This is a genomic window from Acinetobacter sp. ANC_7512, assembly GCF_056779935.1.
This window is the reverse complement of sequence record NZ_JBWYIX010000014.1, coordinates 1-57,671: the sequence shown is the minus strand read 5'-3', so window position 1 is coordinate 57,671 and position 57,671 is coordinate 1. Positions and strand designations below refer to the sequence as shown.

Annotated in this window: 53 protein-coding genes and 1 other RNA gene (1 of these 54 running past the window's edge); 31 read left to right on the top strand and 23 right to left on the bottom strand. The window is 39.6% G+C overall.

Going from position 1 to position 57,671, the window contains the following annotated elements:
* The 3 genes from minC to AC1M9H_RS12940 form a co-directional block, all read right to left on the bottom strand.
* Positions 1–39, bottom strand: partial view of a septum site-determining protein MinC gene (gene minC, locus AC1M9H_RS12950; RefSeq protein ID WP_180000266.1) — the 5' end (the start) only. Its footprint begins 675 nt before the window's first position; only the first 39 of its 714 coding nucleotides appear in the window; its start codon is at positions 37–39; its stop codon lies off the left edge, out of view.
* Between the two features lie 116 nt (positions 40–155).
* A complete protein-coding gene (locus AC1M9H_RS12945; protein WP_416202018.1) occupies positions 156–1,193 on the bottom strand; it encodes a preprotein translocase subunit SecA in 1,038 nt (345 codons plus the stop codon).
* Between the two features lie 35 nt (positions 1,194–1,228).
* Positions 1,229–2,158, bottom strand: coding sequence for an acyltransferase (locus AC1M9H_RS12940; RefSeq protein WP_180000261.1), 930 nt, complete (start codon positions 2,156–2,158; stop codon positions 1,229–1,231).
* A gap of 244 nt (positions 2,159–2,402) precedes the next feature.
* On the opposite strand from AC1M9H_RS12940, the gene AC1M9H_RS12935 reads away from it, so the two are divergent.
* The 8 genes from AC1M9H_RS12935 to AC1M9H_RS12900 all read left to right on the top strand — a co-directional run bounded on the left by AC1M9H_RS12935 (position 2,403) and on the right by AC1M9H_RS12900 (position 10,793).
* Positions 2,403–3,056: a YiaD family glycine zipper/OmpA-like lipoprotein gene (locus tag AC1M9H_RS12935; protein WP_092768184.1), complete on the top strand. Its 654-nt coding sequence runs from the start codon at positions 2,403–2,405 to the stop codon at positions 3,054–3,056.
* Between the two features lie 139 nt (positions 3,057–3,195).
* Positions 3,196–5,235 carry a UvrD-helicase domain-containing protein gene (locus AC1M9H_RS12930; protein WP_481613547.1) on the top strand — a complete coding sequence of 680 codons (2,040 nt, stop codon included), beginning with the start codon at positions 3,196–3,198 and terminating at the stop codon, positions 5,233–5,235.
* A 24-nt stretch (positions 5,236–5,259) separates the two neighbouring features.
* Positions 5,260–5,712, top strand: coding sequence for a dUTP diphosphatase (gene dut, locus AC1M9H_RS12925; protein WP_481613546.1), 453 nt, complete (start codon positions 5,260–5,262; stop codon positions 5,710–5,712).
* A gap of 195 nt (positions 5,713–5,907) precedes the next feature.
* Positions 5,908–7,332, top strand: coding sequence for a phosphomannomutase/phosphoglucomutase (locus AC1M9H_RS12920; RefSeq protein WP_481609229.1), 1,425 nt, complete (start codon positions 5,908–5,910; stop codon positions 7,330–7,332).
* 22 nt (positions 7,333–7,354) lie between these two features.
* Positions 7,355–8,260, top strand: coding sequence for an acetylglutamate kinase (gene argB / locus AC1M9H_RS12915; protein WP_481587878.1), 906 nt, complete (start codon positions 7,355–7,357; stop codon positions 8,258–8,260).
* 172 nt (positions 8,261–8,432) lie between these two features.
* The gene (locus AC1M9H_RS12910; protein ID WP_035267429.1) at positions 8,433–9,281 is read left to right on the top strand and encodes a class II glutamine amidotransferase; all 849 of its coding nucleotides are present in this window, start codon (positions 8,433–8,435) and stop codon (positions 9,279–9,281) included.
* A 109-nt stretch (positions 9,282–9,390) separates the two neighbouring features.
* On the top strand, positions 9,391–10,473 hold the full coding sequence (locus AC1M9H_RS12905) for a hypothetical protein (RefSeq protein ID WP_481596562.1): 1,083 nt from the start codon (positions 9,391–9,393) through the stop codon (positions 10,471–10,473).
* Positions 10,470–10,793: an RnfH family protein gene (locus tag AC1M9H_RS12900; RefSeq protein WP_092768198.1), complete on the top strand. Its 324-nt coding sequence runs from the start codon at positions 10,470–10,472 to the stop codon at positions 10,791–10,793. Before AC1M9H_RS12905 ends, AC1M9H_RS12900 begins: the two co-directional genes overlap by 4 nt.
* A gap of 45 nt (positions 10,794–10,838) precedes the next feature.
* Here AC1M9H_RS12900 and AC1M9H_RS12895 read toward each other — a convergent pair whose 3' ends face one another.
* Positions 10,839–11,237: an outer membrane protein assembly factor BamE gene (locus AC1M9H_RS12895; protein WP_092768200.1), complete on the bottom strand. Its 399-nt coding sequence runs from the start codon at positions 11,235–11,237 to the stop codon at positions 10,839–10,841.
* A gap of 112 nt (positions 11,238–11,349) precedes the next feature.
* Between AC1M9H_RS12895 and fur the strand changes: the two genes are divergently transcribed.
* Positions 11,350–11,787 carry a ferric iron uptake transcriptional regulator gene (gene fur, locus AC1M9H_RS12890; RefSeq protein WP_035267453.1) on the top strand — a complete coding sequence of 146 codons (438 nt, stop codon included), beginning with the start codon at positions 11,350–11,352 and terminating at the stop codon, positions 11,785–11,787.
* Between the two features lie 55 nt (positions 11,788–11,842).
* Here fur and AC1M9H_RS12885 read toward each other — a convergent pair whose 3' ends face one another.
* Together AC1M9H_RS12885 and AC1M9H_RS12880 are read right to left on the bottom strand one after the other, a co-directional pair.
* The gene (locus tag AC1M9H_RS12885; RefSeq protein WP_481587875.1) at positions 11,843–12,967 is read right to left on the bottom strand and encodes a PilT/PilU family type 4a pilus ATPase; all 1,125 of its coding nucleotides are present in this window, start codon (positions 12,965–12,967) and stop codon (positions 11,843–11,845) included.
* A gap of 32 nt (positions 12,968–12,999) precedes the next feature.
* Entirely contained in the window at positions 13,000–14,037 is a 1,038-nt protein-coding gene (locus AC1M9H_RS12880; protein ID WP_092768204.1) for a type IV pilus twitching motility protein PilT, read from the bottom strand.
* 122 nt (positions 14,038–14,159) lie between these two features.
* On the opposite strand from AC1M9H_RS12880, the gene AC1M9H_RS12875 reads away from it, so the two are divergent.
* Together AC1M9H_RS12875 and AC1M9H_RS12870 are read left to right on the top strand one after the other, a co-directional pair.
* Positions 14,160–14,846 (top strand): YggS family pyridoxal phosphate-dependent enzyme, encoded by a 687-nt coding sequence (locus tag AC1M9H_RS12875; RefSeq protein ID WP_035267462.1) that lies wholly within the window; start codon positions 14,160–14,162, stop codon positions 14,844–14,846.
* 116 nt (positions 14,847–14,962) lie between these two features.
* Complete coding sequence (locus AC1M9H_RS12870; RefSeq protein ID WP_180028750.1) at positions 14,963–15,760, top strand: thioesterase family protein; 798 nt, start codon at positions 14,963–14,965, stop codon at positions 15,758–15,760.
* 44 nt (positions 15,761–15,804) lie between these two features.
* On the opposite strand, the gene AC1M9H_RS12865 is transcribed toward AC1M9H_RS12870, so the two are convergent.
* From AC1M9H_RS12865 to AC1M9H_RS12855, 3 genes are all read right to left on the bottom strand, one after another.
* On the bottom strand, positions 15,805–19,404 hold the full coding sequence (locus tag AC1M9H_RS12865; protein WP_481613545.1) for an AAA family ATPase: 3,600 nt from the start codon (positions 19,402–19,404) through the stop codon (positions 15,805–15,807).
* A 9-nt stretch (positions 19,405–19,413) separates the two neighbouring features.
* On the bottom strand, positions 19,414–20,661 hold the full coding sequence (locus AC1M9H_RS12860; RefSeq protein WP_035267472.1) for an exonuclease SbcCD subunit D C-terminal domain-containing protein: 1,248 nt from the start codon (positions 20,659–20,661) through the stop codon (positions 19,414–19,416).
* Between the two features lie 95 nt (positions 20,662–20,756).
* A complete protein-coding gene (locus tag AC1M9H_RS12855; RefSeq protein ID WP_481613544.1) occupies positions 20,757–21,890 on the bottom strand; it encodes a hypothetical protein in 1,134 nt (377 codons plus the stop codon).
* Between the two features lie 365 nt (positions 21,891–22,255).
* Here AC1M9H_RS12855 and AC1M9H_RS12850 point away from each other — a divergent pair, with 365 nt between their 5' ends.
* Together AC1M9H_RS12850 and AC1M9H_RS12845 are read left to right on the top strand one after the other, a co-directional pair.
* Positions 22,256–22,708: an ABZJ_00895 family protein gene (locus AC1M9H_RS12850; protein WP_481613551.1), complete on the top strand. Its 453-nt coding sequence runs from the start codon at positions 22,256–22,258 to the stop codon at positions 22,706–22,708.
* Between the two features lie 64 nt (positions 22,709–22,772).
* Entirely contained in the window at positions 22,773–23,684 is a 912-nt protein-coding gene (locus tag AC1M9H_RS12845) for a TIGR01777 family oxidoreductase (protein ID WP_481613543.1), read from the top strand.
* On the opposite strand, the gene thiO is transcribed toward AC1M9H_RS12845, so the two are convergent.
* Complete coding sequence (gene thiO / locus AC1M9H_RS12840; RefSeq protein WP_481613542.1) at positions 23,681–24,787, bottom strand: glycine oxidase ThiO; 1,107 nt, start codon at positions 24,785–24,787, stop codon at positions 23,681–23,683. The genes AC1M9H_RS12845 and thiO overlap by 4 nt on opposite strands.
* Before the next feature lie 200 nt (positions 24,788–24,987).
* Positions 24,988–25,998 carry a porphobilinogen synthase gene (gene hemB / locus AC1M9H_RS12835; protein WP_180000234.1) on the bottom strand — a complete coding sequence of 337 codons (1,011 nt, stop codon included), beginning with the start codon at positions 25,996–25,998 and terminating at the stop codon, positions 24,988–24,990.
* A 108-nt stretch (positions 25,999–26,106) separates the two neighbouring features.
* Here hemB and AC1M9H_RS12830 point away from each other — a divergent pair, with 108 nt between their 5' ends.
* On the top strand, positions 26,107–26,604 hold the full coding sequence (locus AC1M9H_RS12830) for a thioesterase family protein (protein ID WP_035266285.1): 498 nt from the start codon (positions 26,107–26,109) through the stop codon (positions 26,602–26,604).
* 52 nt (positions 26,605–26,656) lie between these two features.
* Here the strand turns inward: AC1M9H_RS12830 and glpK are convergent, their stop codons facing one another.
* Complete coding sequence (gene glpK / locus AC1M9H_RS12825; RefSeq protein ID WP_481613541.1) at positions 26,657–28,141, bottom strand: glycerol kinase GlpK; 1,485 nt, start codon at positions 28,139–28,141, stop codon at positions 26,657–26,659.
* Positions 28,142–28,273: 132 nt separating this feature from the next.
* Between glpK and ssrA the strand changes: the two genes are divergently transcribed.
* From ssrA to AC1M9H_RS12785, 8 genes are all read left to right on the top strand, one after another.
* Positions 28,274–28,634: a transfer-messenger RNA gene (gene ssrA / locus AC1M9H_RS12820) on the top strand.
* 116 nt (positions 28,635–28,750) lie between these two features.
* Complete coding sequence (locus AC1M9H_RS12815) at positions 28,751–29,683, top strand: LysR family transcriptional regulator (RefSeq protein ID WP_481596554.1); 933 nt, start codon at positions 28,751–28,753, stop codon at positions 29,681–29,683.
* A 99-nt stretch (positions 29,684–29,782) separates the two neighbouring features.
* Positions 29,783–31,177, top strand: a complete 1,395-nt coding sequence (gene tcuA / locus AC1M9H_RS12810; RefSeq protein WP_481613540.1) for an FAD-dependent tricarballylate dehydrogenase TcuA — start codon at positions 29,783–29,785, stop codon at positions 31,175–31,177.
* 2 nt (positions 31,178–31,179) lie between these two features.
* Positions 31,180–32,325 (top strand): tricarballylate utilization 4Fe-4S protein TcuB, encoded by a 1,146-nt coding sequence (gene tcuB / locus AC1M9H_RS12805; RefSeq protein WP_481609239.1) that lies wholly within the window; start codon positions 31,180–31,182, stop codon positions 32,323–32,325.
* 93 nt (positions 32,326–32,418) lie between these two features.
* On the top strand, positions 32,419–33,411 hold the full coding sequence (locus tag AC1M9H_RS12800) for a Bug family tripartite tricarboxylate transporter substrate binding protein (protein WP_481609240.1): 993 nt from the start codon (positions 32,419–32,421) through the stop codon (positions 33,409–33,411).
* Between the two features lie 53 nt (positions 33,412–33,464).
* On the top strand, positions 33,465–33,911 hold the full coding sequence (locus AC1M9H_RS12795) for a tripartite tricarboxylate transporter TctB family protein (protein WP_481609253.1): 447 nt from the start codon (positions 33,465–33,467) through the stop codon (positions 33,909–33,911).
* A gap of 13 nt (positions 33,912–33,924) precedes the next feature.
* Positions 33,925–35,427 (top strand): tripartite tricarboxylate transporter permease, encoded by a 1,503-nt coding sequence (locus AC1M9H_RS12790; protein WP_481610340.1) that lies wholly within the window; start codon positions 33,925–33,927, stop codon positions 35,425–35,427.
* A gap of 46 nt (positions 35,428–35,473) precedes the next feature.
* Entirely contained in the window at positions 35,474–36,505 is a 1,032-nt protein-coding gene (locus tag AC1M9H_RS12785; RefSeq protein WP_481609242.1) for an AbrB family transcriptional regulator, read from the top strand.
* Positions 36,506–37,113: 608 nt separating this feature from the next.
* Here AC1M9H_RS12785 and AC1M9H_RS12780 read toward each other — a convergent pair.
* The 4 genes from AC1M9H_RS12780 to AC1M9H_RS12765 all read right to left on the bottom strand — a co-directional run bounded on the left by AC1M9H_RS12780 (position 37,114) and on the right by AC1M9H_RS12765 (position 40,965).
* Positions 37,114–37,833, bottom strand: coding sequence for a PqiC family protein (locus AC1M9H_RS12780; protein WP_481613539.1), 720 nt, complete (start codon positions 37,831–37,833; stop codon positions 37,114–37,116).
* The gene (locus AC1M9H_RS12775) at positions 37,820–39,469 is read right to left on the bottom strand and encodes a PqiB family protein (protein ID WP_481589476.1); all 1,650 of its coding nucleotides are present in this window, start codon (positions 39,467–39,469) and stop codon (positions 37,820–37,822) included. The genes AC1M9H_RS12780 and AC1M9H_RS12775 overlap by 14 nt, the downstream gene beginning before the upstream one ends.
* A gap of 93 nt (positions 39,470–39,562) precedes the next feature.
* A complete protein-coding gene (locus AC1M9H_RS12770; RefSeq protein ID WP_051586617.1) occupies positions 39,563–40,297 on the bottom strand; it encodes a paraquat-inducible protein A in 735 nt (244 codons plus the stop codon).
* 35 nt (positions 40,298–40,332) lie between these two features.
* Positions 40,333–40,965 carry a paraquat-inducible protein A gene (locus AC1M9H_RS12765; protein ID WP_481613550.1) on the bottom strand — a complete coding sequence of 211 codons (633 nt, stop codon included), beginning with the start codon at positions 40,963–40,965 and terminating at the stop codon, positions 40,333–40,335.
* A gap of 423 nt (positions 40,966–41,388) precedes the next feature.
* On the opposite strand from AC1M9H_RS12765, the gene AC1M9H_RS12760 reads away from it, so the two are divergent.
* Genes AC1M9H_RS12760 through AC1M9H_RS12730 form a run of 7 tightly spaced genes read left to right on the top strand, consistent with a single transcriptional unit; the run spans position 41,389 to position 48,887 of the window.
* Positions 41,389–42,363: an acyl-CoA desaturase gene (locus AC1M9H_RS12760; RefSeq protein ID WP_481597960.1), complete on the top strand. Its 975-nt coding sequence runs from the start codon at positions 41,389–41,391 to the stop codon at positions 42,361–42,363.
* Positions 42,360–43,646 carry an NAD(P)/FAD-dependent oxidoreductase gene (locus AC1M9H_RS12755; protein WP_481613538.1) on the top strand — a complete coding sequence of 429 codons (1,287 nt, stop codon included), beginning with the start codon at positions 42,360–42,362 and terminating at the stop codon, positions 43,644–43,646. Before AC1M9H_RS12760 ends, AC1M9H_RS12755 begins: the two co-directional genes overlap by 4 nt.
* Before the next feature lie 8 nt (positions 43,647–43,654).
* The gene (locus AC1M9H_RS12750) at positions 43,655–44,443 is read left to right on the top strand and encodes a DUF1365 domain-containing protein (protein ID WP_035269389.1); all 789 of its coding nucleotides are present in this window, start codon (positions 43,655–43,657) and stop codon (positions 44,441–44,443) included.
* Between the two features lies 1 nt (position 44,444).
* Positions 44,445–45,641 (top strand): class I SAM-dependent methyltransferase, encoded by a 1,197-nt coding sequence (locus AC1M9H_RS12745; RefSeq protein WP_481613537.1) that lies wholly within the window; start codon positions 44,445–44,447, stop codon positions 45,639–45,641.
* A 20-nt stretch (positions 45,642–45,661) separates the two neighbouring features.
* Positions 45,662–46,441 carry a DUF1295 domain-containing protein gene (locus tag AC1M9H_RS12740; protein WP_035269401.1) on the top strand — a complete coding sequence of 260 codons (780 nt, stop codon included), beginning with the start codon at positions 45,662–45,664 and terminating at the stop codon, positions 46,439–46,441.
* An 8-nt stretch (positions 46,442–46,449) separates the two neighbouring features.
* The gene (locus AC1M9H_RS12735; protein ID WP_481613536.1) at positions 46,450–47,499 is read left to right on the top strand and encodes an SAM-dependent methyltransferase; all 1,050 of its coding nucleotides are present in this window, start codon (positions 46,450–46,452) and stop codon (positions 47,497–47,499) included.
* Between the two features lie 44 nt (positions 47,500–47,543).
* Positions 47,544–48,887 carry a sensor histidine kinase gene (locus AC1M9H_RS12730; protein WP_481613535.1) on the top strand — a complete coding sequence of 448 codons (1,344 nt, stop codon included), beginning with the start codon at positions 47,544–47,546 and terminating at the stop codon, positions 48,885–48,887.
* 49 nt (positions 48,888–48,936) lie between these two features.
* Here the strand turns inward: AC1M9H_RS12730 and AC1M9H_RS12725 are convergent, their stop codons facing one another.
* From AC1M9H_RS12725 to AC1M9H_RS12700, 6 genes are all read right to left on the bottom strand, one after another.
* Complete coding sequence (locus AC1M9H_RS12725; protein WP_092768268.1) at positions 48,937–49,620, bottom strand: response regulator transcription factor; 684 nt, start codon at positions 49,618–49,620, stop codon at positions 48,937–48,939.
* Between the two features lie 9 nt (positions 49,621–49,629).
* Positions 49,630–50,130 (bottom strand): chalcone isomerase family protein, encoded by a 501-nt coding sequence (locus AC1M9H_RS12720; RefSeq protein ID WP_481613534.1) that lies wholly within the window; start codon positions 50,128–50,130, stop codon positions 49,630–49,632.
* The gene (locus tag AC1M9H_RS12715; protein WP_171260728.1) at positions 50,100–50,678 is read right to left on the bottom strand and encodes a nuclear transport factor 2 family protein; all 579 of its coding nucleotides are present in this window, start codon (positions 50,676–50,678) and stop codon (positions 50,100–50,102) included. Before AC1M9H_RS12715 ends, AC1M9H_RS12720 begins: the two co-directional genes overlap by 31 nt.
* 140 nt (positions 50,679–50,818) lie before the next feature.
* Positions 50,819–52,084, bottom strand: a complete 1,266-nt coding sequence (locus AC1M9H_RS12710; protein WP_481609252.1) for an OprD family outer membrane porin — start codon at positions 52,082–52,084, stop codon at positions 50,819–50,821.
* A gap of 64 nt (positions 52,085–52,148) precedes the next feature.
* Positions 52,149–53,495 (bottom strand): MFS transporter, encoded by a 1,347-nt coding sequence (locus AC1M9H_RS12705; protein ID WP_481594067.1) that lies wholly within the window; start codon positions 53,493–53,495, stop codon positions 52,149–52,151.
* Positions 53,496–53,860: 365 nt separating this feature from the next.
* Positions 53,861–54,670, bottom strand: coding sequence for an IclR family transcriptional regulator domain-containing protein (locus AC1M9H_RS12700; RefSeq protein WP_180000496.1), 810 nt, complete (start codon positions 54,668–54,670; stop codon positions 53,861–53,863).
* 155 nt (positions 54,671–54,825) lie between these two features.
* Between AC1M9H_RS12700 and pobA the strand changes: the two genes are divergently transcribed.
* Positions 54,826–56,016, top strand: coding sequence for a 4-hydroxybenzoate 3-monooxygenase (gene pobA, locus AC1M9H_RS12695; RefSeq protein ID WP_481590765.1), 1,191 nt, complete (start codon positions 54,826–54,828; stop codon positions 56,014–56,016).
* Between the two features lie 77 nt (positions 56,017–56,093).
* Here pobA and pcaU read toward each other — a convergent pair whose 3' ends face one another.
* A complete protein-coding gene (gene pcaU / locus AC1M9H_RS12690; protein WP_180028016.1) occupies positions 56,094–56,918 on the bottom strand; it encodes an IclR family transcriptional regulator PcaU in 825 nt (274 codons plus the stop codon).
* Between the two features lie 272 nt (positions 56,919–57,190).
* Between pcaU and AC1M9H_RS12685 the strand changes: the two genes are divergently transcribed.
* A partial coding sequence (locus AC1M9H_RS12685) for a 3-oxoacid CoA-transferase subunit A (protein ID WP_481597952.1) occupies positions 57,191–57,671 on the top strand: 481 nt, incomplete at its 3' end.

The following is a 57,671-nucleotide window of genomic DNA, read 5'->3' as shown; positions in this document are numbered from 1 at the left end:
AAAATTCACCATTCTACCGGTAATCCGAATATCTGCCATATTCATTCCTTGCTTGCTTCGCGCTTTATAATCGAAGTAAAAATTGTTAATTGTGCAAATGCTAGTTCAATTCTCAAGAATTCTCTAGCGGATATATTAAATTAATAGAGAAATGATCATTCCTTGACTTGATTGTTTTTTGATAACTCTATTTGCCATTGTTTTACTGCCACCTGTTTTCTTAAAGACTCAAGACTTTCATAAACGACAGATTCAACGAGTTGTTCTAATGCATGATTATCAATATTGAGCTGGCTAATTTTTTCAGCAATGAGTTGATAATGCGCATTCGGTTTATCAATGGTTCCAGAAATAAAAGGTTCAACTAAACCGTCGGTAATATTTTCACCTAATCGTTGACCAATGTTGTGGATTTGCTGTTCTATACGACCACCCACCAATGGAATCAGCTTTAAGAGCTGTGTTAGCTCTGGTGTGTCTTCAATTGCTTTAATGACAATGTGACCAACGCCTTGCGAGATATTATCTTTTTGAAGTTTTAATTCGGTTGCTAAAGATTCTTGTAAGACTTGCGCTAATGTCGTGGCAAACATGTCTCGATGGTGATTCACCAGATCATGAATGATTTTTTTATGGGTTGAGCTAGTGTCTAACTCTTTTTTTACACTATCAATGACAGTAATCACCACACGATCAGAGAGCTCTTCCATGATCACGTTATAGTAAAAATTAAGACGTCTGAACCATTTATTAGGTATGACTTTATAGCCTAGCTCATGCAGTCTATAGGCAATCACTCCGACGCGAATTAAACGTAAAAAGCGAAGGTAAGGGATAATAGCTAATATTTCATACCAATGAATGAAGGGAAAGAAAAACCAACGCTGATGATGTTTATTGACGATTGCAATCAGCCATCTTACAGCGAGTTCAACAATTAAAAATGTGATAAACCAACTTTCAGTAATGATGACCCATGGGTGAAGCTCGGATTTATAAAACTCCAGAATTTGAGGTAATTGAACCGTGTCAAATACCCATGAGCCAAAATTACTCATTAAAAATGCATTGGCACATAGACAAAACAAATTGACTAAAATAATGAGCATCATAAAGATGTCATAAATCAGGAACATCTTCCAAAATAACGTGTCATGACGCTGTGGACGGAAAGTTTTTCGAGAATTAGTCATGCGATCTGTCATATGCAATACATTCTGAGGACAGCTTAATTTACAGATTCAGCTTGAAGCTGTTGTTTTAACTGTGTAATTAACTGATCTTTTTCTGTCCAAAGCTCATCAACCCATTTTTGGAAACGAGCGCGATAGTCGGCATCATCCTCATAATTGCCGCCATGAACCCAAGCAGGAATTTCAATTTTTCTTAAATTGACGGCAATTTGAGAAACTTCTCCTAACCAAAAATCTCCATAACCTGGCACACCATCTGGATAGACAATGGTCATATCGACTAGTGCATCAATTTCACTTCCTAGAATATTTAGGGCAAGTGCTAGACCACCCGCTTTAGGCTTGAGTAAATTTTTATACGGAGATTTTTGTTGAGCATGTTTTTCGGGCGTATAGCGCGTACCTTCTAAATAATTTAATAAGGTAAAAGGTTGGCTGAGCAGTTGTTCACACGATTTACGCGCTTCTTCCATATCACGATATTTCAGCGCAGGATTTTTTTCGATTTGCGCTTTGGTATGACGCTTCATCATAGGAAAACCAAGGATCTTGAATGCTTGCCCAACAAAAGGAATAAAAATGAGTTCCCATTTCGTAAAAAAACGTGTGAGCGGCATACGTTTAAGACCAAAATATTGAGTAACAGTTGTATCTACCCAGCTTTGGTGATTACAGGTCATGATGTAACGACCTTGTAGATTGAGATCTAGATCTTCATCAATCGTGATGTGCCATTTAAGCTCAGGGAGAACTTTTTCAATGAGCCAGTTATTCGTACCAATCCAACCATTGGCGATATTGATATTGGTTTCATCGATTTTTGATGATTTTTTTACGAGTTTAGTCAAACCTAATGCAAGAATAGGTGGGCCACGAAAAAATGTACTTCCTGTGATCACAGAACCTACGGTTAAACCCTTAGAAATTTTTTTTAAAATAGGTTGTTTCTGCTTCTCTGCTGCCATTGCACAGTCCTAAAAAGTGATTGCATGTGATTGAAATTTTTAAAACACTATAAATCGAGTCGCTCAAATCACAAAGCCCGTTTTCTTAACTATGTATAAAATATGATGAAGCATTAACGAAAGATGCTACAAAAGATTACATATTGTTAATAAACTGTTTATTATTAACAAAATAGTAATGGTTAAATTGTTTCTAACAAATCATTATTCATCACATACAAAAACATATAAAAGGAGTCATCCCATGCGTGCATTAGCTATTTCAGCTGCAGTGGTTGGGGCAATGGTACTTTCTGGTTGTCAAACAACTGGTAACAATATTGGTGGCGTCGAGTATGACAAAACTGCATTGGGTGCTTTAATTGGTGCAGCAGCTGGTTACGGTGTTTCTAAAGGTAATGCGAACACTAGCCGTCAAAATAACCGTGCAGCAGCGATTGGTGCTGTATTAGGTGGTGCTGCAGGCGTATATCTCGACAATAAAGAGAAAAAATTACGCCAAGCAACTGCTGGTACAGGTATTGATGTAAACCGTAATCCAGATGGCTCTATTAACTTAGTAATGCCAGGTGCTATCACGTTTGATACAAATAAATCAAATATCAAGCCAAACTTCTATGACACTTTAAACCGTGTTGCACAAGTTTTAACTGAAGACAACAAGAGCGGTATCCTTGTAACTGGTTATACTGATAGTTCAGGTAATGATGCGATTAACATCCCATTGTCACAAGCACGTGCTCAATCTGTCGCTAGCTATTTAGCATCTAAGGGTGTTTCTACAGCACGTATTAATGCTCAAGGTTTAGGTTCTTCAAACCCAATTGCTGATAACACAACTGCAGCAGGTAAAGAACAAAACCGTCGTGTAGAGATTGCTGTTTACGCAGTTCAATAATACATGATCTGAAAAAAGCCACCTTCGGGTGGTTTTTTTATGTCTGAAATTTATTCAAATATACCTTCATTAAATTTAACGTTAGTCATATTCGAAGCAGATGACTATAATCGAGCGCTGAAGGAAAAGAGGAAAGAATATGTCATCAGCCAGTCATTTGAACGACAAGCAACTTGAAGCCATGAAATACACTCAAGGACCCTTGTTAGTACTTGCTGGGGCAGGCTCAGGTAAGACCTCTGTAATCACACAGAAAATTGCATATTTAGTCAAAAAATGCGGTATACCAGCACATCGTATTACTGCGATGACTTTTACCAACAAAGCTGCACGAGAGATGAAAGAGCGTGTCGGTAAATTGCTTGGTAAAGAGGATGGAAAGGGTTTATCTGTTTCTACCTTTCACACCTTTGGTTTGAATTTATTAAGACTAGAATTAAAACATACGCTACTTAAAGCAAACTTTTCCATTTTAGATGCTGATGACTGTAAGCGTATTTTAATGGATTTAATGCACCGAGATAATTTGTCTGGTGCAGAAAGTAAAGAGCTGATCGCAAAAGCGATGAAGATGATCTCAGATTGGAAAAACGATCTAATTTTGCCTGAGCAAGCACATACGACTTGTGAAACGGCTGAAGATGTTCAATTTGCGCATCTCTATCAACTTTATGAGCGTAATTTACGTGCCTATAATGCGGTCGATTTTGACGATTTAATCGTAATGCCGACACGCCTTCTTCAAGAAAATGCTGAAGTCCGTGATAAATGGCAAAACCGTGTACGTTATTTATTGGTTGATGAATATCAAGATACCAATACCGCCCAATATATCTTGGTCAAACTGCTTGTTGGTGTCATGGGACAATTTACGGCTGTAGGGGATGATGACCAATCAATTTATGCTTGGCGGGGGGCAAAGCCAGAAAATATGGCCTTATTGAAGGAAGATTTCCCCAATTTAAAAGTCATTAAGCTTGAGCAAAACTATCGTTCAACCAGTCGTATTTTAAAAGCTGCAAACCATGTGATTGAGAATAACCCACATATTTTTGATAAAAAATTGTGGAGTGATAAAGGACATGGTGAGGTGATCCGTATTATTACTTGTCGTAATGATGATGATGAAGCGGAACGTGTTGTTAAAGATTTGCTGACTCATAAATTGATGAATGGCAAAAATTGGAAAGATTACGCCGTGTTATACCGTGGAAACTTCCAAGCACGTGTTTTAGAAACACAACTTCGTCAGATGCAGATTCCTTACAAACTTTCTGGTGGTCAGTCGTTCTTTGGTCGTGCTGAAATCAAGGATATTATGAGCTATCTACGTCTCATTATTAATCCTGAAGATGACAGTGCTTTCTTACGGATTATCAACACACCTAAACGCGCCATAGGACCTGTGACTTTAGAAAAACTAGGTTTATTTGCGCAAGAGAATAATCTTTCTCTACTAGGTGCCGCGAATGATCAGCGCCTAAGTATGGTATTACCGAAGAAGGCGACATCTCAATTGGCTGAGTTTGCTGATTTTATCGAAGGTTTTACGCGTGAACTGTTAGATGATGATGAACCTGTGCCTAAAGTCCGCCAAATGATGGTTGAGGCAGGATATATCGACTACATCAAAGAAACGGCAGCGACGCCAGCACAAGAAAAAACTAAAATTGACAATATTGAAGTGCTTTATAGCAGTATTCAAAGTTTGATCAATCGTGCTGAAGATGTCGATGAAAAAAATATCGAAAGTGTCATTCGTAAGATGGTGTTGCTGGATATGTTGGAGCAACAGCAAGAAGATGAAGATATCGATAAAGTAAACTTACTGACTTTGCATGCTTCTAAAGGCCTGGAATTCCCATTCGTTTATATTATGGGGCTTGAGGAAGAGTTGCTTCCGCACAAGAATTCAATTGTTGCTGATACCATCGAAGAAGAACGTCGACTGATGTACGTTGGTATTACCCGTGCCAAACAAGGTCTGACTTTGACGCTTGCAGAACAGCGTAAAAATGGCGGTCAGATGAAACAAATGACACCAAGTCGCTTCTTGGATGAATTGCCACAAGATGAAGTCGATTGGCTAGGTCGAAAAAAGAAATTGGCTGAAAATATCGATCCAAAATTACAGGCACAGCATTATCTGCAAAATCTGAAAGCTTTACTCAAACGTTAATTACATTTTAAAACAGGATTGAATATGAAAGTTCAAGTGAAAGTACTCGACCAACGACTTGGTCAAGAATGGCCATTACCTACTTATGCAACAACAGGATCGGCAGGTTTAGATTTACGTGCATGTGTAGATGGAGCGATCACTATTGAGCCTGGTCAGACTGTTTTAGTTAAAACAGGTATGGCAATTTATATCGAAGACCCAAGTTATGCGGGTTTGATTTTGCCTCGTTCTGGCTTAGGTCATAAACACGGGATTGTATTAGGAAATCTCGTCGGTCTAATTGATTCAGATTATCAAGGTGAATTAATGGTTTCAGTTTGGAACCGCAGTCAAAATGCATTTACATTAGAGCCGGGTGAGCGATTGGCTCAATACGTATTGGTTCCTGTTTTACAAGCTGAATTTGATTTAGTTGACGAATTCAAGGCAAGTGAGCGAGGAGCTGGTGGATTCGGACACACTGGAAAACAATAGTATTTTGGATAAAAGCCTGTAAAATCAGGCTTTTATTTATATGTTGCAAAATATTAACAAAGATTATATAAATTGAAATTGGTACACGTTATATAAAGAATAACGATATTTTCTATTACTCAATATATTCAAAATTTATTTGGATCAACTCTCATCACGCTGTTCTGTCTCAGCAGTCAACGGTGTTAATTAAGAATGAATACCCAACCACTTATTTTTCCAAGACAAATTTTCCGCGCTTATGATATTCGCGGAAAAGTCAGTCAATTGGATACAAGAACAATTTATGCGATTGCGCATGGGCTCGCTGCTCAGTATCAATCACGTGGCCAGAAAAGTATTGTGCTAGGTTACGATGCTCGATTGACTGGTCCTACTTTTGCTTGGATTATTGAATCAGTCTTCAAAAACCAAGGGATGAATGTCGAAAACATTGGATGTTGTTCAACCCCACAAATGTATTTTGCTGCTCGACATAAAAATGGAAATGGCATCATGGTGACCGCGAGTCATAATCCTAAACATGATAATGGGATTAAATGGATTATTGAATACGAACCGCCTTGTCCAGACATGATTCAAAATGTTGGGGAATATGCGGAAGGTTTCTATTTTCAACATGATCACTTTCCAACGCCACCTCAACTGACACATCAGATTAAATCAGAGTATTGCTTGGCTTATCAGCATGCTTTGCTCAAGGATATTCAATTAAAGCGTCCACTCAAGGTTGTATTAGATGGTATGCATGGTGCCGCTGGGCGTTGTGCTGATTTAGTACTACAAAAAATGGGATGCGAAGTCATTTCAATACGTTGTTGTGAAAATGGAGAGTTTCCAGATCATCCTCCAGACCCTTCACAAGCGAAGCATTTGACGCAGTTAAAAGAAAAAATTTTGTTGCATCAGGCGGATTTAGGGATTGCTCTCGATGGTGATGGTGATCGTGCCGTCATTCTGGATGAGAATGCTCACATTGTGTCTGCTGATCGCTTGTTGGCATTATTCGCATCATTGTGTTTAACTCAGCATCCACATCATGAAATTGTTTATGACGTAAAATGTTCAACGATGGTGTCAAAAACCATTGAACAATTACAAGGCATCGCAAAAATGATTCGTACTGGCAGCAGTTTCATGCGCCGTTATATTTCCCAATCCAAAGGTCGAGCTGTTTTTGGGGGAGAATATGCGGGTCATTATGTCTTCAATGATGGTCGTGGTTTTGGTTACGATGATGGTATCTATGCAGCATTACGGGTCATGGAGGCATTGAGTCAACTTAATATCACGCTATCTGAATATCTCGCTCAATTCCCAGATCGCTTTGGTACTGAAGATACCTATATTGAAACTCAAGATGCAAATCCGCAAGACGTCCTAGCCTTGATAGAGCAGAATTGTAAAAGTACTGGGGCTAAAATGAGTAAAATCGATGGTATTCGCCTTGATTTTGACTACGGATTTGGCATTATGCGAGCATCAAATACTGGTGAATACTTCACGGTACGGTTTGATGCAGATAGTCCATCAAAACTTTATGAAATTCGCCAGCATTTTGTAAAAATTTTAAATGAAAAATATCCTGTGCTTGCTCAAAGTATTTTGAATGCACACTAATGTAGGAATGAAGGAGAGGCGAATGCCACACCAACAAACTGGCATCGACAAAGCTCAAATTTTGACAGAAGCTTTGCCATACATCCAAAGATTTACAGGTAAAACACTTGTAGTGAAATATGGCGGCAATGCAATGACTGATCCTGCATTAGAAAGTTCGTTTGCCCGTGATATCGTGCTTCTGAAAACAGTTGGTCTTAATCCGGTTGTGGTTCATGGTGGTGGTCCTCAAGTCGATTCATTTTTGAAACAACTTGGGCGTGAATCAGACCGTATTGATGGAATGCGTGTAACTGATCCTGCAACTATGGAAGTTGTAGAAATGGTGTTGGGCGGAAGTGTAAATAAGTCTATTGTGAATTTGATCAATCAACATGGTGGTCGTGCAATTGGATTAACGGGTAAAGACGGTAACTTAATTCGTGCTCAAAAGTTGTTGATGGAAAAAACCCAAGAGGATGGATCTGTTCAACAAATTGATCTTGGGTTAGTGGGTGAAGTGGTCGGTGTAAAAACTGACGTTCTGGAAATGTTCACTCAAAGTGATTTTATTCCAGTGATTGCGCCACTTGGTGTTGATGAGGAAGGTAATACTTACAATATCAATGCAGATTTAGTTGCTGGTAAAGTTGCTGAAGCTTTGGGTGCAGAAAAGTTAATTCTTCTTACGAATATCAGTGGTGTATTGGATGAGAATAAAAACCTACTCACTGGACTAACAACACAAGAAGTCGATCGCTTGATAGATACAGGTGTGATCTACGGCGGTATGATTCCGAAAGTGGGATGTGCGCTTGATGCGGTGAAAGGGGGTGTAGTGAGCGCGCATATTGTGGATGGTCGTGTTCCACATGCGACTTTGTTGGAAATTTTTACGGATCACGGTGTTGGAACATTGATTACCAATCGTTCTAAGTCGGCGCACTAATTCATAATCACATAATAAAAAGTCACTTCGGTGGCTTTTTTTGTTTGATAAGAATAATCGTTTTATGTCCCATATATCCAGCATAAAACATATTCAATTGCTATATTCATATTTGCAAGATCTATAAGGCTGATGCACAATAAAACTGATAATTAAAGCAAAATGAAAGATTATGTGCCAACTACTTGGAATGAATTGTGCCACCCCTACGGATATTACGTTTTCTTTTCGTGGTTTTTCTCAGCGCGCTGGAATAACGTCAGATCACTCAGATGGTTTTGGCATCGCTTTCTTTGAGGATAAGGCATGTCGCTTATTTGTTGATAACCAATCTGCAGTCGAGTCTCCAATTGCAGAATTCGTTCGTAATTACCCGATTAAATCGCGTAATGTCATTGCACATATTCGTAAAGCAACACAGGGAAAAATTACTTTAGAAAATTCTCATCCATTTATTCGTGAATTGTGGGGGAGACAATGGATTTTCGCGCATAATGGCGATCTGCATAATTTTCATCCAAGGTTGTCGGGACAGTTCACACCAGTAGGTAATACAGATAGTGAGCTTGCATTTTGCTATTTATTAGAACATCTCGTACAAAAGTTTGGTTATGTAGAGCCAAGTGTCCACGATGTATTTCATGCATTAGAAGAAATTTCACCAACAATAGCAGAGCATGGGACATTCAATTTTTGTTTATCAAATGGGCAGGCTTTGTATAGTTATGCGACCACAAAATTACACTGGATTGTTCGCGAATATCCATTTCAACCTGCACGATTAATTGATATTGATGTTGAAGTCGATTTTAGTCAGGTCACGACACCTGAAGATCGTGTGGCTGTAATTACGACAGAACCATTAACAGATAATGAAGCTTGGTTTGCATATACGCCCGGCGAAATGATTTTATTTCAGGATGGTAAGCCAACATTACGTACCATAACTCACGTTGAGCGATTGGTCAGAGAAGCCCGTGACCCAAGCTTGAAGCGTGTTACTCGCGCGGATCAATATTAAAAATTTAATTTGAAGTGGCTAAGATCTACACTTACTTTTTTAACGCCAGACTTTGATTTTAATGATTGAGCTAGGCAAAATAGCGTAAAACTTTTTAATGGAATACCTCATGCAGGACACCGCTATGTCACGATGGTTATCGCCGCTGATGGCATTTTGTTTATCATTTATCATTATTGTGGGTCTGGCACCAAGCTTAGGCTTGCAAATTGATCGACAACTCGATTTTTGGTTACTTTGGTTTGCAACGATGTTGTTTTTAGCGTTGCCAATTATTTATTTAGAAATTGGATTGGCGAAACGAGCTCAAACTTCAGCGCTGAACGCATTATCAAAATTGACCCGTGAAGCCGATGCAAACCAACGTTGGAGAGTAGTGGGCTGGCTTGCTGTTATTTTTATTCCATTCTTAGCAGGCGGTATATTACTTAATACTTCTAATGCTGTAGCACAACAAAATGATTTTGGTATTGGTTCAAATATTTTGATGGGTATCGCAGCATTCATTGCATTTGGTTTATCATTTCTTCAACGTTCTGTATTGGTTGTACTTACTGCGATTGCAACGATTGCAAGTTTAATCGCGGCTCAGGTTTTTGGTGTCCAAGTCAATGATTGGCAGCTGACTCCTGTTGAGTTTAAAGAGTGGGGTAATGCAACTATTCTCGCTTTAGTAGCTTCAGGTCTCGGGCTTGGATTATATTGGCAGACAAATCTCAATCAAGAGAAACAAGATGCTGCAACGCCAAAAACTTTACCGATTTGGCTAGCGCAACTGGTGGCTGTGGCTGGATTTGGATATTTTGCAATTAGTGCTGCAATTCCAGCATATATCGTTTTAATCGCGACAATATTTGCAGTAGCTTTACTCCTGCAACTTGGGAAGGAACAACTCGCACATCGTGGATTAGCACAAGCGGTGCAATATTTTTTATTGCTTGCACCACTTTTAATTTGGGTATTCCCTGCAGCCGATCTATTTTTAACTCCGATTTTAATGCTTTGGGGATTAAGCATTTGTTTAATCTATGCAATTTTCGTGGGTTGGATCATGAAAATTAGTCATTTACGTAAAGCGCTGAATTTTAGTAATGAAGCTTTTTATAATATCTGGCGTGTGGCTGTACGTATTGTGACACCTTTAGCAATTGTGGCTGCAATGATTTCTTACTTAGGTCAATTGTTACCATGATCCAAAATGCAAAAGTTTGGGTTGCTTATGCTGCTGTAGACCAGCAGTTTCACATTGAACTTGAATTTGTGGAAGGCATGTCTGTTGCGGATGCTATTACACAAAGTGGTATCGCGTCGTGTACGCAGTTGCCAGACGAGTATGCTGTTGGAATTTTTGGGACGAAAGTACAAGATCAATCGCATGTTCTGCAAGCAGGTGATCGGGTGGAAATCTATCGGGCATTAACGATTAATCCAAAAGATATTCGCCGTAAGCGAGCGGCAGCGAATCCAGTTGGGCGCTATTGTCGTGGCAATCGCTTTAAACAATTGAAATGATATGAAAAACCCCTCTTTGAGGGGTTTTCTTTTATGTCTAATTCTTTATAGTGGTGGCGCGTTCAAAATCGCATCTTTCGAACCTGGTAAACCAGGTTGAGTTTCTGGGATAGTTTCTAAACCTTCGATTTTATTCACGACGCCAGAACCATCGAAATATACTTTTAGATGCTGACCTTGAGTTGCAGGAATATTTGCTTTTTTAGCATATGTACCTGGGGTATAATTGTAGATGTAATCCCAACGTAAAGGATTCAAAGGATCTGAAATGGTTGGGCTACCAAGTAAAAAACGAACTTGTTGGTAAGTCATCCCGACTTGAATTTTTGAAGCTTGCGCTTGGGTTAATGGTGTTCCTTGAGGAATATCAACTTTGTATACACCAAAGACAGAACAACCACCCAGTAAAGAAGCGACGAATAACGTCAGCATGATTTTTTGCATTTTGCTACACTATCCCAAATTAATTATGATGCAATTGATCCAAGGATAGATCATACTGCATCTCAACTCTGTTGCATATTCCAACTTAAAATTTGTTGAGAGACCTTTTTATATGCCTATTTCAAATCAAGATTTACGCAAAGCTGGACTTAAAGTTACCCTTCCACGAATCAAGATTTTGGAATTATTAGAAAATTCAAGACAGCATCATTTGAGCGCGGAAGATATCTATAAGACCTTACTTGAGCAGGGCGAAGATGTCGGTCTAGCAACTGTATATCGTGTGTTAACTCAGTTTGAAGCTGCTGGTATTATCCAACGTCATCATTTCGAGAATAATCACTCTGTATTCGAAATCATGCAAGATGATCACCACGATCATATGGTCTGCCAGAACTGCAACAAAGTTGTTGAATTCCACAATGATTTGATTGAACAAGAACAACATAATGTTGCTGAACAACTTGGTTTTGTTTTAACAGGTCACTCTTTGAATTTATATGGTTATTGCGATGCGCCTGAATGCCAAGAAGCATACCGTAAAAAATAAATCTTGATTGCATTAAAAAAGGAGCAATGATTGCTCCTTTTTTATTCACTATTGATTAATCATCTTGACCATCAAAAGTGAGGCGGGGGCCAGAATTCAACAGATAGTTTGGATCTTCTTCAGAGAGTTTGATTTGTAAGCGTAAATCGTTGGCAGAGTCAGCATGACGTAATGCTTCGTCATAAGTGATTTTCTCAGCTTTATATAAGTCAAATAGCGCTTGATCAAACGTCTGCATTCCAATTTCACGGGAACGCTTCATGACTTCCTTAATTTCATGAACTTCGCCTTTACGCACTAAGTCTGAAATCAGTGGAGAATTGATTAAGATTTCAATTGCAGGATGACGTGATTTTTTATCAGGAGTCGCAATTAACTGTTGTGCAATGATCGCCTTCAAGTTCAGTGAGAGGTCCATAAACAGTTGGCTGTGACGATCTGTCTCAAAGAAATGAATAATACGATCTAAGGCTTGGTTGGCATTATTGGCATGTAAGGTCGCAAATACTAAATGTCCTGTTTCAGCAAAACTAATCGCATAGTTCATGGTTTCACGTGAGCGAATTTCACCAATAAGAATGACATCAGGTGCTTGGCGGAGTGTGTTTTTCAGTGCAATTTCAAATGAGTCTGTATCAATTCCAACTTCACGTTGAGTTATGATACAGCCTTGATGTTGATGAATAAATTCGATTGGGTCTTCAATGGTAATGATATGACCTTTAGAATTTTGATTACGATGACCGATCATTGCTGCAAGCGAAGTCGATTTACCTGTACCAGTAGCACCTACAAATAAGATGATCCCGCGCTTAGTCATTGCTAGATCTTTAAGGACGGGCGGTAGTTTCAGCTCATCAATACTTGGAATGACAGTTTCAATCCGACGTAAAACCATGCCAGGTTGATCACGTTGCTGAAAAGCACTTACACGAAAACGTGCAGTTTTATCACGATTGGCAATAGCAAAATTACATTCGTGTGTTGCAGCAAATTCAATTCGTTGTCTTTCACTCATAATCGAGTGAATCAATTGACCTATGATTTCACCAGTGAGTTTTGTTTTAACTACAGGCACAATTTCACCATTAATTTTCATTGATGGTTCAATATCTGCACTGATAAATAAATCTGAAGCCTTGCGCGCAATCATCATGTCGAGCAGGTCATTAAAATCCATTTTGATTCCCCTAAATCAAATGACGTCCATTTTTATAAAAATGATTCTGGTTGTTTAGCCGCAGTACGTGCAACTTGCGGGGTAATAATGCCTTTCGCGACAAGATTTTTGAGACTTTGATCGAGAGTGGTCATGCCATAATTTGCACCGGTTTGTATTGCAGAATACATTTGTGCAACTTTGTTCTCACGGATGAGATTTCGAATCGCTGGAATTCCAATCATAATTTCGTGAGCAGCTACCCGACCGCCACCTGTTTTCTTCAAAAGTGTTTGAGAGATGACGGCTTGAAGCGATTCAGAAAGCATGGCACGAACCATGTCTTTCTCATCGGCAGGAAACACGTCGATAATACGGTCAATTGTTTTTGCGGCAGATGTGGTATGCAGTGTTCCAAACACCAAGTGACCAGTTTCCGCAGCAGTGAGTGCAAGTCGAATGGTTTCGAGGTCACGCATTTCACCGACGAGAATAATATCTGGATCTTCACGCAGTGCAGAGCGTAGTGCTTCATTAAAACCATGTGTGTCACGATGCACTTCTCGCTGGTTAATCAAACACTTTTTGGATTGGTGCACAAATTCAATTGGATCTTCGACGGTTAAAATATGGTCGTAACGGTTGTCGTTAATGTAATCCATCATCGCCGCAAGCGTAGTCGATTTACCTGAACCCGTTGGTCCTGTGACCAAAACAATTCCTCGTGGATAGGCGCAAATGTCTTTGAAAATTTGCCCCATGCCCAAGTCTTCCATAGAAATCACTTGAGAAGGAATGGTACGGAATACCGCGCCAGCGCCACGATTTTGGTTGAATGCGTTGACACGGAAGCGTGCTACACCAGGTACTTCAAATGAGAAATCGGTTTCTAATTTTTCTTCATAATCGCGACGTTGTTTATCATTCATGATGTCGTAGATTAAGCGGTGTACTTCTTTGTGTTCTAAGGCTGGTAAGTTAATACGACGAACTTCACCATCAACACGAATCATCGGTGGCATTCCCGCAGAAAGGTGCAAGTCAGACGCCCCGTTTTTCACTGAAAATGCCAGTAATTCTGTAATATCCATAAATTCCCCGAACGCATTAAAATCGTAATTATTTTGATAGAATAATAAGGCTTTCCTACAGCTTAACCAACAGTTAGCGTGCAAGAAAGTAAAAAAAGATAAATTAACTGAGATAGCTATACATGATGAGTCTAGAGCAAGCGAGAAATAGTGTCATTCAACAAATTGAACAAGCCTGTGAAGTTGCTCAACGACAATCTAACGAGGTTAAACTCCTTGCTGTTTCCAAAACGCATCCAGCGGATATTTTGAGAGAAATGTATCAGACTGGTCAACGAGCATTTGGTGAGAATTACCTGCAAGAAGCATTAGATAAAATCAAAGCGCTGAATGATTTAGACATCGAATGGCATTTTATAGGTCATGTACAACGCAATAAAACCAAACAGTTGGCTGAACAATTTGCATGGGTGCATGGGGTTGATCGCTTTATTATCGCAGAGCGACTCTCTAATCAACGCACAATCGAACAGGAGCCTATCAATATTTGTCTTCAAGTGAATATTGATGCTCAAGAAAGCAAAGATGGTTGTGCAGTTTCAGAGGTCGAAGATCTGGTTGCTCAAATGAGCATATTACCTCGACTTCGATTACGAGGGTTAATGGTCATTCCAGCACCTGGCAATGTAGATGCACTCTATGATGCCAAGACACTTTTTGATCAGATGAAAGAGCATCATGCACATCCTTCTGATTGGGATACCTTGAGTATGGGAATGTCGGGTGATTTACAAGATGCGATTAGCGCTGGATCGACTATGGTTCGCATAGGGACGGCCTTATTTGGGGCGCGAGATTACTCAAAATGATTGGATTCAGTCTGCACTGAACTTTCGGGTTCAGTCGCTGTCATTGTAAATACAACTTTTTATGTATAAAAATAAACCAATATATTTCACATAATCATAAAACAGGGAAGAATTGGATGAGTTCGTATTATCAGCTTTTAGAACGAAAAGTGTGTGATGATGGATCAGTACTGGCTAAGTATAAGTCGACTATACATGCTCAAGGTGCATGGAATGCGCACGAACAGCATATGGCGCCCGCAACAGGGATTATTTGTGCAGAGTTGGATCACTTTTCTGCTCGGTCTGACCTACGGATTGGACGTATAAGTTTAGATATTTTGGGCCTGATACCCGCTGGGGAGTTTCAAATTGAAACTCGAATTATTCGACCTGGAAAAACCATTGAATTGATCGAGTCGACCATGTCTGCACATGGTAAAAGCTGTATTCAGGCACGTACTTGGCGAATGATGATGAGTGATACTCAGGCAGTCGCAGGATTAGAAGATCAAAAAGTTGCTGATCCTGACGAGGGGATCTTATGGGAAGAAATTAGAAACTGGCCTGGAGGCTATATTCAATCACTTGAGGCACGCCGTTTAGATCGACGGGCAGGCAAGGGCATTGTATGGCTAACCAATCCTTATGACATGGTTGAAGGACAAATACATTCAGACTTTGTGAAGTTGATGGGAATGGTCGATACAGCGAATGGAATTGTCACACGACAAGGTTGGCCGTTTAACTATACTTTTCCAAATTTAGATTTACAGATACATCTCTATCGTATGCCAATAGGTAAGTGGCTAGGTCTGGAAACAGTGCAACAATATGGTGATGACGGTATCGGGTTAACTTCATCTATTCTTCATGATCTGAACGGACCTTTTGGACGAGCTGAGCAAATTTTAACTTTAAGAAAACTGGCTTAGATTAAAGCCGTCATTTGACGGCTTCAACTTTTTATCATTAATCATTAACCGACAATATTAATGGTACTGGCACCTGCACCTACAGGTTTGACCTGAATCTGTACTGGAATGCGTTCATGCATTTCCTGTACATGCGAGATCAACACCACTTTACGTCCCTGACTTTGTAAATGATCTAAGGCATTCATCACCATATGTAGTGATGCAGGATCGAGCGTGCCAAAGCCTTCATCAATAAACAGTGATTCAAGTTTCATTGAACCTGATGCCATGTTAGCAATCGCTAAAGCAAGGGCTAAAGACACTAAGAAAGTTTCACCACCTGATAAGGACAACACAGGTCGAACTTCGCTGTTCATATCTAGGTCAATAATGGCCAAACTTAAACTGTCAGGAATACGATGCAACTGATAACGTGGCGCAAGCGGCTGTAATTGCTGATTGGCATATTCCACCAAAATATCTAAATGATGCTCTTGAGCAATCTTTTTAAACTTGGTGCCTTCCTTATGCCCAATCAAATCGTAGATACGTCCCCAACGATATTCTTCCGCCTTGATTTGTTCTATTTGGCTTTGATACTTAGCATAGTTGGCTTGATTGGCAGCATTCATACGTAATTGAGTTTCTGTATCAGTGAGTGCTTCTTGTTGAGCGAGCTTTTCCATTTGCAAGTTCGCAAGTTGCTGCTCGAGCATGCTGAGATCATGTTCAGGCTGATGTTTTAAATGGGCTTGATAACGTTCTTCTAAAACTTGCCAAGCGGTTTTGGCATTCTCTAAAAGTTGTCGCTGCGTATTTAACTCATGGCGTATTTGTTGATGTTGGGCTAAATCAATGCTTAACCATGTCGTGATTTGATCTGTGGTCACGGTCGGATGGCTCAGTTGCCATTGCTGAATAGCCTGTTGTACTTGCTGTAATGCCTGTTCAATATGATGTAAATCACTGAGCAACTGCTGCTGTTGTAAATTGGCTGCATTCAGCTGTTGTTCAGCATGTGCAGTTTTACTGCGTTGTGCATGAACCTCATTGGCATGGGCGATAGCAGTTTCCTCTAAATGTTTTTGCCAATCCGCAGCATAACGGTAGCTTTGACCGGCATAGTCTTGGGTCAGTTCCGCAAGTTTCGAGCGTAACATTTTGCCTTGCTCAATCAGTTGTTCAATCTGGTGAGTCAGGTGTTGTTCGTGCTTTTGCGCTGCTTCAAAGCGCAGCGTCATTTTTTCAAGTTCCTGCTGTGCTTGCAGCAGTGATGTCTCTACCTGTTTTTGCATGGTGAGCAATGCAACACGTTGCTGTAGCTGCTGTTGTAATTCAGCAACCCAATGTATTGGCATGTCTTGCTGATAGCGAGCAGGCAGTAACTGCACAATGGGTTGAATACCTTGATCAAGTTGCACACGACGTTGAATATTCAATTGTAATTGCTGTTGTTGCTGTTGCTCCTTACGCCATTGCTCAAGCAATTGACCAAGTTGTTGTTCTTGTGCCTGTTGTTGTTCGATATGCGATTGCAGTGTTTCGATCTGCTGCATTATGCGCTGCTGTAACTGAATCGGGTCTGCCGTGTCGAGATCTAAACCCAGTTGTTGTAATGCTGCTTGAATATGCTCGAGCTGTTGCTGAGTGAATTGCGTGAGCTGTTCCATACGCTGTTGTTGCTGTTCAAGTAAGGTCTGTACTTTGGATTGCTCAATCTGTGCTTGCTGTACCTCACGATTGACCTGTTCCAATTGTTGACGAGCCTCTTGCAATTGGTGCTCGTGTAGTTGCAATAAACCTTGTTCTAAGCGTTGATGATGGTCTAAAAACGGATGTTCATGGCTACCACAGACCATACATGGTTGATTGGCTTTTAGCTGTTCACGTAAATGCTGCACGTTTTCGCTATGTAATAGACGCTGTGCCTCCAAGATGCTTTGTAGTTGAGTATAAGCAGCTTCTTGTGTGGCTTTTTCGCTCAGGCGTTTTTCAAGGGTCTGTTGAATAATCTGCAGTTGCTTTTGTTGTTCAGCGATTGAGCTTGTCAGGTCGTGTGTTTCGCTGATATGGTTAATGACTTGATCTAGCTGCTGCTGCTGATGTTGCAGTCGTAATACAGTACTTTGCTGCTGTTCACGCTGTTGTTGGATGTTTTTTAGCGATTGTGTCAAAGCGTCAAGACTTTCATGTTGAGCCACATAGCTTTGCAGACGTTGTACATAGGTTTGCTGTTGCTGTTCTAAAGTTGCAAAGGATTGTTGTAATAGTTCTGGCTCTTGTTGATGAAGCAAATGATATTGCTCTACATAGTGTTGTAGCGCCTGCAAAGTACTTTGTGGTTCTTGGTCATAGCATTGTAAAAATTGGCTTTGGGTTAACTCAAAGTTGATTTGCTGCTGTTTGTTTTGCCAAGCCAATACGCTGGTCTGTTGTTGTTCCACAGCATGTTTTGACGGTACTAATTCATTGAGAACAAGCTGATCTTTATCTGCACTGAGTTTTTTATACTGTTCAGAAATACTGTGAATGTCATGATCCAACTTTAAGCCTTGTTCAAGATGAGGCTTAATATCCAAACGTTGCTGCTCAAATTGCGCTTGGGCATGTTCATAGGCTTTTAAGCGCTGTTGTTCAGTAGTAGCTTGTTGTTGTAAAGAGACAAACTCAGCTTGAAAGGCCAGTTGTTTTTGTTGCACCTCAAGTTTTTGTGGTTCTAAACGTGCACGCTGTACATATTGTTCACGAATGGCTTGAAATGCATCAAGCTGTTGTAGCAATTGTTGTTGTGCTGCAGATTTATTTACGGCATCAAGCTGAACTTCATAAATCTCTTTTTTGCCATGGACTTCAGCATACAATTGATCACGCTCAAGATACCATTTACGTTCATTTTCAAGCAGCTTTTCTGATTGTGCCAAATGTACGAGTTGTTGTTTTAACTGCTGATGTCGTTGATTTAAGGCTGCAAGTTGTTCTTCACTCAGAATATCAATATGACCGAGTTGCTTTTCTAAATCAGTACGTTGCTGTTTAATTTCACTAAATTTATCAGCGGCTTTTTTACTGACTTCACTAAAAATTTGCGAATTGGTTAAATATTCGAGTAAATCTGCACGTTCATAGTCTTTGGCTTTTAAAAATGCCCCCACTTCAGACTGTGCTAACAGGACTGCACGGGTAAATTGCTCAAAACTGAGACCAATCAGCTTTTCAATCAGTGGCGTCACTTCCGAGATTTTTTGCGTTAAGGTCGCGCCATCATCTAAACATTGAACAAAGCGCTCGACTTTTAAATTGCCATCAACTTTTTTACGCGCACGGCTAATGTCCCACCGCGCCAAATAGCGTTTACCATCAAGGGCAAGAAATTCAAGTTCAGCAAAACCAGCGGTGGTACCACGACGCAGAATATTCTTCGAATCTTTAATTGAAATGTCTTTACCGCCTACATCTTTCATGCTGCCAGCTGCGCCACGTAAACGTGGGATTTCATCGTACAAAGCTAAACACATGGCATCGAGCAGCGTCGATTTTCCTGCACCTGTTTTACCAGTAATGGCAATCAGACCTGCTTGAGCCAATGGCGCTTGTTCAAAATGGATATGTTGTTCACCGGCTAAAGAGGCCAAGTTGTTTAAACTGAGTCGAATAATTTTCATGACCTGTCCTTAGTGCGCTTTTTGATCCAAATCGTGTTGTGCCGCTTCAAGCAAAGTTAAGAAATCACGCTTCACCGATTCATCCTGCTCATAGCCCATTTTTTCCCACAAGCTTAAAAATAATTTTTCAGGGGTGGGGGGCGCTAAATCGACTTTGTGACTTTCATCGTTTTGCTCCGTTGCTTTTTGATAAATTCGAGCTATACGCAGTAAACGATAACGATTTGGTGGCAGTGCCAGTTCAATCTGCTGACGTAAGTCTACAGGCGGTGGGGCATCTGTCGTATATTCAATCTCTAGAAAATGTCGTGCATTGAGATTGTCAATTTCGCCTTTTGGCAGGGCATGTACCGTAGTGATTAATTCAGACAAGGGTCCACGAATTCGAATCAAATCCACGGTACGTGGAATAATGTGCGCTTGATATTGACAATGATTTTGTTCATCAGCTTCGGGGTCAATGGTGACTTCAACCACTTGATGTTTATAGTTGCGTTCACTAAAAGACAGTGGAATAGGTGAGCCACTGTAGCGAATATGTTCCTGTCCAACTTTTTGCGGTTTATGCAAATGACCGAGTGCCACATAATCAATCACATCATCAAATAATGCAGTGGATAAAGCCTCTTCGTTACCAATCACAATTGGACGTTCGGAATCTGAGGTTTCACCGCCTTGCATATGGGCATGTGACATCAAAATTAAGGCTTGATTGGGTTGTTTACGCGCTTTAGCTTCCGCAATAAGTTGTTGGTGTAAATAGGCAATCGCATTTTGGCTGTTGGTGGTGTTTTCATTTAAGCCTGTAATTTCGGCACTGCGTAAATAAGGCAGGGTTAAGCACCAAGCAACGATATTTTTATCAGCATCATAAATAGGTACCAACAAACGATCGAGGTCAAATTCACCATCCTGTTTGCCAATAATACCGACCGCTTTGGCATTGAATTTCGCTAAAAAAGGTTCAACCTGTTCAATGCGGTAACCGGAATCATGATTACCTGCGATCATTAAGGTTTGCATATGCGGGGCAATGGCATGGGCATCGGTGAGAAACTGGTATAACTGTTTTTGTGCAGATGATGCAGGATTGACCACATCAAAAATATCACCGGCAATCAGCAGGGCATTCGGTTGTTTTTGTTGAATTTGTGCAAGTAGCCAGTTTAAAAACTGCGTGTGTTCATAGTCACGATCATGATTGTGAAAAAATTGCCCCAAATGCCAATCTGAAGTATGAAAAAAACGCACTGCCATTACCGAACCCCAAAACATCTCAATTGTCATCTTATCCAATATCGGACTTTAAAACATCGAAATTTTTAACATCTCTATAAGACAGCTTTTAATCGCTATTTTTTATTCGATTTACTCTTTTTTCGTCTTTTTCTCTTGTTTCTATTTTTGATTCTCGAGTTGATCGAGATTTGCTTATGAGGCGAGGATACATGCTGTTTAGCTGCTGTTGACGAATGATCTATTTTATAATTAAAAAAAGATTGGATGACTAAGGGTACCAATAGAATGCTTAGCCAAATACTCATATTGATGGGAATTATTTGATAGATATAATTTAAAGAATAGACTGAAACCGTAAAAATGAGTGCAAACCAAGCTTCTGTTTTAGAAATTTGATCTTCTGAAAAACGTTTGATATGGATCAGCGTATTTTGTTTGACATCTGAAAAATAAGAACGCGTGTATTTATTGGGAAAATAGCTGAGAAGCAGCATTAAGTTTTGAAAAAGATATAAAGACGATAAACCGAGTAAAAAATATCGAAATAATAAAATTAAACGCTCAACCCAACGATGCTCAGATGTAATATCGCCCTGTGAATAAAGTTCTATAATTTGATCAATAGACAAAATTAAAATTGAACAACAAGTAAAGAAACTCAGTAGAAAACGGCTTAAATGATGATGCTTAATTTCAAAAAAGGCATGTAAAATCGAATAGAGTAAAAATATTAACAAGATTATTGTGATGAATGTCGATAATACTGTATCAACACCAAGCATCTGTTTTTCGAAAAACCAATAGCAAATTCCAAGTGCGAATAAAAAACTAAGCCCTTCACCAAAAGGTGTGGTTAAACTCTGATGATGCTCTAGAGAAAAAACTATTAAGTAAGCACCAAGATAGAAATAGACCCAAATTATTAATGGATTCGAGCTATTACTCTGTATAGAAATAAATGAAAGTGCACTCAAAAATAGGCTTAAAATTGAATAAATTAAGATTTTTTCTTTGTTTCTAATGATTTGATAACTTTGATAAAAAACACCACAGAGTAAACTGATGATTGTAAGCGGTATGTGAAATTGATGATTAATAAACGCTTTAATAAAAACAAAGCAATAGCAAACTAATACGATATTGATAAGAAAGCGAGTGAATGGATAATTCAATACATCCCAAAAGTCTGATTTAAAATTTAGACGTTTTTTTAGACTAATTTTATGTTTAATTTTTTCTTTATACATTGGTGCTAGGATTTATTCTGATTGTTATCTCATCTTTATAGATAAAAGTATATTTAGAAAATTTATAAATTTCAAAAATAAAGCCGACGATTCGAGTGATGTGAAATCGTCGGCCAAAATACTTCAGTCATACAAATTTAGGCTGCTAAACTAAATTTTTCTGCAAGAAGCATGATTTATAGGTCTCATTGGGGTATAAGGTCACCGTGTATCATTGCGGATGCCGGTGCAATGACTACGCGGTTGCTACTGACCTTGTACCTTATATAACGCATAAGGTTGTGATTCGGTTGACAAGAAAATTAAAAATATTTGATTTATTTTCGGTTATGCTTTGTGACAGGAATTTATTGCGTCTGAGAGTTATGGTTTCTTTAATAAAATATTTTTTATGGTTCTTTTTACTTTGCTTAGGATTAACGCTGGTTGCAGGTATTTTGGCAGCGTTATTGCCTTCGGCAATTGCAGGAATAGTCACTGCACTTCCATATTTAATAGCGATGATAGTTGTTTTATATAAATTTATTGATCAACAACAACGTGCACCTTCGGATCAAGAACGTAAAAAATTCACATTAGGTTTTACGTTGATCTTTTGGGGCTATAACTTTCTTGGTGTTTTTTTAAGTATTTTATTTTTTTCGAGAAAAGACCCTGAAATTTGGCAGAACTTTTTACTCTATGTCCAAAATTCCAGTTTCTTAAGTCTCAGTGTAATTATGATTTTGATGCTAGCGATACCATTATATTTAATTACCTTTTGGTTTTATGGTCCACAAGCGAAGCGCATGGCGAATAAATTGGTGGTAAATAAGTAATCATGAATTGAGCTCAAAGGCATCTTTCACCATGATAGAGAGATCAGATCATAAGAGTATTTCTATGTATCATCCTTGCGTTTTGGTTACTGGTGCAACAGGTTTTATTGGATCTTATTTGGTTGCATATTTGCTAGATCAAGATTATCAAGTGATTGGTTTAAGCCGACAGTCCAATCCAAAAATGAAGCATCCACGTTTGACATGGGTTCAATCTTTCGATGATATCCAACACGCTCAAATTGACTATGTTATTAACTTAGCGGGTGAAAGTATTGGTGATGGTCGCTGGACGCAAAGGCGAAAACAAAAACTCATCGACAGCCGAGTGAATACGACCGATGCATTATTACATTATCTGCTGACCCATCAGCAACATCCCAAGCGAATTATTTCTGGTTCTGCTGTAGGATATTATGGTATTGATCCTGATCAAGAATGGTCAGAAAAAAACAATGAGCAGGGATTATCTCAACCGATCTTTATGTCCGAACTTTGCCAAGAGTGGGAGAGGTCGGCTCTCCAACACAAAAATCAGTTTGATATTAAGGTCATTCGTTTAGGCGTGGTGTTTGGGCATGGCGGAGGAATTTTACAACAATTACTCTTACCGATTCGATTTAATCTGGTAGGTAAAATTGGTTCAGGTCAGCAGCCCTTAGCATGGATTCATATTCAGGACGTGATTCAGGCGATTGAATTTCTGATGTTGAATGACACACCAAAAGAAGTTTTTAATTTCGTTGCTCCTGAACAAACGAATCAGGTGTATTTTGTTCGCACCGCAGCAAAAATTTTAAACAAGAAACCGCTTTTAAGTCTGCCTGATTCATTGTTTAAAATCATGTTAGGTGAGCAGTCTCAATTGGTTTTAAATGGACAATACGTTATACCAGAAGCACTTATTCAAGCAGGTTATACATTTCAGTATCCAGAACTCAAAATGGCGTTGGAGCAACTACTTCCATCACATTAAACTTGAAACTTCAAAGATGGGTCATAGGGTCTAGGATCAACGAGGGTGGTCTGATTCAGCATGAGTTGTCGTAGTAACTGCGCTGCAGCTGGCCCCATGCATAAACCATTTCTAAAATGACCAAAATTCGCCCATAAGTTTTTCATTTCAGGCATTAAACCGATATATGGAATTCCATCAGGTGAGCTAGGTCTCAAGCCTGCCCATTGTTGCACAATCGGGAAATTTTTAAGTTCAGGTATGAGTTGAATGCATGCTTGGTAAATGGATTGTTGTGTTTTCAAATTTGGGCGATGTTCAAAACCTAATTCCGCCATACTGGAACCACAGACGATATGGCCATCTCGACGTGGAATCATATACATGACATTGTACATACACATCGTGGGTAGCCAGTTTTCAGGGGTTTTGAATAGGCTCATCTGCCCCTGAACAGGTTGAACAGGGATATTGAAATCGAGTTGTGATGCCCAATGTGCCGACCAAGCTCCAGTAGCGATAACATACTGATCAGCTTTAATTTGATGTTGATCATGCAGAACAATGGATTGCACTTGCTGATTTTGAATCAGTAATTTTTCTACCCACTTATGCTCGATAATCTTTACTTTTGAATGTGATTTAAGATAAGTCAGAATAGACTTTAAAAGACGAGGATTACGAACATTAGACAATTGTGGAAAATGCAAAGCCTGCTTGAAAGTATTAGAAACTCGTGGATTCAGATTTCTTAATTGAGTCTCGTCGAGTAAATCGCAATGCTGCATCGGCTCGTTATATTGCGCCTTATAACTGAGTCCAATCTCAAAATCATCTTCATCAAAAATTAACATGCCTGAATCGTGAATTTCGAAATCAATGCCACTCAATGGTTGAATTTTTTGATTCCAAGATTGATATAACGATTTACCATGTTGTGCCAATTGATTGACTGCTTTGGGATAACGCCAAGGATACATAGGTGACAAAATACCACCACCTGCCCAAGATGCAGCTTTAGCTGCTTGTTTTTGATCAATGAGGGTAATTTCACAACCTTGTTCGAGTAATTCAAGCGCTGTTAGTAAGCCGCTAATTCCACATCCAATGATGGCAACGTGCATTTTTATCCACCTTCATAATGATGGGGTGTATTAGACCATATTCAAGCTCTAATCGTGCAAATAATCTCAATGATGTAAAGAGATCGATGAGATGTAAGATGTTAAATGAGTGAGTTAAAAGTTGGGTCTCGAATACAATGATGATGATTTTAGTAGAAAAAAAGCGCTTTATGGAAAAGCGCTTTTGATTCAATAGTGTATTACAGATCTTTAAGCATTTTTGCAGCATCTTCAGCAAAATAGGTCCAAATTCCATCTGCACCAGCACGACGACAGCTCATCAATGATTCTAAAATCACACTTTCAGAAAGCCAGCCGTTTTGGATTGCTGCTGCCAACATGGCATATTCACCACTCACTTGATAAACAAATGTTGGAATGCCAAATGTGTCTTTAACTTCACGTACAATATCTAGATATGGCATCCCTGGTTTTACGATCACCATGTCTGCACCTTCTTGAATATCTAGTGCAATTTCGTGAAGAGCTTCAGCTCGGTTTCCTACATCCATTTGGTAGTTATACTTATTACCACCTTTTAAATTAGATGCTGAACCCACTGCATCACGGAAAGGACCATAGAAGCTTGATGCATATTTGGCAGAATAAGCCATGATATTGGTATAAATATGACCATTTGCTTCAAATGCTTGACGAATCGCAGCAATACGACCATCCATCATATCACTCGGTGCGAAAACATCGGCTCCTGCTTCTGCATGGCTTAAACCTTGTTTAATCAGACACTCAACAGTTTCATCATTCAGGACATAACCTGTTTCATCGATGATGCCATCCTGACCATGTGTTGTATAAGGGTCTAAAGCGCCATCAGTGATGAGTACCATTTCTGGTAATTCTTTTTTTAGAAGACGGACAGTGCTTTGAACTAAACCATCATCTCTCCATGCTGCTTCAGCAGTTAAACTTTTGTCTTCTTGTGGGGTAACTGGGAATAAAGCTAATTTAGATACACCTAATTCTAAAAGTTTTTCAGCTTTGTTTAACAACAAATCAGCTGAAAGACGGTGAATATTTGGCATACTAGGTATTTCTTGGGTTTGATTTTGACCTGGTAGAACAAATACCGGATAAATGAGATGTTCAGCAGAAAGATGTGTTTCTCTCACCATCGCTCTGAGTTTGTCATTTTTTCGAATACGGCGCATGCGTGTTGCAGGAAAAGCAGGGCGATTAAACGTATAAGTCATCACAATCTCGATGTTTGGTATTTTACTTGGGTCTAATTGTAGCCCCCTTAAGGCGGTTTTTGGGAAAATGCTGATGGTTTTTTCTCATGATGTTAATTTGAGTTTTGTATGAACGATTCCCAAAAAAAATGGATGGGTAACCTCCATTTAGGTGCTAAACCTGATCTTGAAGTGGTATTAAATCAACTCACTCAAGTATTTAATACCTCTCCTTATTTCGCTTATAACGAAATGCAAATGCGTGTCGTAGAAGGTGAAATCCAAGGCTATATTGAGATGAAACCTAATCTCATTGGTAATATTTCTTTCCAAATTTTGCATGGCGGTGTAGCGGCAACATTACTTGATAGTATTGGCGGGATTGTTGCAATGGGCGAGCTTTACAAGCGTGCAGAGCCTGATATGTTGCCTGAAACTTTAAAGAAAGTTTCACGTTTAGCAACAGTGGATATGCGAGTGGATTATTTATCACCAGGGCGTGGAAAGTATTTTATTGCCACTGCTGAAGTCCTACGCATGGGTCGCAAAGGTTGTACGATGCGCATGAATATGGTGAATGATGAAGGTAAAGCAATTGCAACAGGTATTGCTTCATACGCATATTGAAAAATCTATGTATCTCTTATAAAAAAACCGCCCTTGTAGGCGGTTTTTTATACTAAACATCTGATCTTGAACGTTTTAACGCACTATTCCATTGATGTAAATGAAATTGACGTTGATCTTCAGACATTGTTGGCTCAAAGGCTTTTTCCAATTTCCATGATGCCGCAATATCAGACGGATTTTTAAATACACCTGCAGTTAAACCTGCCATTGCCGCAGCTCCCCAAGCCGTTGACTCCAAAAGTTGCGGTCTTAACACAGGAACATTCAGTAAGTCGGCTTGAAATTGCATTAGCATATCATTTTGACTCGCACCACCATCTACACGTAATTCTTTTAAAGGGTTTTGAATATCAGATTGCATGGCATTCAAAACGTCAGCGACTTGAAATGCGATTGATTCGAGAGCTGCTCGCGCAATATGTGCTTTATTTGTCCCTCTAGACATACCGCATAATAATGCGCGGGCATCCGTATCCCAATGAGGTGCTCCTAAGCCTGTAAAGGCAGGAACAAGTACGACACCATCGGTACTGTTAACTTGACACGCCAATTGTTCAACTTCTTGGCTACTTTGAATAATTCCAAGTCCATCACGTAACCATTGTACAATTGCACCAGCCATAAAAACACTACCTTCAAGCGCATACGAGGTGTGTTCTTTACATTGCCAAGCTAAAGTGGAGAGAAGCTGATTCTGACTCAGTTGAATTTGATCACCTGTATTGAATAACATAAAGCAGCCAGTACCATAGGTGTTTTTTGCTGAGCCTACGTCAAAACATGATTGACCAAATAAGGCTGATTGTTGATCACCTAGAATCCCTGTAATTGGAATTTCTGCACCTAAGAGACCTTTGGCTGTATTGGCAATATGGCAATCAGAAGCCACGATTTCGGGTAGTATTGCTTTTGGGATGTTAAATAGTGCGAGCAACTCATCGTCCCATTGCTGGGTATGCAAATTCATTAACATGGTTCTTGAAGCATTAGAAACCTCAATTACGTGTTCAGCACCTTGAGTGAGATTCCAAACTAACCAACTATCAATGGTGCCAAAAGCCACTTCGCCTTGTTCCACACGAGCTCTTAAACCATTAATATTTTCAAGTAACCACACTAATTTTCCAGCACTGAAATAAGGATCAATGCGGAGTCCTGTGGTGAAATTTATCTTGGTTTGTAAGTCTTGTTGAATGAGGGAATTACACCAATCACTCGCTCTGCGATCTTGCCAAATAATCGCAGGGGCTAGAGGTTCACCAGTTTTTTTATCCCAAATCACTGTCGTTTCACGTTGATTAGTTAGGCCTAAAGCTTTGATATCTTTAGGCAGTAATCGCGCATCAGCAATTGCTTGCTGTACCACTGCGATTTGTGAGCTCCAAATCTCTTGTGCATTTTGCTCTACCCAGCCTGACTTTGGGGTTCGTATTTTAGTTTCTCTTTGAGCTGTTGCATGAACGTTTCCATGTTCATCAAAAATGATCGCACGACTTGACGTCGTCCCTTGATCCAGTGCAAGTAAATAACTCATAAAATATGCAATTTTGAACTTGAAAAAAGGGATTTTATCTCAATTATTGAAATAAGCGCATGTGTATGTGTAATTGTTGTGAAATTAGAGGTCGTATTTTCAAACTTTTATGCTATGATTGCGTTGTACTTTGGGGATGTTCCTGGCTTCGACGCTGGTGATGAAACTCATAGATGCATGCCGAGAGCGCATTTTCTCTCGTAAATAAAATTTGCATTTTAAATAGTCGCAAACGACGAATCTTACGCTCTAGCTGCCTAAGGGCAGCTTGTCCGCATCTCTGAATACTTGTGGTTAGAGATCCCGACTGAAGCGCACGCACACAAGTCCGTATAACATCAAGCCTTGGGGTGTTGTACTAAACTTAAAGGATCGCTCTCTTAACCCTGTTCGTCGGGTCTTTGAGGGTTAAAACAATAGACGATATCTAAGCATGTAGTAATCTCGAGTGTAGTGCTTGCGGACGCGGGTTCGACTCCCGCCATCTCCACCAAAATTCTTGTTATAAATCAGCCACTTATATTAAGTGGCTTTTTTATTGCTAATTAAAACTGATAAAACGAAAAAGTACGATGCTTATTTAATATTCGTATGGGTAGGGGGAGGCATATGGAACTGAAGCAACTTAGATACTTTATTACGATTGTTGAGTCAGGAAGTTTAGGTAAAGCTGCGCAGAAGTTAGATGTGGGCACATCAGCACTTAGCCAGCAAATTGCAAAGTTAGAAGATGAGCTGTGTACAAGGTTATTGCAACGTAACTCTACAGGTGTAACTCCAACGCCTGCAGGTTTAGCTTTTTTCAAACAGGCACAACTTTCACTTCGTCATGCGCAATATGCAATAGAAGCGGCGCATTCATCACGCTTGACAGGTCATGTGAGTGTGGGATTTTCACCCAGTATTGCATCAGTACTCGGCATTCCCTTCATGCAACTAATGTCGGAGCGTTATCCCGATATAAAAATTCATTTAGTCGAGAGCCTATCTGGTAATCTCACCAATTTAGTCAATGCAAGGCAACTAGATATTGCGATCATTTTTACTAAAGATGTCGATAGTAACTGGGCTGTTCAACCTTTATTGAAAGAGCAAATGTTCATGATGGCCAATTGTGCTTTGTTAAAAGAGCAGGGTTATGAACAATGTATTTTAGAAGGAAAAATTGATTTAGAAAAAGTGAATCGCTTACCACTTGTATTGCCAAGTCAGAGACATGGTTTGCGTAAATTTCTTGATCAAAAAGTTGAATTATTAGATGTTGACTATGAAGTAGATGGTCTACATCTTCTGATGAATTGTGTTAGCAATTTAAACATGGCAACCATTCAACCTGTCAGTGCACATTTTGATTATCTAAAGTCGGATATTTGTTTATTAAAAGTGGTTGAACCAGAACTTGATCGAATTAATTATTTAATTAGTTTGGCTGAAGAAGAGCTTTCACCCGCGAGCTTAGCAACTAAAGTGGCGATTAAAAGCACAGTTAAAAGCTTGATTCAGAAAGGACTATGGCCAAGTGCTGAGTTATTAGACTTTTAACCTATTTAATTTTATTAAACACCTATTTAAATTCTGCCTATCACGTTAATTCGCACTTTTAGTCTTAAATTACATCAAATTCGAGAGGGAAGACATCGAATGCATGATGTAATTGTGATTGGCGGTGGGAATGCCGCATTGTGTGCTGCACTGACAGCAAGAGAACAAGGCGCATCTGTCTTATTATTGGAAGCTGCACCCAAAGAGTGGCGTGGGGGGAACTCTCAGCACACTCGTAATTTACGTTGTATGCATGACGCACCACAAGATGTTTTGGTGGACGCTTATCCTGAGGAAGAGTACTGGCAGGATTTGTTAAAAGTTACCGCGGGCAAGACCAATGAACATTTGGCACGCTTGGTGATTCGAAGTACAGCAACTTGTCGAGATTGGATGCGTAAGCATGGGGTGAATTTCCAACCACCGCTGTCAGGGGCACTGCATGTCGCACGTACTAATGCATTTTTTATGGGCGGTGGAAAAGCTTTAGTTAATGCCTATTTTAGAAGCGCACAAGATTTAGGTGTTGAGGTTCGCTATAGCACCAAAATTGTTGACTTGGACTTAGACGACAATACTTTCAAAGCTGCTATTGCTGAAGATGGTACACGTTTTGAAGGAGCGGCTTGTGTTCTTGCTGCAGGTGGTTTTGAATCGAACATCGCATGGCTTAAAGAAGCTTGGGGACAAAACGAAAATGGTGAGTGGCCAGCGGATAATTTTATTATACGTGGTACACGTTTCAACCAAGGCAACTTACTCAAATTTATGATGGATCAAGGAGCCGATATCATTGGCGATCCATCTCAATCGCATTGTGTCGCTGTCGATGCACGTGCTCCTTTATATGATGGTGGAATTTGTACCCGTATTGACTGTGTATCTTTAGGGATTGTCGTCAACAAAAATGCAGAACGTTTTTATGATGAAGGTGAAGACTTCTGGCCAAAACGTTATGCGATTTGGGGGCGTTTAGTTGCCAAGCAGCCGAATCAAATTGCCTATTCAATAATTGATTCAAAATCTGTTGGACGTTTCATGCCACCCGTATTTGAAGGCACGAAAGCAGATAGCATTGAAGAGTTAGCAGCAAAGCTCAATTTAGATGTGGCGACCCTCTCGAAAACGGTGAATGAGTTTAACCAAGCCTGTGTCGTTGGTGAGTTTAATCATACTGTGCTTGATAATTGTCATACTGAAAATTTAAGCCCTGCGAAAACCCATTGGGCTGTTCCGCTGAATCACCCCCCTTTTTATGCATACGCACTGCGTCCGGGGATCACTTTTACTTATCTCGGTTTAAAAGTGGAGGATGATGCGGCCGTTCGTTTCAATAATCGGCCAAGCCCAAATTTATTCGTTGCAGGTGAAATGATGGCTGGCAATGTGTTAGGTCAGGGTTATACCGCAGGTGTGGGGATGTCAATTGGAACGACATTTGGTCGTATTGCAGGAAAAAATGCGGCGAATGCTGCACTGATGTTGGGAGTTTAATTATGAATGCCAATGCAAAAAATTTAATTCCTATCGTGCAGTTGAGTCAGAACGAAGATCAAGTCAAACAAGCCTTACAGATTTGTAATGCTTGTCGATACTGTGAAACATTTTGTGCGGTTTTCCCTGCCATGACCAAACGTCTTGAGTTTACGCAGGCGGATATCCACTATATGGCTAATCTTTGTCATAACTGTGGTGCGTGTTTACATGCTTGCCAATATGCGCCACCGCATGAATTTGGCGTCAATATTCCGCAAGCCATGGCACAAGTTCGATTAGAGACTTATCAAGAATTTGCAGTCCCTGCTGTATTTGGATCAATCTATCAAAAAACAGGCATTCCACTGGTTTCTGCAATGTCAGTACTATTTTTCTTACTGATGTTGGCAGGTGTTTGGATGAATGGCACTGATCTATTTGGTCGCTACCAAGGTGATTTCTACACCATTTTTCCTCACAATTTCTTAGCAGTGCTGTTTGGTTCAGTGTTTATTTTAGCGTTTGTGCTATTGGGTTTAGGCATTGCAAAATTCTGGAAGCAAACCTCTAAAATTATTCCTGAAGGCGTGGCGCAGCCAGATATTCTACAAGCTTCTAAAAATGTTCTCACGCTCAAATATTTAGATGGTGGGCATGGTAAAGGTTGTAATGAAGAAGATGATCGATATACACAAATCCGTCGTGTTTATCATCACTTCACAATGTATGGCTTTTTACTCTGTTTTGCAGCAACAAGCGTTGCAACGTTCTATCACTATTTTCTTGGTCTTCAAGCACCATATGCCTACAGCAGTTTACCCGTAATTTTAGGTACGTTGGGTGGGATTGGCTTAATCATTGGCCCAGTAGGATTGTTATATCTCAATATTAAACGTCATCCTTTACATGGTGATGTGAAGCAAAAGCCAATGGACCGTGGATTTATTTTCTTGCTTCTGCTGATCAGTGTCACCGGTTTATTGCTCTTGGCATTTCGTGATACCTCGGCAATGGCATTACTCCTGATAATTCATCTCGCAACAGTTATGACTTTCTTCTTAACAATTCCCTTTGGTAAGTTCGCTCACGGTTTCTATCGCAGTGCAGCTTTATTAAAGTTCGCTGTGGAAGAGCGAATTGCAAAACAACGAGCTAAAACGAAGTAAACACCCAAACCAATCTAGGCCAGAGGTTAGATTGGAAATAGGTAAAACATGGACATACATCAATTAATAATTCAGCAATAAGGATAGTTTGCTATGAAAAAAATGAAATGGTTAGCATTGGCATGTACTGGTGCTGTATTGGTAGGTTGTGGTACAGGAAATGCAGCAAAAGAACCAGGGCAGCCTAAACGTGCAGAATGTATTGCACCCGCTAAGCCAGGGGGGGGATTTGATATGACCTGTAAGCTGATGCAATCCGGCTTTAAAGAGACAGAGGTGTTAGCAGAACCTATTCGTGTAACGTATATGCCGGGTGGTGTAGGGGCAGTGGCATATAACAAAATCGTTAACAATGACCCAGCGAACGATAATGCTGTGATTGCATTTTCCACAGGCTCACTATTGAACTTGGCCCAGGGCAAATTTGGTAATTTCACAGAAAAAGATGTGAAGTGGCTTTCAGGTGTTGCCGTTGATTATGGGCTTGTAGCAGTTCACAAAGATTCACCACTGAAAAACCTTGATGATTTGATGAAGGCATTACGTGAAAATCCGAAGAAACTCAGCTTTGGTGGTGCAGGTAGTGTTGGTGGTCAGGATTGGATGCAAACAGCAATTTTAGCGAAAAAAGCAGGCGTGAATCCTGCCGATATGAGCTTCGTTGCATTAGAAGGAGGTGGCGAAGTTTTAACCTCACTCTTGGGGCAGCATATACAAGTGGGTGTAGGTAATGTCAGTGAAGTTGGTTCACATTTAGACAGCGGCTCAATTCGTATTTTAGCGGTGTTTTCCAAAGATAGATTGGAAGGTAAATTTTCAAATCTACCTACCGCAATTGAGCAAGGCTATGACCTTGAGTGGCCTGTCATTCGTGGTTTCTATGTGGGACCAAAAGTCAGTGATGATGCTTATCAGTGGTGGAAAAAAGCCTTTGAAAAAATGATGGCAGATCAGAGATTTGATGCAGTACGTGACAATCAAGATTTACTACCATTTGAAATGACTGGCGACGAACTAGCAGCGTATGTCTATAAGCAAACCAATGAAATGCGTCAGTTATCGGAAGAATACAAATTATCAAAATAATCAACAGACTGAGTTAGGACGGTTGTTCTAACTCAGTTTTGTTTAGAGGGAAGCTGATGAAATCTGAACGCATGCTTACAGCCATCATTACTGTTATTGGATTGGGCTTATTGATCTACGCATTGAACTTTCAAGCCCCCATTTCTTACGACCCAGTCGGACCAAAAGCCTTTCCGGTGCTCCTCATGAGCTTGATCACTTTCAGTGCTTTTTACTTAACGGTTCGGCCAGCCATTATGTTTGAGGTAGTTGAGCTAGGGTGGACAAAGCACTTGGTTGGTAAATTGGTCCTGTGTGTAGTGGCTTTGACAATCTATGCTGCTGTCTTTGAGTTTCTTGGATTTATGGGGGCTACTTTGTTACTCACAATCGCACTTGGACGTTTGTTTAACGGCAAAATGATCCCGATTGTAATCACCAGTATTGTCTTAAGTCTGAGTACTTATTATCTGTTTGACCGTGTGTTAGACGTGCCTTTACCGCTTGGGCTCTTTGGTTAAGGATAACAACCATATGGAAATATTAAATTTTTTAATGATGGGTTTTGAGGTTGCCTTACAACCGAAAAACTTATTAATTGCCTTTATTGGGGCTTTTATTGGAACTGTCGTCGGTTTATTGCCCGGTTTAGGTCCAATCAACGGTGTTGCGATTCTTTTACCATTTGCTTATGCCTTAGGTTTACCCGTCGATAGCGCACTGATTTTATTGGCTGCTGTATATTTGGGCTGCGAATATGGTGGCCGTATCTCTGCAATTCTTCTAAATGTGCCTGGCGATGCGGGCGCTGTGATGACCACCTTGGATGGTTATCCTCTTGCACAACAAGGTAAAGCAGGGATTGCGCTGTCATTATCTTCAGTCAGTTCCTTTATTGGCAGTACGATTGCATTTATTGGGATTGTGTTATTTGCACCGCTTTTAGCAAAGTGGGCAATTGCATTTGGTCCTGCTGAATACTTTGTATTGATGGTTTTTGCGATCGTTTGTTTAACGGGATTGGTGAGTACCCAACCTGTTAAAACCTTTCTTATGGCATTAATGGGGCTGGCTCTTTCGACTGTTGGAATGGATGCAATTACCGGTGTTTACCGTTTTACTTTTGATAGTGTCGGTTTAAGTGATGGGATCGCCTTTACTACACTCGTGATTGGTCTATTTAGTATCAGCGAGATCTTACTGTTACTTGAACGTACTACCATTGGTAAAGTCGTATTACAACAAGGTAAACGCTCTTTATTTAATGTCAAAGAATTCTTTAGTTCATTGGCAACCATCATTCGTGGCTCATTAATTGGTTTCTTCTCAGGGATTTTACCCGGTGCAGGTGCGACTGTAGCTAGTGCCATGGCCTATACCACTGAACGTAAAATGGCGAAGGACAACAGTCAGTTTGGTAAAGGTGATTTGCGTGGACTTGCTGCACCTGAAAGTGCCAACAATGCTGCGGCCTGTGGTTCATTTGTTCCCATGTTAACCCTTGGCGTGCCAGGTTCAGGGACTACAGCGGTCATGATGGGTGCATTATTAATGTATAACATTGCACCTGGGCCACAACTGTTTACTGAGCAACCAACTTTGGTATGGGCACTGATTGCTTCATTAATGGTAGGGAACATTATTTTGCTTGTACTGAACCTTCCATTGGTTGGTTTCTTCGCAAAAATGTTGAGCGTACCTAGCTATATCTTGATTCCAATTATCGCAACCGTGAGTTTTATTGGGGTTTATGCGATTCATAGCAATATCTTTGATCTGTTGCTATGCCTTGGTTTGGGTGTGTTTGGCTATATCTTACGTAAATTTGACTTCCCACTTGCACCGCTCATTTTAGGTTTCGTATTAGGTGAGTTGATGGAATCGAATTTACGCCGTGCGTTGTCCATCTCTCAAGGTGAACTTAGCATTTTATGGAGTAGTCCAATCAGTATTGGTCTTTGGGTGATGTCCGCACTGTTACTGATCCTACCGATTGTACGCAAATACCTATTTGTAAAAAAACAAAAATCAATCTAACCCAAGCTGATGGTCAACATGATGTTGACCATCATTGGTGAGGAATATGGAAAACATCAAATCGAATGCCAAAGGATTGGCAATTGCCTTCATTGGTGCATGGCTTGGTATTCTTGTTGGTCTACCACTACCTTGGTTATTAGGTCCACTTCTGATCACGCTTATCATTGGCAGTTTTGGGATATCTAATCCATGTCACGTCCGCTGGCGTCAGACAGGGCAAGTGATTATTGGTATGGTTTTGGGGCTGTATTTCACACCGGCGCTTGTGAAAGCATTATCGATTTATTGGATCTTTATCTTGATGGGTATTTTATGGTCCATCGTGCTGAATTTGATTTTAGCGACTCTTCAATATTTTTTTAATCGCCTAGATTGGTCAACGGCGTGGTTTGCATCAGCGATTGGCAGTGCTAGTGAAATGGTTAATATAGCTGAAAAATATCAGGCACAGGTCGATAAAGTTGCAGCCATACATAGCCTAAGAATTGTGATTCTAGTTGTGTTATTACCCATTTTTATGAGCCTTTATTTGGAAGTTGATTGGCATACAACAGTGATGACCGTGCAGCATTTTGATGTTAGCTCCACCATTTTGATTTTTTTATTAGCTTTAGGCATCGCAAAATTATTTGAGCATCTCAATGTGCTGAATGCTTGGATTTTAGGTCCGATTATAATTATTGGTTTGCTGTCTTACATCGGTATGCTTCAGCATAGTTTGCCTAGTTGGTTGATTGCATTTGGACAACTCTGTATCGGTTGGTCATTGGGCAGTAAATTTCCATTTGGCTTTCTAAAAGACAGTAAACGTTTTTTATTGCTCACGATTCTTTTTAATTTATTGGCATTGATGCTCTCAATTATATTTGTTTTTGGACTCATTCAATGGGCTTCAGTGGATGAAAAAGTTCTATTACTTGGACTGTCTCCGGGGGGGATTGCTGAAATGTCCTTAATGGCAAAAGTATTAGGTCTATCGGTGCCAATTATTGTGGCATTTCAGTTGTCGCGCTTAATTTTTGTGATTCTTACCACAAAATATTTTTATCAAATTACTCACAAAATGTTTTTTTAAATATTGTTTGGATTCTAAATTAGAGCACGCATGAATAGCAGTGTTTATGATCTAATTTCTTATGCAGACAGTTTGTATAGAGTCAAAAGAGATGGATGATTTTTAAAACTCATTCAAAACCAAGATGGGGAAATATGTCTTTATACTATCAAAAATAAACCTCCAGCTTTAAAATAAGCACAATATCAAAATGAAGCCATGTGTTTAATGACAGTTTCAAATTGTGGCGACCTACTCAAATATTTACATCAGCGCACTACCCTCATTTGTTTGGAAGCTTTAAAGATGAAGGCTTAGCGATTTAGTATATGGATCAGACGAGTGCTGAAATTTTGAGATCCGCAATGAAAAAGAAATCATACGTGATTCAGTACTTAACAAAACATTCTCCCATCATTTATTAGGAGGTGATACGATTCAATCCTAAGGTGGGGAGATATCTTCAAAATCATGATGCCCATTTTTGGGAACACTTAGTTGAACCAAATCTATAAGTCATTCACTATTTAAAGGATCCATCTCAATAAGTCATAGATCTTGCTTAATCTTTTAGATCTAAAAGACATGATTTTTTTAAAATAAAAAATCAGTTTGTGATCGATATATGCTTAACCACATACCGCACCAGTAAGAGGTTGATTCCTATTTTCTAAGTGCTTGACTGAACTTGCAATACTGATTGAAAGTTGATCAATGGCTTTTTGCGAAACAGTGACTAAAGTATTTAAGTCTATAGATTTTTGTGGAATTTCTTCATAAAAACTCATCCGACAACTGAGTTGATGACGTTGAGGTAATGTTTGAGTGTTTTTGGGTGTGGATAAGGGGCGATTGGGATCATCATATCGTAAAGTCCAAGTCGTATTCATAAGCATAAAGCGTTGCTGATTTGATTTTTCGATGAAATCAAAGTTAGAAAAATCTAAGGCAATTCGATAAGCTGCTTGTCCTCCAGTCATACCACTATTATAACGATCCACTGCACCTAATGTTTGCTGTAAACGCGCAGAAACGGCATCTCTCAATTCAGCCGATAAAGTAGAAGTCCAACGATCATCGAACAATACTTTAGCCTGCCCATTTTCTTGTTGAATTACCAATGGAATTCGGTTTAAACGATCGGATAATCCAACAGGAAGCACCTCAATCATCCTCACTTTTTGATTTGACGAAGATGATGTTAGCGTTTGAGTGCTCAATGAATAGAACTTAGGCGTAGGGGATGAAGAGCACCCACTGACGATGAGTGCAAACAAACCAACACTCAAGCTTGAAAGGATTTTTAGGTAGCAGCGTTGCTGAGATTTCAATAATTTATTCTCTGTCATCTTTCTTCGGCTCCGCTGTTTTTCCACGAATCAGTGACTCAGGATTTTGTTCTATTTGATCTGCCATTAACTGTAATGAAGCTGCGGCACGGGTAATTTGTTGTAAGGCACGACGCAGATCTTGTTGTAAAGGTGCATCACTTGCCAAGATGGTTTCAGAAGACTGAACTGTTTTACGAACATCATCCAAAGTGGCTTGTAAATTAGGCGCAACTTTGCCATCAAGTTGATCGACCAAACTTTTTGAAGATCGTATAGTTTTATCTAAGTTTGCCAAGGTTTGACGAACGTCCTGACCAATTTCAACCAATGGAAATTTAGATACATTATCGGCGATTTGGGACACTTGTGCTTGAAGGCCTTTTAATTCTGTAGGAGTTGTTGGAACTTCAACTACACCATCATTTCGACGGATTGCAGTGGCATATTTAGCTTTAGGGAAAAGATCAAAGCTAATGTAGTTTTGACCTGTAAGTAAATTGCCAGTCCGCATTTGAGCTCGCCAACCACGCTCAACAAATTGCTTGAATACTGTACCTTGCGGGTCCAACTCATGACCTCCAGCAATACGTGAAGGATAAACTTCAGCATCAACACGCATTCGAATTTGCGAGTGATTATTGTAGAACTCAGTGTTGATTTTTTTCACAGTACCGACTTCGACACCCATGAAATCAATTGGAGCTCCTACTGATAAACCTCGCAATGACTCATTGAAATACATTACGATCCGTCTTGGATTAAGATCAGGCTCTTTAAGCGCAAGCTTTTCAGAGTCAAATAATTCAAATTTCATTTTATTCGGAGCAGGAGCTGCATCAGAATTTTCAGGATAACCAAATGCGATCCCTCCCGAAATGATGCTTGCCAAAGATTGTGTGTTTAAACTAAAGCCCGAAGCATTCAAATTGACATCTACACCACTGGCTTGCCAGAAACGCGCATCTGTGGTGACAAATTTGTCATAAGGTGACTTAATGAAAGTTTGAAGTTCAACGCTTTTTCCATCATCAGCCAGTTGGTATGAGGTTACTTGTCCAACGTTGATTCTTCGATAATAAATAGGTGAACCGAAATCGAGCGAACCTAAATCTTGTGCCTTTAAGAAAAAGATTTTTCCAGGAACATCGGAAGTCACGACGGGTGGAGTTTCTAGCCCTTTAAATGAAGTGGTTTTGACATCTGATTTACCGCCATCTACTTCAATATATGCGCCAGAAAGTAAAGTATCGATACCTGAAACCCCACTTGCACCAATACGTGGTCTCACTACCCAAAAACGTGAATCTTCCGTAGCAAAATTACTGGCATCTTTCCGAAGTTCAATTTTAGCAATGATATGAGACCGATCTTCCGAAAGGTCAATTTCGCGTACTAGACCCACATTGACTTGACGATAACGAACTGTAGTTTTGCCAGCTTCAATGCCTTCTGCAGTCCTAAAAGAAACCTCAATAACAGGACCAGTATTCAAATACGCCTTGAGAGCTAATGAAAATGCAATGAGTAATGCAACAATTGGAATAATCCAAATGAGAGAAGGTTTCCATTTGCTACGTTTCTTATCAGGTACACCGACCTGACTCAGAACTTGTTCATCATGAGGATGACCATTACTCGATTGGTTTTCTGACATAGTTATTGATCTTATTAAATCGTAATGTGGTTGTTGTTTGTACGCTTCATCATATGAATATCAAGCAAGAAGTGAAAGGGTTTTATGTAAATCTCAATGTTCTGTAGCGTCATTTTTTTTTTCATGCTGACTCAGAATTGAAACGTAATAGTTGTCCCAAATGATTCTAGGATCAAAACTCAGTGAGGCTAACATGGTCAAAACCACAACTGCACCAAAAGCGACTGCACCTGTGCCTGCTAAAATAGTTGCCAATGATTGAATTTGGATTAGTGCTGCTAGCATGGCGACAACGAAAACATCAATCATTGACCAACGGCCAATAAACTCCACGACTCTATACATGATCGAGCAATGCTTAGGTGAGAGGTGAATTTTTTTTGAGGCTTGTAAATGTACAGCACTGAGCAGGAGAGCAAGGATGACCAATTTCAGTAGTGGAATAAATATACTGGCAATAAAAATAACGGACGAAACGAAATAGTCACCACTTTTCCAGAAATAGATGACTCCACTCATAATCGTGTCTTGTTGACGACCAAGAATAGATTCTGTAATCGTCATCGGTAAAACATTGGCTGGTATATAAAGAATACTCGCTGCAATTAAATAAGCTAGAGTTCGTTCTAAACTTCGCGTTTTACGGGTATGTAATGGGCTATCACAACGAGTACAGCGGGATTTTCGTGCTTGTTCGATGGCAGACAAAGATGTCATGCGGTTGAGTGTTCCACAGCAATGACAAAGTGTGAGTTCAAGATCAATTGCACGCGGTGCAAGCGTTTCTAAAAAGACAGATTTCTGCACAGTGTGTGGAGAATGCTTCATCTGATCAGGTTGATTCGTATGAGTTGAAGTGATGGTCATGAGATTTGATTTCCATCAATTGCGTTCCATAGATCTTTGATTTTGATTGATACCAAATAGACCAACAAGACACTTAAAATGGCAAATGCCCATAAGGCAATTCCAGGAATCACAACCACCATACCCACTAATTTCACTAAGGTGACCAAAACGCCGATCAGAAATACTTCAACCATTCCCCAAGCTCTCAATTGAAAAAGTGACCGTAATGCGAGTTTAAGTGATGCATACTGTTGGGTTGCAATAATATTTTTATTGAACATTGCCATCAAAAGAATATATCCCATCAGAAGTAAGTAGGCCAAGGGGACAATAAAAGTGGTTATCAGAATAAGAAAGCCTACAAAAGCACGATCTGCCTCGAACATTGCCCAAGCCGCACCCAATAATGTGGTTTCTGAATAAATGCCTTGGAGTTCAACTTTAACAATTGAAAAACTATTGGCAATCGCAAAGATAATTAACGCAGTACAGACTAAGGCCAACAGTGTGTTAAATGTTGGAATTTTACGATAGAGCTCGGAACCGCAAGCCGAACAATAGGCACGTTCATTCTTATATAAATCGGATTTACGAAAGAGAGTATCGCACTCTTCACAAGCAACATAATTTTGATTGATTTGCACCATTCTTAAATCAGGGGCGAGTTTAGAATCCGATACAGTTTCTACATTCGTTTCAGACATCGTTGTCTCAACTTTTTCATCAATATTCTTGGTTTTTTATTTCTCCCTATAGTTTATATCGAGATTCAATAGGTTTGCCTATGATTATTTTGTTGAATCGAGATACATACCTTTTGGGTTTGGCTAATCAGTGTGCAGTCATGTAACTCAACGAGGGTATAAAAGGGGTTGAAGTGCTCATTGATCAGCATTTGTGTAGTCAAAATGAGGGTGAGTTAAGTTTATATGATGAAATTAAATTAATATTAAATTCAATGATTCAGCGTGAAATTCAAGATACAGCGTGTGCTTCACATAAACTTCATATATCAAGAACTACACTTTATTTAAATCATAAAGATCGATTGCTTAGTTTGGGATGACTGTATGTTGAAAAGCCTCATGCAATGGCTGGATAGTTGGTCCGTAAGCGTACCACATGATGCATTGACCTCTGAGAGTAAACAGATTCAATGGCTCAGAATAATTCCTTTTATCCTACTGCATCTTGCTTGTCTGGCAGTGTTTTGGGTCGGGTTTTCTTGGTTTGCTTTTGCATTTATGTTGTTTTTTTATTTTATTCGCATGTTCGCAATCACGGCTTTTTTTCATCGTTATTTGTCACACAAAACTTTTCAAACTTCGAGATGGCTGCAATTTATCTTTATTTTAATTGGCACAATGAGTGCGCAGCGTGGACCATTATGGTGGGCAGCACATCATCGATATCATCATCGTTATACAGATACTCCTCAAGACCCACATTCATCAACGCATGGATTTTGGTATAGCCATGTTGGTTGGTTTTTAAATGAATATAATTTTTCAACGCGTAAAAGTGTCATTAAAGATTGGCTGAAGTTTCCGGAGCTGATTTGGTTAGATCGTTTTAGTTTGATGATCGTCTTAATAACGGCTATCGGAATTTATGGTCTTGGGGAATGGGCTGCTTGGATGTGGCCGCATTGGGGAACCAGTGGTTTACAGTTATTGGTATGGGGAGGCGCAATTTCAACTGTTCTGCTTATTCATGCCACATTGTGCATTAACTCACTGGCTCACCATTATGGAAGCCGAGATTTTGAGACGAATGATCATAGTCGCAACAACTTATTTTTATCTCTAATTACACTTGGTGAAGGCTGGCACAACAATCATCATTTTTATGCAGGAAGTACGCGCCAAGGATTCTATTGGTGGCAGATCGATGTGACCTATTACATCTTAAAATTTATGTCATGGTTCGGCTTGGTTTGGGGAATGAAACCCATACCAGCTCGAGTCTATGAAGCAAGTAAAATTACGCGTTCGAAAAAGGCCAAACTCCAACATTCTCAAGTTCAGTCAAAGGAATCAAGATGAAAATTGCAATTATTGGATCGGGTATTTCAGGACTTTATGCAGCTTGGAAGTTGAGTAAGTTGCATGAGGTGACCGTATTTGAAAAGAATAATTATTTTGGGGGACATACTGATACTCATCAATTAAAGATCGATGGTGAGCAAGTTGCAGTGGATAGCGGATTCATTGTTTTTAATGAGCACAACTATCCTTTATTTTGTGAGATGTTGAAGGAGCTTGGTGTACAAGCTCAAAGCAGCGATATGGGGTTTTCAGTTAATAATCAGGTCACAGGACTGCAATATAACCCTTCCAAGAAATTCTCATTATTATTCAAACCACAGAACTTTTTAAAGACCTGTTTTAGAGCGATGCTGGCAGATCTATTCAGATTTTATGCAGCGAATAAAGATCTTGATGTAGATGAGACCGACCCGAATTACACTATTGAGCAATATCTCAACGAGCATGGATACTCGGATGCGTTTAGGCAAGAGCATCTCTATCCGATGTGTGGTGCATTATGGTCATGCCCAGTGGAGCAAGCAGGTCAAATTCCATATAAATTTGTAGTCAGTTTTTTTCAACATCATCGTATGTTGCAACTCAAAGATCGACCACAATGGTTAACCGTAAAAGGCGGGTCTTCTAAATATATCCGTGCAATTCAAACTCAAGCAAAGCATATTCAGTTTAAAAAAGTAGAAGTGAAGTCAGTTAAGCGCTCAGCAAATGACGTGAGTATTGAAACGGGGGAGGGAGTTGAACGGTTTGATTGGGTAGTATTTGCAAGTCATGCAGATGACACATTGAAGTTGCTCGCTGAACCAACGTTTAAAGAATCAGAAATATTAGAAAAATTTCAGTATCAAGACAATCATATGGTGTTGCATTCAGATACCAGCATTATGCCAAAATCAAAACGTCAGTGGGCAAGTTGGCATGTGCATGTCACACCGAATAGAGCGGGTCAAGTCACTCCATTTCAGCAAAGTAGTGTCCATTATGGATTTAGTTATTGGATGAATCAGCTACAAAATTTGAAATGTGAAACTCAGATTTTTGCGACATTAAATCCGAATTTTGATTTAGATCCAAACAAAGTCTGGGTTCAGCGTCACTATCGTCATCCTGTATTTAATGCGGAATCCATTGCAGCTCAGTCAAGATGGTCTGAAATAAACGGTTTAAATCGGACCTATTTTTGTGGTGCTTATTGGGGATGGGGCTTCCATGAAGATGGTGCAAGAAGTGCGTCATGGGTGGTTGAAGCCTTATTAAATTCATCAAATCAAGCCGCTTAGGAGTACTTATGCAACTGTATCCGCTTGCAATTGCAGTTGCTGACATTCGTCATCGCCGTTACTTGCCTAAGCCTTATGCTTTTCAGAGTCAGCTGACGTATTTGTGGTTTGATCCAGAACAGCTCGAACACTTCGCGCAAACTTCGATACTTTGGTCAACGAAAAAATGGAACTTTCTGAGCCTAGATTCTGATGACTTCTTGGCAAACTATCAAGGCACGATTCGAGAGAAGGTTCTGCATGTGTTGGAAGAGCATACTTTAGAAGAGCCGACGGAGCTCGCTGAAATTCGGGTGTTGGCTTTGCCGCGCACGCTTGGCTTCAGATTTAATTCGGTGGTTTTTTATTTTCTATTTAATGCCCAGCAAAAATTACAGTTCATTCTCAGTGAAATCACCAATACACCCTGGTTAGAAAGACAGGTATATGTTCACGATTGTCGCACCGGGGGGGAGCAGCATTCCGAATATACGAGCTTCCACTTCCAGTTTGACAAAGCTTTTCACGTGTCACCCTTCATGCCAATGGATCTGAAGTATCAATGGACGTTTAGTTTGGCTGAAAAACAAAATTATGTGCTTATGCAATTGTTTAAAGAGGAAAAATTACAATTCGATGCATCAATGCGTTTTGAGTTAACTCCCATCACACTTCCTTCACAACTTCATCGCTATGCTGTTTTTAAACTATTTGAGCCGATCAAGATGGTTGCAGGTATTTATTATCATGCCTTTAAGCTTTGGATAAATAGAGTTCCATTTTATCGGCATCCCAATAAAACGAAGGATAAGCTGTGATATGAAATCATTGTTAATGGGAGAGCAATCTTCACTACCGCTGGTATTACGTCATTTACTGAAATTAAAACACGGCCAAATTCATTTTAAAGGGATTTGGGAGGGTTCAGTCGGTGAGGTGAGTGATCTAGAAGCAGTGATTGAGGTCCATGATGCAAAGTTGATGGATCTACTTTTTCGTCAGGGGGTTCTTGGTGCAGCTGAAGGTTTCATTCAAGGATATTGGACGACACCAGATTTAGTGAAGATTGTGCGAATTCTTGCGAGAAATCGCGATATTTTAGATCGTATGAACCAAAGTGCCTTAGCAAAGGCGAGTCAACTCTTGCTCAAAACTTGGTATGCATCGCGTAAAAACTCATTGGAAGGTAGTCGCAAAAATATTGCTGAGCATTATGATTTAAGTAATGACTTTTTTAAGTTATTTCTTGATCCGAGCATGATGTACTCCAGCGCGGTATTCAAAGATCAATCTATGAATTTGGAACAAGCATCCGATTATAAAAAAGAAATCATATGCCAAAAATTGAAACTTCAACCGATGGATCATTTGGTTGAAATTGGCAGTGGATGGGGTGGTTTTGCGATCTATGCTGCGCAAAACTATGGTTGTAAAGTGACTACTATTACCATTTCTCAAGCTCAATATGACGAAGCTAAAGCTAGAATAGACGCTGCGGGTCTGTCTCATCGTGTTGAAGTTAAATTAAAAGATTATCGTTTACTTGAAGGTAAATTCGATAAATTGGTTTCAATTGAAATGATTGAAGCCGTTGGTGCTCAATATCTATCGACATATTTTGAAAAGTGTAGACAGCTGTTAAAACCTAATGGTGTGGCGCTTATTCAAGCCATCACCATTGAAGATGCACGATATGAAAAGGCATTGAGTACGGTCGATTACATCAAAAGATACATTTTCCCAGGTAGTTTTATTCCTTGTATCAGCGTGATGACCAATGTTGCATCAGAACAAAAATTACGTCTAAAGCATCTTGAAGATATTGGTTTAAGTTATGCACAAACGATTCACTGCTGGCGTGAACGTTTTCTAGAACAGCGTGAGCAAGTTTTAGCACTGGGCTTTGATGAAAACTTTATTCGCATGTGGGATTTTTATTTATGTTATTGCGAAGGAGGTTTTCTCGAAGGCGTCATTAGTGATGTGCACTTATTGTTTGAAGCAAGTCCATACTAAATCAGTGAGAGGACATCTCGATGTTGCTCAATTTATTTGTGATGAATGTTTTCCTGATGCTTTGTGCATGGATTTGGGTGACATTTAATCATCGTGCAGGTTTGGTCGATGTCATTTGGAGCTTTGGAATAGCTTTAAATGTCCTCATCGCAGCAAATGTAATGAATGAAGCCCCTACATCTGTTCGCATTTTTCTAGCGATCGCGAGTGGTCTTTGGTTTCTCCGTTTAGCATGGCATTTATTCAGAAGATATATCCGAGAAGATGCTGAGGACACGCGTTATGCCAATATGCGCCGTGCGATGGGAGACTTTCAACATTTAGGTTTTCTTCTCTTTTTTCTATTTCAGGCTGGGTTGATCTCCTTATTCTCATATCCAATGATCAAATTGCTCAGTATACCTGCGATGCAGTGGAGTAACTCGACAGAACTGCTGCTGCTGATTTCAGGATTAATCATGCTGGTTGCATTTATTGGTGAGGCACTCGCAGATCATCAGTTGTATCAATTTAAATTGAACCCGAATAATCGTGGCAAAACGATGGATCAAGGGTTATGGAAATATTCACGCCATCCGAATTACTTTTTTGAATGGATACATTGGTTTGCTTATCCAATCTTAGGTATAGCGGCGGGAACGCCTTGGTTGTGGATCTATCCGGTGTTGATGTGGCTCTTTTTGTACTACATCACGGGTATTCCATTTAGTGAACAGCAAGCGCTCAAAAATCGTGGTGCAAACTACAAGATGTACCAACAAAAAACATCAATGTTTCTTCCTTGGCCACCGAAAAAGTAGGTAATTACATGGATTCAATCGTTCAACAATCGTTAAAACTCATTGAAAGTGGCAAAGTTCCAGATCAAGTTATTCGTCTTGGTATCCAAGCACTTTGCAAAAAACGTCTTGAGCAAGAAGGTCGTTTTGACCCTGTATTCGCTTCACAGCGTTATATGGATGTATTAAGAGACTTGAAAAAAAGTGAAATCGCGATTGATACAGACAAGGCAAATGAACAACATTATGAATTGCCTACAGCATTCTTTCAGGCCGTGTTGGGCAAGCGTTTAAAGTACAGTGCCAGTTTATTCCATGATGCTAAAACCAGTTTAGATCAAGCTGAGGAAAATGCCCTGCAGGTCTACTGTGAACGTGCGCAATTACAAGATGGTCAGGACATCTTAGAAATAGGCTGTGGTTGGGGATCACTCAGTTTGTATATGGCGGAGCATTATCCAAATGCCAACATTACGGTAGTATCAAACTCCAATACTCAACGTCTTCACATTCAACAAAAAGCCAAAGAAAAGCAATTTAACAATTTGACAGTCATCACCTGTGATGTAAATCAACTCGAGTTGGAGCAAAACTCTTTTGATCGTGTTGTATCCGTTGAAATGTTTGAGCATGTTCGAAACTATCAGCGATTATTTGCCAATATTAGCCAATGGCTCAAAGCAGATGGTTTATTGTGGTGTCATATTTTCTGCCATCGATTTATTCACTATCCATTTGAAGTTAAAAATGATTATGACTGGATGTCTAAATATTTTTTTACAGGCGGTTTAATGCCTGCTGTTTCGACTTTCCTGCACTTTCAGGATCATTTACAGTTAGAAAACCAATGGCAATGGTCTGGACAACAGTATGAACATACAGCCAATGCATGGTTAAATAATATGGACCAAAAAAAGGACTTACTTAAACCACTATTTAAGCAAACTTATGGTCAAGATGCGGAAATATGGTGGCAACGTTGGAGAATTTTTTTCATGGCTTGTGCAGAACTATTTGGTTATGACAAAGGCCGTGAATGGGTGATCGGCCATTATTTGTTTAAGAAGCGAGCTGTTTGAAGTTCAAACTAAGCTTAGAGATAAGGCGAAGAGGGTACATCTCCATGATGAGGCTATTTAGGGATAAGCGCGATCATCCTTTGGGTGAGGTGTTTAACCGCTATTATTGGCTACAAATTGGTCTTATTGCCTTGTCTATTGTGATTGGGATTGGTTGCAGTGCTTGGGTCATTAAAGGAACATTGCTGACCACAGCGCTCGAACAGGAGATGGAGCATTACTGGCAGCGTATGGAGCGTAATCCAGAAGCTGCTTTACCCGACACTAAAAATTTATATGGATATCGTTGGGCCGATGACGAGTTAGCCCCCTCTGAATTTCGTAATTTAAAACTCCAATCGGGTGTACATCGACACTATATCGATGGTAAAGACCGGATGACGGTTTATGGGACACGCAATGGTGAACACGTTTTTTTAGTGTTTGGTGAAAGTAATGTTAATAAGCTTATTTGGCTGTTTGGTTTAGCGCCACTCATGGTCAGCTTATTTTTGCTATACAGTGTCTTGTGGTGGTGGAATCGCCGTGCACGCCGCTATTTTTCGCCCATCACACGCTTAGCCAATGCACTCGAACATATCGATTGGGAACATCAGAATAATCGAGCATCACCATTTAAAGAAATTAAAACAGATTCTAATTTGGAGGCTGAATATCTCAAGCAAGCACTTGAAAAATATCATCAAGTTTTAAGCGAATTCATTCAGCGTGAAAGAGAGTTTACTGGCGATGTTAGTCATGAACTTCGAACACCGCTCACAATATTGAAGGGAAATGTACAACTTTGTCAGGCCCGTTATGGTGATAACAAATCCTTTACTCGATTGCAAAACACAATCGAAGATATGCAGTTATTGGTCGATACACTTTTGGCGATTGCTCGAAATACCACAAGCAATTTACAAAGTGAAAAAACCCGTTTATCTGAATTGCTTCAAGATGTTGTAAGTGACTTGAATAGTGTCAGTTTGGCAAAAGGAATGAGTATCGATTTAAACATCGAAGTTAATGAGGTCAAACGTCATTTATATCCATCGATGACAAAAATGGTGTTTAGCAATATTTTAAGAAATGCATTGAATTACTCTCAAGGTACAAGCATTAATGTCATTCTCGAAAAAAATAAAGTGTTGGTCGCAGATAATGGTATCGGGATTGATTTACCGAATAACTCTAAGGTGCAAGAACTAACGAATCAGCAGCTGCAACTCGATATCAAAGGTCATGGTATCGGGCTACAACTGGTTCAAAAATTATGTAAACAACTTGGCTGGAGAGTAGAGTTATTTGATCGTGAATACTATTTGATGACTCATCCAAAAGTTGACTTGTCACTCAGTTCAGGACTGATTGTGGTCGTTTACTTAAATGATCAGCCTCCAAAATAGCGTATTTGGGGGAATTTGATCTGAAGTGTGAATTCAGTAGTAACTAGTTTTATTCAACTGCGATCTTTAGACCTACCCCTGAAACGGTGTGTATTAATTTTTGTTCAAACGGCTTATCGACCATTTTTCTTAAATTATAGATATGGCTTCTGAGTGCATCGCTTTCTGGTTCTTCATCCCCCCATAACTCAAGCATGATCTCCTGTTTAGTGAGCACTTTAGGTGAGTTTCGCATAAGTAATTTTAAAAGTTTGAATTGAATAGGTGGCAGTTCGATCATTTGACCTGCACGAGTGATTTGCTGTAAAGCAGGGTCTAATGTGAGATCGTGAATTTTGATTTGGCTGTTAGATACTTCTCCTAATGAGCGTTTGATCAGTGCACGAACACGATAAACCAATTCATTAAAATCAAATGGTTTGACTAAATAATCATCTGTACCTGCTCGGAAACCTTTTAATTTATCATCCAAAGTATCACGAGCAGTCAGCATCAGTACCGGGAGGTCGAGTCCTTGTTCGTTGCGAAGCCATTCACACAGGTCATACCCTGTACCGTCAGGTAAATTAATATCTAACAGTAGAATATGATAAGGATGTTGCTTGAGCAGTTGACGTGCCACATCCAAATTACGCGCATGATCAACCACAAAATTATGCTCTTCTAAAAATTCACATAATGTTGAAGCAAGTTCGTAATGATCTTCGACCATTAAAATAAAATGTTTAGTCATGTCGACAGATTAGTCCAATAATTGCTTTTTTAAAGTATCACTAAATGGAGACGAACCCAGCCAAATTTTAAAATAATCATTGGCATTCATGTATTGAATTTTACCCAAAATTTTTTGATTTAGACTCAAAGTTAAAGTCTGGGTCGTATGGGTATAGCTTAGACTGTAAATATCACCAGATCGAACGGGTTGATACAATTGTGTGATCTGGTCAAGCTGTTTCAACGTATTGGCTTGTTTGACATTTCGTTTGAGAAAGTGCGTTGCAGCCTTTTTAAAAGCCCATTCTGGAATATTTTGAGTATAAGCAAAGTCCATGCGAATATCTTGATTCTTCCAAGTGCTTTGACAATTTTGAGCGAAATAAGTTGCTTTACCGACATTTTTTTGTCCGACTTTGAGGTCTCCTTGACCACACTCACGCACACTTTGTGCATGCGCGAGTGGTAAGAAGAATAGACTCAAAGCAGAGAGGGTGATTATTGCGATTTTTTGAAAGGCAATAACCATGCGTATAACCCTCCAGCATATGGTAGTGAGCGAAATAAGCCATCAGCTGGGTCCCAAAAGTCTTGCTGAAACACAATTTTGTCTTGCTCATTGAGTTTTATTTCACTAATTCCATGTGATTCCATGCTTCGAGTCGTGCCGAAGATTTTAAAATCATATGCCATACGCCAATGCACATAGGCTGAGTCGTCAAAATGTGATGTGTTGAGCAATTTGACTGAAACATTACTGACACGGTTATTCATACCTTTGAAGTGTTCGACTAGATTTTCACGCTTACTAAATTGTGAAAGTGTGTCATTGATATATAAACTGTCAGCATACAGATTGCTTGCTCGGTTAGTGAATTCAGGTGTACCTAAAGTATTGAATGCACTGGTAAAACGAACCCCTATATCTTGAGCTTTGGCAGGCGTCATGGTGATGCCTTGAACTGTCGATCTTGCTTGAGCATAATCATCAGAGTAACTTGGGATGCTTGCACAGCCTGATAAAAAGAGTAGAGGAAGGCTCAATGTCGCAGCCACAATTTTTTTGACGTGTTTCATGATCTCAATCCACTAATTTATTCTTATTTTTTAATCTACTGGCAATCTTGTGAAATGGATGTGAAATTAAAATATGAGCTGTGATCGATGAAAGGTATTTGTGTTAAAGGGAGTTCCGTTGAACTCCCTTTAACTTTGTTTTATTTAAATTTCCAAGTGTAATCAATGTTGACACGCATTTCGTCATCCGACTTAAATGCCATACCTACTGGTGGGATATCGTTACGGTAGCGACTATAACGTGTACGAATATTTAAACCTTCGAGTTTACCCGTTGGAACACGATAGCTGAGCTCGAAATCAAGAGCATCTTGTTCAAACGTCTGATTGTCGGTGTTACGAATTTCAATATCATCGCCTTTACTATAACGAGTCATAAACTTTAGACCTTTCAATGAAGTGTCTTTAAAGTCATAGTCATAGCGTGCGTGATAGACTTTTTCATTAATGTTGGTGAAATCAGCACTCATACTATCTAAGAACACTGCTGGCTCTGAACCCGCTAAGGTCGGAAGAGCTGTATCACCAAAAGACTGCATATAGCCCAAACTGAAAGTATGATTGTTACGGTTAAGCCCAAAAATACCGCTCAAATGTTGATTTTCAATATGTCCTGCACGAGCTTGACCTGAGTCTTCACTCACAAACAGGCGTACATCCCCTAAGAAATGCCCAATACCTATATCATGTTTGCTTTTTGCACCAATGAAATTTTGGTGATAAACATCATGAAGGTTGGCATGAAAGAGTTGCGCACTAATTTGATCGTTAAATTTATATTCAGCACCAAGCATGTGTAAGCCAGATGATTCGGCAGCAGTCTTAAATCGATTATTAGGATTGCCAACTTTAATTTTTTCATAATCTGTTGAATCACGTTGATTCACACGATCCACATACAGGGCATGAATTTTCAAATTATCCACTTCATTGATTTGAAGATGTGTACCTCGATAATTTTGCTGGAATAAACGAGCTGGTGAAGAGAACAAAACAGGGAACATTGGTGCGAGTGTACCCCCATGTAAAGTCGATTTGCCCACTTTCGCTTTTGCCGTCCAGCGAATTTCTCCATACTGATCAGCTTTACCTGATGGACTGGTTGGCAGTAATCCCGAAGCTGCATAATCGTCGGCATCACTGCCTAAAAGATTAAAACCTGCCAGTGCCATAATGTCTAAACCTAGTCCTACGGTACCTGGTGTATAGCCTGAATTAGCTTTAAAGATAAAACCTTGAGCCCAGTCTTTCTGATCTTTACCTGATGCATCTTGTGTATATGCGCGATCAAAATAAAAATTGCGAGCTGTTAGATTGACTGATGCATCATCTATAAATGAATTTGCTTGCGTTGTTGATAGAAATCCAGACGCAATTACCCCTAAAAAGATTGCAGAAAATCTCATTATTGTCCCTATATGAAAAGTGGAGCTAGACGTCTTGTCTAGCTCTAAAGTATTTAAAAAATGATTATGCAGATGTTGGTTGTTGGAAATGCAATTGTGCAGTTTCTTTATTTTTGAGTTTTGAAATGCTTAATACCATGATAATGGCTGCAACGAATGCCAACGCATAATAACCGTAAAGTACAAGTGATGAGATACCACTGTCGAGGAAAGCACCTGCAACTAGTGGAGACAAAATACCGCCTACACGACCAAAACCAATCGCATAACCAACACCAGTCGCACGAACATCAGCATCATAGATTGCAGGAGACATCGCATATAGACCTGCGACACATCCGTTTGACATCATGCCAAGGAATAAAGCGAGAATGAATGCGATCATGAGTGAACCAGTACTGTTCACAAATAACCAGATCAAGATTGCAGTTAAGGCAAGGAAAGCCGCTTGAACATAGTAAATACGGATACGTGAACTAATCAGACCTAACAGCGCAGCACCAAACATACCGCCAGCACTAATCAGGACACCTGCTGTTACACCTTGTTCAGTGGTCATCCCATTTGCAGATAAGATTTTTGGTGTCCAACTCATGACGAAGTAGAAACCAAACATAACGAAGAAGAAGCTAAACCAGATACAAATCGTTTGAAGTGCCAATTTAGGGCTGAACAAACGTGCCAAACCACTCTTTGCTTGTTCGCTGGTCATAGTGACCGTAGGAAGTTGCTGTAATGGGGTAATATTGATTTTCTTTGCTAAAACATTAATACGTTCTAGAGCATTTTTTGGCTGTTTAACCAAAAGGTAATCAAGTGATTCTGGTAAGGTGAAATAAGACACGACCAACATGAATAAAGTCGCTAAACCACCTGTTAAGAAGACTGCACGCCATCCGAAATTGCTGATAAGCGCAATTGCAATAATCCCACCAACGGTTGCACCAATCGCGTAACCTGTACATTGTAAGCTGACTGCGAGACTTCTCCAACGCAGAGATGCGTACTCACTTGCAATAACATTACTACTTGCGAGAATACCGCCGATGCCTAAACCAGTCACAAAACGCATCATGCCAAGTTGCATTGCAGTCTGAGCAAATGATGCTGCAACCATACTTACTCCAGAGATAAGTAGGCAAAGTAAGATGAGTGGGCGGCGACCGATTTTGTCAGCCCAAGGTGCAAGAAATAGTGAGCCAGCACCCATACCAAATAGGCCAGCACTCAATAGTGCACCAAGTTCAGCGCCAGTCAGTCCCCACTCGGCAGAAACAGATGCAGCAGTAAAGGCCATGACAAGAACGTCAAAGCCATCAATAACATTTAATAAAATACAGATACCGATAACAAACCACTGAAACCCATTCATGGTCTTGTTATTCATTTCCTCACGCGGGTTCTGAACCATTTACTTTCTCCATGGAATAAGACCTCATTGAAAAGCACTACGTGTGGCATGTGATTACATGTCATAAACGTAGGCAGACTTCAGAAGTCATCCTAGTAATGTTTAAGGTGTTCATCGCAGTCAGAACCCGTCCATATTCTGGTATTGATGAAATAATCAACACGTCTGCAATGTGCATGAATTTAGCATTATTGGATCCAAATTCAAGCAAAAAAATATTAACTTAGATATATTTTAGATTAAATGGATCCATATTTGCGAAGAAGTACTTGAAAAATATACTAAAGTACTAGGGATTAAAAAAATGAACGCCTCAGTTAAAGAAAGGAAAAAAATCTTAAAAGTTCATTCGAATCTTCCGAATTTTATAAAATAGCGCGCAAATCATGAGCTACTTGTTTAAGCTGGGGCAAAATATTTTGGATTAAATATGTTTCTGTAATTCTGTGGCTGGATCCGATACAGTTGAGTGCGGCTACAGTATCACCTTGCATGTTGAGAATAGGGACAGCTAAAGCAATAATTCCCAATTCATGTTCTTCTGTAGAAATGCAATAGTCTTGTTTTTGAACAGTTGCAATAGTGTTTATAAACTTTTGATGATCTATGATGGTAAAAGGCGTTAATCTCTTGAGTGGATATTGTGCAAGCCATTGATTAAGTTCATCATGGCTCAATCTTGAGAGTAGTATTTTACCTGTTGAGGTGGCGTAGGCTGGAAGGCGATTACCTAGATGAATACCCAACGGACTCATTTTAGATGATTCGTTCTGTTGAGGAACACTTTTCGCAACAGGTACTACTTCATGTTCATCGAGTACCGTGACTGAATAGCTCAGTGCAGTTTTGATACTGAGTAAATTCAGCATAGGTTGAGCGACTTTTGGCAAATATGCAGAGCTTAGATAAGCACTTGAAAAGCGTAAAACTTTGTAGGTGAGCCAATAAAAATGTTCATCTGTGTCTAAATAACCTAAAAATTTTAAAGTTCTTAAATATCGTCGTGCTGCGCTGCGACTCAATCCTGTACGTTCAGCAATTTGGGTGACATTTAATTTTTGACGTTCAACACCAAAGCACTCTAATAGATTCAAACCTTTAGCAAGGCCTGCAATATAATCATCATATTGAATTACTTCTTTATTTTTAGCATTTGAAATCAATTCATTGCGCATGATATTGCTCTGATTTACACCCTTTAATTCTGATATCTTGTCCGATGATCGGTCATTTGTCACTAAATTCGGTCGTATTTAGGGCTAAAGTCTAGTACCTCAGTTGGAATTTCATTAGGTTTTACAAAAGGAAAAAAATTGAGGGTGTTTGCAATATGGAAATTTTAAAAACCAAAGTCGCGATTATTGGTTCAGGTCCAGCAGGTTTATTACTCGGTCAACTGCTATATAAAGCGGGTATTGATCATATTTTAATTGAACAGCGCAGTGCTGAATATGTTGCTAGTCGAATCCGTGCTGGGATTTTAGAGCAAGTTTCAGTAGATTTATTGACTGAAGCTGGTGTAGATCAGCAACTCCGTGAAAAAGGGTTACCTCATCAGGGTATTGAAATTCTAACCAATGGTGAAAAGCATCGTGTTGATTTAACGCAGTTGACGGGTGGTAAACAAGTTACGGTATATGGCCAAACTGAAGTCACCAAAGATTTAATGCAGGCTCGCACAGCGGCTCAACTCACTTCATACTATGAATCAGCTAACGTTCAAGTACATGATTTCTACGGTCAACCAAGTGTTACTTTTGAGCATAATGGTCAGCAAGTTAAAGTTGAATGTGATTTTATCGCAGGTTGTGATGGGTACCATGGTGTGTGCCGTGCCAGTGTGCCAGAAGACAAAATTAAAACTTTTGAGAAAGTCTATCCATTTGGCTGGTTAGGGGTATTGGCAGATGTACCTCCTGTTGCGGAGGAACTAATTTATGTGCAATCTGATCGTGGATTTGCATTATGCAGTATGCGTTCTAACACGAGAAGTCGCTATTATCTACAAGTACCGTTAACGGATAAAGTTGAAAACTGGTCAGATGAGCAATTTTGGGAAGAGTTAAAAAATCGTCTAGATCCTGAAAGCCGTGAAAAGCTCGTGACTGGTCCATCAATTGAGAAGAGTATTGCGCCATTACGTAGTTTTGTCACTGAGCCAATGCGTTTTGGTAAAATGTTCTTGGCGGGTGATGCTGCTCATATTGTACCGCCAACAGGAGCTAAAGGTTTAAACCTCGCTGCATCTGATATTGCGTATCTTTCTCAAGCTCTCATTGAATATTATCAAACGGGTTCTGAGCAGGGGATTGAGCAGTATTCTGAAAATTGCTTAAAACGTGTATGGAAAGCAGAGCGTTTCTCTTGGTGGATGACTCATTTATTACATCGTTTTGAGACAGAAACCGAATTCGAGCATAAAATCAAACAAGCTGAATTAAGTTATATTCTTGGCTCAGAAGCAGGGCAAACTACGCTTGCTGAAAACTATGTTGGACTACCACTCCAAAAAGCGAGTTAATCCTCGAAGTCAAGCTTAATCCATTGGCTAATTTTTAGCACACACCAAATTGCTCCACAATTTGGTGTGTTTTTTTATTAAACAAATTGTCTAAATTCAATCGAGGTTTGCTGTAATAAGGGCAGAATATACTGAATTAAATATTCCTTACTGGTTTTACCTGTCGGTGACACAATGTTCAATGCTGCGACAACATCAGCACGATGATTGTGAATAGGTACAGCCAAAGCATGTACGCCTAACTCATGTTCTTCAGCTGAGTAACAATATTCATCAGCTCTAACTTCTGCTAATAATTTTATAAATTTCTCATTATCGGTATACGTATATTTGGTGAGTGCTTTGAGTGGATATTTTTCCAACCATTCTTGTTGTGCTTCCTTGGATAAATAACTTAATAAAATTTTCCCTGCAGATGTCGCATGAGCGGGTAGTCGGTTACCTAAATGTAATCCATAAGGATTAACACGATCAGTCTGTTGATGCGCTGCACTACGTGCAATCGTAATAGCTTCGTAGCCATCTAATACCATCACGGAATAAATGAGAGAGGTTTGCTGAGTAAGTAAATTCAACAATGGCTGAGCAATTTTAGGCAGCTGTGCACCACTTAAATATGCACCTGAAAATTTTAAAATTTTAGGTGTTAAATAATAGTAATGACCATCAAACTCTAAATAACCTAAATATTCTAAAGTCATTAAATGTCGTCTTGCAGCGGCTCGAGTCAACCCTGTTTTTTCTGCAGCCATGGTCACATTTAAACGGTGACGGTCATTTGCAAAACAATCTAGGATAGCCAGTCCTTTGCTGATACCTGCAATAAAGTCTTCGTGACGAATCCACTTTTTATTATCTGGATTTTGAAGTTGTCTGTTCCTTGAGTCTGATTCTGTAGACACAGCATTTTCCTTGCTATTTTAAAAATTGAATTATTGATGCTGATTTAGAATCTTGAGCAATATACTCAAGATATTGTTCGATCATCGAACAAAAAATCTGTAAATCGTACAAAAACCTTTTTTCAAGGTAGCTCAAGCTTTTTAATTTATCAAGAATGGAGTGACGGAATCCAAGCGATTTAGTTGCATATTTCAATCTCCGTCCAGATTGAAATTGCGCTAATCGTGGATTCCCCAAATATTAAAATATGTTGTACAGAGGGAGTTGTTGGATGATCGATAAATCGTCACAGTCTTTAGTTGAAGCTTTATCCCAAATTAAAGACGGTTCAACCATTATGATTGGTGGGTTTGGTACCGCAGGTCAGCCTGCTGAACTCATCGATGGCTTAATTGAACTCGGTATTAAAGACTTAGTGATCGTCAACAACAACGCAGGTAATGGTGATTACGGCTTGGCTAAACTGTTACAAGCAGGCGCTGTACGTAAAATCATCTGTTCTTTTCCTCGTCAGTCTGACTCTTATGTCTTCGATGAACTCTACCGTGCAGGCAAAATCGAGTTAGAACTTGTACCGCAAGGCAACTTGGCTTGCCGTATTCAAGCGGCGGGTATGGGCTTAGGTCCAATCTACACACCAACAGGTTTTGGTACTTTGCTCGCTGAAGGCAAACCAACCATGAATTATGAAGGTAAAGACTACGTTTTAGAAAATCCAATCAAAGCTGACTTTGCGTTAATTAAAGCGCATA

Excerpts from the sequence above, each read along its gene's own strand:
- AC1M9H_RS12935 (WP_092768184.1), top strand. The coding sequence starts at position 2,403 with ATGCGTGCATTAGCTATTTCAGCTGCAGTGGTTGGGGCAATGGTACTT.
- AC1M9H_RS12900 (WP_092768198.1), top strand. The coding sequence starts at position 10,470 with ATGATCCAAAATGCAAAAGTTTGGGTTGCTTATGCTGCTGTAGACCAG.
- AC1M9H_RS12750 (WP_035269389.1), top strand. The coding sequence starts at position 43,655 with ATGCAACTGTATCCGCTTGCAATTGCAGTTGCTGACATTCGTCATCGC.
- AC1M9H_RS12715 (WP_171260728.1), bottom strand. The coding sequence starts at position 50,678 with ATGAAACACGTCAAAAAAATTGTGGCTGCGACATTGAGCCTTCCTCTA.
- AC1M9H_RS12760 (WP_481597960.1), top strand. The coding sequence starts at position 41,389 with ATGTTGAAAAGCCTCATGCAATGGCTGGATAGTTGGTCCGTAAGCGTA.
- argB (WP_481587878.1), top strand. The coding sequence starts at position 7,355 with ATGCCACACCAACAAACTGGCATCGACAAAGCTCAAATTTTGACAGAA.
- AC1M9H_RS12780 (WP_481613539.1), bottom strand. The coding sequence starts at position 37,833 with ATGACAGAGAATAAATTATTGAAATCTCAGCAACGCTGCTACCTAAAA.
- AC1M9H_RS12725 (WP_092768268.1), bottom strand. The coding sequence starts at position 49,620 with ATGACTAAACATTTTATTTTAATGGTCGAAGATCATTACGAACTTGCT.
- AC1M9H_RS12875 (WP_035267462.1), top strand. The coding sequence starts at position 14,160 with ATGATGAGTCTAGAGCAAGCGAGAAATAGTGTCATTCAACAAATTGAA.
- pobA (WP_481590765.1), top strand. The coding sequence starts at position 54,826 with ATGGAAATTTTAAAAACCAAAGTCGCGATTATTGGTTCAGGTCCAGCA.
- AC1M9H_RS12850 (WP_481613551.1), top strand. The coding sequence starts at position 22,256 with ATGGTTTCTTTAATAAAATATTTTTTATGGTTCTTTTTACTTTGCTTA.
- AC1M9H_RS12800 (WP_481609240.1), top strand. The coding sequence starts at position 32,419 with ATGAAAAAAATGAAATGGTTAGCATTGGCATGTACTGGTGCTGTATTG.
- hemB (WP_180000234.1), bottom strand. The coding sequence starts at position 25,998 with ATGACTTATACGTTTAATCGCCCTGCTTTTCCTGCAACACGCATGCGC.
- thiO (WP_481613542.1), bottom strand. The coding sequence starts at position 24,787 with ATGCACGTTGCCATCATTGGATGTGGAATTAGCGGCTTACTAACAGCG.
- AC1M9H_RS12740 (WP_035269401.1), top strand. The coding sequence starts at position 45,662 with ATGTTGCTCAATTTATTTGTGATGAATGTTTTCCTGATGCTTTGTGCA.
- AC1M9H_RS12845 (WP_481613543.1), top strand. The coding sequence starts at position 22,773 with ATGTATCATCCTTGCGTTTTGGTTACTGGTGCAACAGGTTTTATTGGA.
- AC1M9H_RS12865 (WP_481613545.1), bottom strand. The coding sequence starts at position 19,404 with ATGAAAATTATTCGACTCAGTTTAAACAACTTGGCCTCTTTAGCCGGT.
- tcuA (WP_481613540.1), top strand. The coding sequence starts at position 29,783 with ATGCATGATGTAATTGTGATTGGCGGTGGGAATGCCGCATTGTGTGCT.
- AC1M9H_RS12705 (WP_481594067.1), bottom strand. The coding sequence starts at position 53,495 with ATGGTTCAGAACCCGCGTGAGGAAATGAATAACAAGACCATGAATGGG.
- AC1M9H_RS12895 (WP_092768200.1), bottom strand. The coding sequence starts at position 11,237 with ATGCAAAAAATCATGCTGACGTTATTCGTCGCTTCTTTACTGGGTGGT.
- AC1M9H_RS12720 (WP_481613534.1), bottom strand. The coding sequence starts at position 50,130 with ATGGTTATTGCCTTTCAAAAAATCGCAATAATCACCCTCTCTGCTTTG.
- AC1M9H_RS12700 (WP_180000496.1), bottom strand. The coding sequence starts at position 54,670 with ATGCGCAATGAATTGATTTCAAATGCTAAAAATAAAGAAGTAATTCAA.
- AC1M9H_RS12930 (WP_481613547.1), top strand. The coding sequence starts at position 3,196 with ATGTCATCAGCCAGTCATTTGAACGACAAGCAACTTGAAGCCATGAAA.
- glpK (WP_481613541.1), bottom strand. The coding sequence starts at position 28,141 with ATGAGTTATTTACTTGCACTGGATCAAGGGACGACGTCAAGTCGTGCG.
- AC1M9H_RS12815 (WP_481596554.1), top strand. The coding sequence starts at position 28,751 with ATGGAACTGAAGCAACTTAGATACTTTATTACGATTGTTGAGTCAGGA.
- AC1M9H_RS12755 (WP_481613538.1), top strand. The coding sequence starts at position 42,360 with ATGAAAATTGCAATTATTGGATCGGGTATTTCAGGACTTTATGCAGCT.
- AC1M9H_RS12860 (WP_035267472.1), bottom strand. The coding sequence starts at position 20,661 with ATGGCAGTGCGTTTTTTTCATACTTCAGATTGGCATTTGGGGCAATTT.
- AC1M9H_RS12880 (WP_092768204.1), bottom strand. The coding sequence starts at position 14,037 with ATGGATATTACAGAATTACTGGCATTTTCAGTGAAAAACGGGGCGTCT.
- AC1M9H_RS12945 (WP_416202018.1), bottom strand. The coding sequence starts at position 1,193 with ATGACTAATTCTCGAAAAACTTTCCGTCCACAGCGTCATGACACGTTA.
- AC1M9H_RS12870 (WP_180028750.1), top strand. The coding sequence starts at position 14,963 with ATGAGTTCGTATTATCAGCTTTTAGAACGAAAAGTGTGTGATGATGGA.
- AC1M9H_RS12730 (WP_481613535.1), top strand. The coding sequence starts at position 47,544 with ATGATGAGGCTATTTAGGGATAAGCGCGATCATCCTTTGGGTGAGGTG.
- AC1M9H_RS12735 (WP_481613536.1), top strand. The coding sequence starts at position 46,450 with ATGGATTCAATCGTTCAACAATCGTTAAAACTCATTGAAAGTGGCAAA.
- AC1M9H_RS12905 (WP_481596562.1), top strand. The coding sequence starts at position 9,391 with ATGCAGGACACCGCTATGTCACGATGGTTATCGCCGCTGATGGCATTT.
- AC1M9H_RS12765 (WP_481613550.1), bottom strand. The coding sequence starts at position 40,965 with ATGGTGCAAATCAATCAAAATTATGTTGCTTGTGAAGAGTGCGATACT.
- AC1M9H_RS12770 (WP_051586617.1), bottom strand. The coding sequence starts at position 40,297 with ATGAAGCATTCTCCACACACTGTGCAGAAATCTGTCTTTTTAGAAACG.
- AC1M9H_RS12790 (WP_481610340.1), top strand. The coding sequence starts at position 33,925 with ATGGAAATATTAAATTTTTTAATGATGGGTTTTGAGGTTGCCTTACAA.
- tcuB (WP_481609239.1), top strand. The coding sequence starts at position 31,180 with ATGAATGCCAATGCAAAAAATTTAATTCCTATCGTGCAGTTGAGTCAG.
- AC1M9H_RS12830 (WP_035266285.1), top strand. The coding sequence starts at position 26,107 with ATGAACGATTCCCAAAAAAAATGGATGGGTAACCTCCATTTAGGTGCT.
- AC1M9H_RS12855 (WP_481613544.1), bottom strand. The coding sequence starts at position 21,890 with ATGTATAAAGAAAAAATTAAACATAAAATTAGTCTAAAAAAACGTCTA.
- AC1M9H_RS12785 (WP_481609242.1), top strand. The coding sequence starts at position 35,474 with ATGGAAAACATCAAATCGAATGCCAAAGGATTGGCAATTGCCTTCATT.
- dut (WP_481613546.1), top strand. The coding sequence starts at position 5,260 with ATGAAAGTTCAAGTGAAAGTACTCGACCAACGACTTGGTCAAGAATGG.
- AC1M9H_RS12920 (WP_481609229.1), top strand. The coding sequence starts at position 5,908 with ATGAATACCCAACCACTTATTTTTCCAAGACAAATTTTCCGCGCTTAT.
- AC1M9H_RS12745 (WP_481613537.1), top strand. The coding sequence starts at position 44,445 with ATGAAATCATTGTTAATGGGAGAGCAATCTTCACTACCGCTGGTATTA.
- AC1M9H_RS12775 (WP_481589476.1), bottom strand. The coding sequence starts at position 39,469 with ATGTCAGAAAACCAATCGAGTAATGGTCATCCTCATGATGAACAAGTT.
- AC1M9H_RS12710 (WP_481609252.1), bottom strand. The coding sequence starts at position 52,084 with ATGAGATTTTCTGCAATCTTTTTAGGGGTAATTGCGTCTGGATTTCTA.
- AC1M9H_RS12910 (WP_035267429.1), top strand. The coding sequence starts at position 8,433 with ATGTGCCAACTACTTGGAATGAATTGTGCCACCCCTACGGATATTACG.
- AC1M9H_RS12940 (WP_180000261.1), bottom strand. The coding sequence starts at position 2,158 with ATGGCAGCAGAGAAGCAGAAACAACCTATTTTAAAAAAAATTTCTAAG.
- fur (WP_035267453.1), top strand. The coding sequence starts at position 11,350 with ATGCCTATTTCAAATCAAGATTTACGCAAAGCTGGACTTAAAGTTACC.
- AC1M9H_RS12885 (WP_481587875.1), bottom strand. The coding sequence starts at position 12,967 with ATGGATTTTAATGACCTGCTCGACATGATGATTGCGCGCAAGGCTTCA.